At 65.3% G+C, this 57,671-nt stretch carries 48 protein-coding genes (2 of these 48 cut by a window edge); 26 read left to right on the top strand and 22 right to left on the bottom strand.

Annotation, left to right across the window (positions count from 1 at the left end; translation table 11 throughout):
• Positions 1-346: the 3' portion of an MBL fold metallo-hydrolase gene (locus tag Q0743_RS11615; RefSeq protein ID WP_298241657.1), read on the top strand. The gene continues 482 nt to the left of window position 1, outside the view; 346 of the gene's 828 nt are visible here — the last part of the coding sequence; the start codon falls outside the window, past its left edge; it ends in the stop codon at positions 344-346.
• A gap of 9 nt (positions 347-355) precedes the next feature.
• Here Q0743_RS11615 and Q0743_RS11610 read toward each other — a convergent pair whose 3' ends face one another.
• From Q0743_RS11610 to Q0743_RS11600, 3 genes are all read right to left on the bottom strand, one after another.
• On the bottom strand, positions 356-934 hold the full coding sequence (locus Q0743_RS11610) for an amino acid synthesis family protein (RefSeq protein WP_298241656.1): 579 nt from the start codon (positions 932-934) through the stop codon (positions 356-358).
• 8 nt (positions 935-942) lie between these two features.
• Positions 943-1,806: a fumarylacetoacetate hydrolase family protein gene (locus Q0743_RS11605; RefSeq protein ID WP_298241655.1), complete on the bottom strand. Its 864-nt coding sequence runs from the start codon at positions 1,804-1,806 to the stop codon at positions 943-945.
• 94 nt (positions 1,807-1,900) lie between these two features.
• Positions 1,901-2,602, bottom strand: a complete 702-nt coding sequence (locus Q0743_RS11600) for an FCD domain-containing protein (protein WP_298241654.1) — start codon at positions 2,600-2,602, stop codon at positions 1,901-1,903.
• Positions 2,603-2,709: 107 nt separating this feature from the next.
• Here Q0743_RS11600 and Q0743_RS11595 point away from each other — a divergent pair, with 107 nt between their 5' ends.
• From Q0743_RS11595 to Q0743_RS11565, 7 genes are all read left to right on the top strand, one after another.
• Positions 2,710-3,702 carry a zinc-dependent alcohol dehydrogenase family protein gene (locus tag Q0743_RS11595; RefSeq protein ID WP_298241653.1) on the top strand — a complete coding sequence of 331 codons (993 nt, stop codon included), beginning with the start codon at positions 2,710-2,712 and terminating at the stop codon, positions 3,700-3,702.
• A gap of 16 nt (positions 3,703-3,718) precedes the next feature.
• Entirely contained in the window at positions 3,719-4,624 is a 906-nt protein-coding gene (locus Q0743_RS11590) for a VOC family protein (RefSeq protein WP_298241652.1), read from the top strand.
• A 72-nt stretch (positions 4,625-4,696) separates the two neighbouring features.
• On the top strand, positions 4,697-5,674 hold the full coding sequence (locus tag Q0743_RS11585; protein ID WP_298241651.1) for a tripartite tricarboxylate transporter substrate binding protein: 978 nt from the start codon (positions 4,697-4,699) through the stop codon (positions 5,672-5,674).
• Positions 5,675-5,789: 115 nt separating this feature from the next.
• Positions 5,790-6,155, top strand: a complete 366-nt coding sequence (locus tag Q0743_RS11580; protein WP_298241728.1) for a hypothetical protein — start codon at positions 5,790-5,792, stop codon at positions 6,153-6,155.
• Between the two features lie 102 nt (positions 6,156-6,257).
• Entirely contained in the window at positions 6,258-6,650 is a 393-nt protein-coding gene (locus Q0743_RS11575; RefSeq protein ID WP_298241650.1) for a FixH family protein, read from the top strand.
• Positions 6,651-6,729: 79 nt separating this feature from the next.
• A complete protein-coding gene (locus tag Q0743_RS11570; protein WP_298241649.1) occupies positions 6,730-8,151 on the top strand; it encodes an efflux RND transporter periplasmic adaptor subunit in 1,422 nt (473 codons plus the stop codon).
• Entirely contained in the window at positions 8,148-11,321 is a 3,174-nt protein-coding gene (locus tag Q0743_RS11565; RefSeq protein ID WP_298241648.1) for an efflux RND transporter permease subunit, read from the top strand. Before Q0743_RS11570 ends, Q0743_RS11565 begins: the two co-directional genes overlap by 4 nt.
• Before the next feature lie 181 nt (positions 11,322-11,502).
• Here Q0743_RS11565 and arsC read toward each other — a convergent pair whose 3' ends face one another.
• From arsC to Q0743_RS11545, 4 genes are read right to left on the bottom strand one after another with little or no spacing between them, the layout of a single operon-like run.
• A complete protein-coding gene (gene arsC, locus Q0743_RS11560) occupies positions 11,503-11,904 on the bottom strand; it encodes an arsenate reductase (glutaredoxin) (RefSeq protein ID WP_298241647.1) in 402 nt (133 codons plus the stop codon).
• Between the two features lie 17 nt (positions 11,905-11,921).
• Positions 11,922-12,977, bottom strand: a complete 1,056-nt coding sequence (arsB, locus tag Q0743_RS11555; RefSeq protein WP_298241646.1) for an ACR3 family arsenite efflux transporter — start codon at positions 12,975-12,977, stop codon at positions 11,922-11,924.
• 2 nt (positions 12,978-12,979) lie between these two features.
• Positions 12,980-13,507, bottom strand: coding sequence for an arsenate reductase ArsC (locus Q0743_RS11550; RefSeq protein ID WP_298241645.1), 528 nt, complete (start codon positions 13,505-13,507; stop codon positions 12,980-12,982).
• Positions 13,500-13,862: a helix-turn-helix transcriptional regulator gene (locus Q0743_RS11545; protein ID WP_298241644.1), complete on the bottom strand. Its 363-nt coding sequence runs from the start codon at positions 13,860-13,862 to the stop codon at positions 13,500-13,502. The genes Q0743_RS11550 and Q0743_RS11545 overlap by 8 nt, the downstream gene beginning before the upstream one ends.
• 124 nt (positions 13,863-13,986) lie before the next feature.
• Here Q0743_RS11545 and Q0743_RS11540 point away from each other — a divergent pair, with 124 nt between their 5' ends.
• From Q0743_RS11540 to Q0743_RS11515, 6 genes are all read left to right on the top strand, one after another.
• The gene (locus Q0743_RS11540; RefSeq protein ID WP_298241643.1) at positions 13,987-14,304 is read left to right on the top strand and encodes a helix-turn-helix transcriptional regulator; all 318 of its coding nucleotides are present in this window, start codon (positions 13,987-13,989) and stop codon (positions 14,302-14,304) included.
• A gap of 49 nt (positions 14,305-14,353) precedes the next feature.
• Positions 14,354-15,727 (top strand): NAD(P)-binding domain-containing protein, encoded by a 1,374-nt coding sequence (locus Q0743_RS11535; protein ID WP_298241642.1) that lies wholly within the window; start codon positions 14,354-14,356, stop codon positions 15,725-15,727.
• A 100-nt stretch (positions 15,728-15,827) separates the two neighbouring features.
• Positions 15,828-17,006 carry an MFS transporter gene (locus Q0743_RS11530; RefSeq protein WP_298241641.1) on the top strand — a complete coding sequence of 393 codons (1,179 nt, stop codon included), beginning with the start codon at positions 15,828-15,830 and terminating at the stop codon, positions 17,004-17,006.
• Between the two features lie 218 nt (positions 17,007-17,224).
• Complete coding sequence (locus Q0743_RS11525; RefSeq protein WP_298241640.1) at positions 17,225-17,650, top strand: hypothetical protein; 426 nt, start codon at positions 17,225-17,227, stop codon at positions 17,648-17,650.
• A 101-nt stretch (positions 17,651-17,751) separates the two neighbouring features.
• On the top strand, positions 17,752-18,030 hold the full coding sequence (locus tag Q0743_RS11520) for a hypothetical protein (RefSeq protein ID WP_298241639.1): 279 nt from the start codon (positions 17,752-17,754) through the stop codon (positions 18,028-18,030).
• Between the two features lie 205 nt (positions 18,031-18,235).
• Complete coding sequence (locus Q0743_RS11515) at positions 18,236-19,216, top strand: phosphatase PAP2 family protein (protein ID WP_298241638.1); 981 nt, start codon at positions 18,236-18,238, stop codon at positions 19,214-19,216.
• Between the two features lie 336 nt (positions 19,217-19,552).
• Here Q0743_RS11515 and Q0743_RS11510 read toward each other — a convergent pair whose 3' ends face one another.
• From Q0743_RS11510 to Q0743_RS11495, 4 genes are all read right to left on the bottom strand, one after another.
• On the bottom strand, positions 19,553-21,583 hold the full coding sequence (locus Q0743_RS11510) for a hypothetical protein (protein WP_298241637.1): 2,031 nt from the start codon (positions 21,581-21,583) through the stop codon (positions 19,553-19,555).
• 455 nt (positions 21,584-22,038) lie between these two features.
• Positions 22,039-22,623, bottom strand: a complete 585-nt coding sequence (locus tag Q0743_RS11505) for a DUF1254 domain-containing protein (RefSeq protein WP_298241636.1) — start codon at positions 22,621-22,623, stop codon at positions 22,039-22,041.
• Positions 22,620-23,198 carry a DUF1214 domain-containing protein gene (locus tag Q0743_RS11500; RefSeq protein ID WP_298241635.1) on the bottom strand — a complete coding sequence of 193 codons (579 nt, stop codon included), beginning with the start codon at positions 23,196-23,198 and terminating at the stop codon, positions 22,620-22,622. Before Q0743_RS11500 ends, Q0743_RS11505 begins: the two co-directional genes overlap by 4 nt.
• A gap of 9 nt (positions 23,199-23,207) precedes the next feature.
• Positions 23,208-25,493, bottom strand: a complete 2,286-nt coding sequence (locus Q0743_RS11495) for a transglycosylase domain-containing protein (protein WP_298241634.1) — start codon at positions 25,491-25,493, stop codon at positions 23,208-23,210.
• A 296-nt stretch (positions 25,494-25,789) separates the two neighbouring features.
• On the opposite strand from Q0743_RS11495, the gene Q0743_RS11490 reads away from it, so the two are divergent.
• Together Q0743_RS11490 and Q0743_RS11485 are read left to right on the top strand one after the other, a co-directional pair.
• On the top strand, positions 25,790-26,305 hold the full coding sequence (locus tag Q0743_RS11490) for a YcgN family cysteine cluster protein (protein WP_298241633.1): 516 nt from the start codon (positions 25,790-25,792) through the stop codon (positions 26,303-26,305).
• Positions 26,306-26,467: 162 nt separating this feature from the next.
• On the top strand, positions 26,468-28,051 hold the full coding sequence (locus Q0743_RS11485) for an MDR family MFS transporter (RefSeq protein WP_298241632.1): 1,584 nt from the start codon (positions 26,468-26,470) through the stop codon (positions 28,049-28,051).
• Positions 28,052-28,055: 4 nt separating this feature from the next.
• On the opposite strand, the gene Q0743_RS11480 is transcribed toward Q0743_RS11485, so the two are convergent.
• The 7 genes from Q0743_RS11480 to Q0743_RS11450 form a co-directional block, all read right to left on the bottom strand.
• Positions 28,056-30,536: a GAF domain-containing protein gene (locus tag Q0743_RS11480; RefSeq protein WP_298241631.1), complete on the bottom strand. Its 2,481-nt coding sequence runs from the start codon at positions 30,534-30,536 to the stop codon at positions 28,056-28,058.
• An 86-nt stretch (positions 30,537-30,622) separates the two neighbouring features.
• A complete protein-coding gene (locus tag Q0743_RS11475; protein WP_298241727.1) occupies positions 30,623-32,272 on the bottom strand; it encodes a thiamine pyrophosphate-requiring protein in 1,650 nt (549 codons plus the stop codon).
• A gap of 98 nt (positions 32,273-32,370) precedes the next feature.
• On the bottom strand, positions 32,371-35,301 hold the full coding sequence (locus Q0743_RS11470) for a winged helix-turn-helix domain-containing protein (protein WP_298241630.1): 2,931 nt from the start codon (positions 35,299-35,301) through the stop codon (positions 32,371-32,373).
• A gap of 143 nt (positions 35,302-35,444) precedes the next feature.
• Positions 35,445-35,867 (bottom strand): putative quinol monooxygenase, encoded by a 423-nt coding sequence (locus Q0743_RS11465; RefSeq protein ID WP_298241629.1) that lies wholly within the window; start codon positions 35,865-35,867, stop codon positions 35,445-35,447.
• Positions 35,868-35,944: 77 nt separating this feature from the next.
• Entirely contained in the window at positions 35,945-36,808 is an 864-nt protein-coding gene (locus tag Q0743_RS11460; RefSeq protein ID WP_298241628.1) for a VOC family protein, read from the bottom strand.
• A 96-nt stretch (positions 36,809-36,904) separates the two neighbouring features.
• The gene (locus tag Q0743_RS11455) at positions 36,905-37,915 is read right to left on the bottom strand and encodes an aldo/keto reductase (protein WP_298241627.1); all 1,011 of its coding nucleotides are present in this window, start codon (positions 37,913-37,915) and stop codon (positions 36,905-36,907) included.
• Between the two features lie 53 nt (positions 37,916-37,968).
• Positions 37,969-38,733, bottom strand: coding sequence for an alpha/beta hydrolase (locus tag Q0743_RS11450; RefSeq protein WP_298241626.1), 765 nt, complete (start codon positions 38,731-38,733; stop codon positions 37,969-37,971).
• A 329-nt stretch (positions 38,734-39,062) separates the two neighbouring features.
• Here Q0743_RS11450 and Q0743_RS11445 point away from each other — a divergent pair, with 329 nt between their 5' ends.
• From Q0743_RS11445 to Q0743_RS11425, 5 genes are all read left to right on the top strand, one after another.
• Positions 39,063-39,998: a helix-turn-helix domain-containing protein gene (locus Q0743_RS11445; RefSeq protein WP_298241625.1), complete on the top strand. Its 936-nt coding sequence runs from the start codon at positions 39,063-39,065 to the stop codon at positions 39,996-39,998.
• 82 nt (positions 39,999-40,080) lie between these two features.
• Positions 40,081-40,545 (top strand): (2Fe-2S)-binding protein, encoded by a 465-nt coding sequence (locus Q0743_RS11440; protein WP_298241624.1) that lies wholly within the window; start codon positions 40,081-40,083, stop codon positions 40,543-40,545.
• A 1-nt stretch (position 40,546) separates the two neighbouring features.
• A complete protein-coding gene (locus Q0743_RS11435; protein WP_298241623.1) occupies positions 40,547-42,802 on the top strand; it encodes a molybdopterin cofactor-binding domain-containing protein in 2,256 nt (751 codons plus the stop codon).
• Between the two features lie 6 nt (positions 42,803-42,808).
• Positions 42,809-43,444: a hypothetical protein gene (locus tag Q0743_RS11430; protein WP_298241622.1), complete on the top strand. Its 636-nt coding sequence runs from the start codon at positions 42,809-42,811 to the stop codon at positions 43,442-43,444.
• 161 nt (positions 43,445-43,605) lie between these two features.
• Positions 43,606-44,244, top strand: coding sequence for a VOC family protein (locus Q0743_RS11425; protein WP_298241621.1), 639 nt, complete (start codon positions 43,606-43,608; stop codon positions 44,242-44,244).
• 61 nt (positions 44,245-44,305) lie between these two features.
• On the opposite strand, the gene Q0743_RS11420 is transcribed toward Q0743_RS11425, so the two are convergent.
• On the bottom strand, positions 44,306-47,059 hold the full coding sequence (locus Q0743_RS11420; protein ID WP_298241620.1) for a calcium-binding protein: 2,754 nt from the start codon (positions 47,057-47,059) through the stop codon (positions 44,306-44,308).
• 1,281 nt (positions 47,060-48,340) lie between these two features.
• Between Q0743_RS11420 and Q0743_RS11415 the strand changes: the two genes are divergently transcribed.
• Positions 48,341-50,491 carry a methyl-accepting chemotaxis protein gene (locus tag Q0743_RS11415; protein ID WP_298241619.1) on the top strand — a complete coding sequence of 717 codons (2,151 nt, stop codon included), beginning with the start codon at positions 48,341-48,343 and terminating at the stop codon, positions 50,489-50,491.
• Between the two features lie 74 nt (positions 50,492-50,565).
• Here Q0743_RS11415 and Q0743_RS11410 read toward each other — a convergent pair whose 3' ends face one another.
• Entirely contained in the window at positions 50,566-51,210 is a 645-nt protein-coding gene (locus Q0743_RS11410; protein ID WP_298241618.1) for a glutathione binding-like protein, read from the bottom strand.
• A gap of 105 nt (positions 51,211-51,315) precedes the next feature.
• Here Q0743_RS11410 and Q0743_RS11405 point away from each other — a divergent pair, with 105 nt between their 5' ends.
• Positions 51,316-51,978 carry a TetR/AcrR family transcriptional regulator gene (locus Q0743_RS11405; RefSeq protein ID WP_298241617.1) on the top strand — a complete coding sequence of 221 codons (663 nt, stop codon included), beginning with the start codon at positions 51,316-51,318 and terminating at the stop codon, positions 51,976-51,978.
• 166 nt (positions 51,979-52,144) lie between these two features.
• On the opposite strand, the gene Q0743_RS11400 is transcribed toward Q0743_RS11405, so the two are convergent.
• Positions 52,145-54,112: a methyl-accepting chemotaxis protein gene (locus tag Q0743_RS11400; RefSeq protein ID WP_298241616.1), complete on the bottom strand. Its 1,968-nt coding sequence runs from the start codon at positions 54,110-54,112 to the stop codon at positions 52,145-52,147.
• A 314-nt stretch (positions 54,113-54,426) separates the two neighbouring features.
• On the bottom strand, positions 54,427-55,392 hold the full coding sequence (locus Q0743_RS11395) for a glyoxylate/hydroxypyruvate reductase A (RefSeq protein ID WP_298241615.1): 966 nt from the start codon (positions 55,390-55,392) through the stop codon (positions 54,427-54,429).
• A 144-nt stretch (positions 55,393-55,536) separates the two neighbouring features.
• Here Q0743_RS11395 and Q0743_RS11390 point away from each other — a divergent pair, with 144 nt between their 5' ends.
• From Q0743_RS11390 to Q0743_RS11380, 3 genes are all read left to right on the top strand, one after another.
• Positions 55,537-55,905: a YciI family protein gene (locus Q0743_RS11390; protein WP_298241614.1), complete on the top strand. Its 369-nt coding sequence runs from the start codon at positions 55,537-55,539 to the stop codon at positions 55,903-55,905.
• On the top strand, positions 55,902-57,188 hold the full coding sequence (locus Q0743_RS11385; protein WP_298241613.1) for an RNA polymerase sigma factor: 1,287 nt from the start codon (positions 55,902-55,904) through the stop codon (positions 57,186-57,188). Before Q0743_RS11390 ends, Q0743_RS11385 begins: the two co-directional genes overlap by 4 nt.
• A 109-nt stretch (positions 57,189-57,297) precedes the next feature.
• Positions 57,298-57,671, top strand: the 5' portion of a protein-coding gene (locus Q0743_RS11380) for an SRPBCC family protein (protein ID WP_298241612.1). The gene runs 166 nt beyond the window's last position; the window shows 374 of its 540 coding nt (coding positions 1-374); its start codon is at positions 57,298-57,300; its stop codon lies beyond the right edge, outside the window.

Genomic DNA, 57,671 nt, shown 5'->3' with positions numbered 1-57,671 from the left:
GTTCGGCTTCAAGGGCGTGCGCGCGCTCGGCGACAAGGAGGCCGACATCCTGATGATCCCGCTTGCCGGCCACACGCTCGGCCATTGCGGCATCGCCGTGCGATCAGGCGACGGCTGGCTGCTGCACGCCGGCGACAGTTACTTCCACCACGCCCAGCTCGACGCATCGCCGCGCGTGCCGCTGATGCTCGGCTACTTCCAGCGCCGCGGCGACATGGACCGCGGCATGCGGATCGCCAACCAGGAACGGCTGCGCGCGCTGAAGCGCGATCACGGCGATCGCGTGAGGATCGTCAACAGCCACGATCCCCACGACTACGAGCGCTGCCGGTGTGGGGGGCATTGAGGCGCCCCGTCACCGCTGCCCGTCATGCACGGAGATCTCCGACGCCTTCAGGCCGCCGATGCGTGCGTGGGGGCGGCCGCCGGTTGCCATCACGAGGCCGAATGCGATCTCGTCGCGCCGGGGTGCGTCCCACAGCGTCATGTCCGCGGTGCCGAAATGGCTGCGGACATAGGCGGCGTGAATATGACCGAGTGGAACCATGAGCCGCGTGCCGGGGCCGCCGATCGTCTTCGCCGCCGGCACGATGGCCTTCGGCTGGCCCAGCACCTCGCGCATGCCGTGGCCGCCGGCTTCGTGCCAGACTGCGCCGTGTTCGAGCTCGCCGTCCTCGCCGACGATGATGCCCTTGCCATAGGCTTCGATGCGCCCGGCGCCGCCGAGCTGCGCGATCAGACCGCTCGCAAGCTCACGCCCGAGCTCGCGCAACGACGCCTGGAACGGCATCAGGTCGGGCTCGTAGCGACCGGCGAAGGGATTGCGGATCACCGCGATGGCGGTGCCGACCAGCAGCGGCGTCTCCAGCCGCGGGCCGCGCTCGTGCCAGACGGTCTCGACGCCGAGCGCGGTCTTACGAATATCGTAGGACATGAGTGGCCTTACGCCTCGTCGACGACGGGATTGCGGAGCACGCCGATATTCTCGATCTCGACCTCGACCACGTCGCCGGCTTTAAGGAACATCGGCGGCTTGCGGGTGAAGCCGACGCCGGCCGGCGTGCCTGTCGCGATGACGTCGCCGGGCACGAGGTCGAAGATGGTCGAGCAATATTCGATCAGCCGCGGGATCGAGAAGATCAGCATCGAGGTGTCGGAGGACTGCACGGTCGCGCCGTTGACGCGCGTCTCGAGCTTCAGCTTGGTGGGATCCCCAACCTCGTCGGGCGTGACCAGCCACGGCCCGAATGGACCGGTGCCGACGAAGTTCTTGCCCGAGGCGATCTGCTGGGCGTGGCGCTGCCAGTCGCGCACGCTGACGTCGTTGTAGATCGAATAGCCCGCAACGTGAGTCCAGGCGTCGGCCTGGCTGATGTGGCGGCCGCCCTTGCCGATGACGACGGCGAGCTCGCCCTCCCAGTCGAAATTGTCCGAGACTTTCGGCCGGATCACCGGCGCGCTGTGCGCAACCTGCGAGCGCCAGACCCGCAGGAAGATCGGCGGAAACTCAGTGATCTCGCGCTTCATGCCGAACGCCACGGCTTCGTTGTGGTGGTCGAGATAGTTGCGCACGGCGCAGACGATCTTCTCGGGGCGCGGGATCACCGGCAGATATTTGATGTCGCCGAGTGCCAGCGTGGGCTTGTGCCCCGCAACGAGCGCCTCGCGCCTCGCGTAGTCATCGCTGCCGAGGAAGTCCGCGAGCGTGGGATATCGGGGCAGGGCGCGGCCGAGATCCACCACGCCGTTTTCGACAACGGCGCCCCAGCTTTCCCGATTTCCGTCCAAGAACGACAGCAGCTTCATGGTTTCGCCCCCGAAGGTTTCGATTTTCGATGTTATATATTATTTTCGAAAATAGCGCGCGACGCAACCCCGCCGCCGCAAAAATGCGTCGGGCCTATTCGGTGTCGAGCAGGTGGGCGGCGTAGGTCGCGACGTTGTCGGCGGTGGAGCGGATGTGCGTCTCGATCAGCTGCACGGCGAGGTCGGCATTGCGCGAGATGGCGGCCTGCATGATGGCCTGGTGCTCGCCCGCCTTGTCGCGCGGGCGCGGCCGGAAATTCGCCGACAGGTGCCGGTAGCGCTCGGCGCGGTCAAACAGCTCGGCGCGGATGGCGAGCAGCGTCGCCGAGCCGCACGCCGACACCAGCGCCTCGTGGAACTGGCGATGGGCGATCTTCCACTCGGGATCGCGCAAGGGATGTTCGGGGTCGCGCTGCTCGATTCGCTTCAATCTATGCAGTGTGGAGATCACCGCGATTTCCCAGTCGTCATCGCCCCGCGCGATCGAGCGGCGGATCAGTTCCACCTCGACCAGCACGCGCGCATCGGTGATCTCCATCAGATCCTGGCGGCTGACCGGCGCGACGCGGAAGCCGCGCTGCTCCTGCGCGTCGACGAGACCCTCCGCAGCCAGTGCTGTCAGCGCCTCGCGCAGCGTCGTGAAGCTCGCCCCGAACCGTTCGCGCAGCACGTCGAAGCGCAGCGGCTCGCCCGGCGCAAGCGCGCAGGCAATGATCTCCTCGCGCAGCCGATGCGTGATGTCGGCGGCGATGGTCTTGCCGAATTCCTTGCGGGGACGAATGGCGCTGTCGGGCATGGTTCAGCCAATGAATCGATGGCCCAAGATGCCGCGGCAACGACCATCTTGCAATAATTTTCGTAAACGGTATGATTTTCGAAAATATGGTCTGGGGAGCGCGAGACATGAGGGCGGTGCTGGTGCGTCAGCCGGGTGGGCCGGATGCACTTGAGGTGGTCGAGCTTGCGGTGCCCGAGCCGGGCGCGGGCCAGGTGCAGATCCGGGCCGAGGCGTTCGGGGTCGGGCAGCCCGACGTGCTGATCCGGCGCGGCGTCTACAAATGGATGCCGCCGCTGCCGGCCAATCCTGGCAACGACGTCGCCGGCCGCATCTCCGCGCTCGGGCCCGGTATCGAGGGCTTTGCGATCGGCCAGAAGGTGCTGCTGAGCGCGCGGGATCTCTCCCAGCGCGGCGGCTGCTACGCCGACCATGTCGTTGCACCCGCGGATGCCGTGCACGCGCTGCCTGATCATGTCGATCTGCAAGCCGCGGTGTGCCTGTCGAACTATCAAGTCGCCTACGCTCTATTGCATGAATGCCGCCATCCGCGCGCGCCCGAAAGCGTGCTGGTGATCGGGGCTGCCGGCGGTGTCGGCACCGCGCTGGTGCAGTTGGCCAAGCTCGCCGGGATGAAAGTCATCGGCACGGTCTCGACCGAGGAGAAGGCCGCCTTTGCGAAGGCCAACGGCGCCGACCACATCATCTACTACCGGCGCGAGGACGTGGTTGCGCGCACCCGCGAGCTGACGGGTGGCGAGGGTGTCGGTCTCGTGCTCGATCACGTCTGCGGTCCCGAATTCACCGCCTATCTCGGCGCGCTCGGCAAATGGGGCACGCTGCTGTCGTACAATGCCTTTGCCGGATTGCCGGAAGAGAATTTGATGGCGGCGATGCGCGACCATCTCGACATCTGTCCGGCGATCCGCTGCTTCTCCTTCCACATCTACGACCATGATCGCGACGGGCGCCGGGCGCTGATGCGTAGCGTGATCGATGCGCTGAGCCGCAACGCGATCAAGCCGGCGATCTCGGCGGTTTTGAAGCTCGACGAGGTCAGGAAGGCGCATACGCTGCTGGAGCAGGGCTCCGCGCTCGGCAAGATCATCATGATTCCATGAGGGGATGGACTGCACGATGACGACACAAGCACCCATCGCACGCTTCACCCGGCTGCGGCACGCGACCTTCACCTCGCCCGATCCTGAGAGGCTGCTCGACTATTATCGCGGCGTGATCGGTCTCGGCCTCGTTGCCCGCGACGGACAACGCCTGTTCCTCGCCAATGATTCCGAGCAGCTCTCGCTGGTGATCGAGCCCGGTGATGCCGCGCTGAAGAGTATCGCCTTCGAAATTTCGCCTGATGTCCAGCTGGAGGCGCTGGGCGCCGCGCTGAAGCAGGTGGATCTGCGGCCCGAGATCCACAGCGATTTCCTGCCCGGTATCTCCAGGCTATTGTCCTTCACCGATCCCGAAGGCACCCGCTTCGAATTGATCCAGGGCTGGACGCCGACGCCTGCGCAGGAGAGGATCGGTGCGCTCACCGTGGCCAAGCTCGGCCATGTCGCGCTGCGCACGCCCGATCCCAAAGCCGCGTCGGACTTCTTCGCGAACGTAATGGGCCTGCGCGTCTCCGACTGGATCGAGGACCGCTTCGTCTTCATGCGCAGCGGCTTCGAGCATCACACGCTGAATTTTGCCCGCGCCTCCGATCGTGGTCTGCATCATTTCGCGTTCGAGCTGCGCGGCCCCGAGCACATGCATCGGGCCTGCGACCATCTCGCGCGGCACAAGCTGGCTGTGCTCTGGGGGCCGGTGCGTCACGGTCCCGGGCACAACACCGCGATCTATCACCGCAATCCCGATGGGCATCTGGTCGAGCTGTTCTGCGATCTCGACCGCATGACCGACGAGGCGCTCGGCTATTTCGACCCGCGGCCCTGGCATCGCGATCGTCCGCAGCGGCCAAAGGTCTGGGTCGGGCTGCCGCGCGATGTTTGGGGCATGCCGCCTTCGCCTGAATGCACGGAGTTTGCGCGCTAGCGAATTGAACGCGATCTGAATGACGCCGCACGCGTTGCGGCCAACGACATAACAATTGAGGGAGATGCATCCATGCGAGGGATGAAACGGCTTGCTGCGGCCATTTTTCTGCTTGGCGTTTTTCTGGTGACCGGCTCTGCATGGGCGGAGACTTATCCGTCGCGTCCGATCCGCCTGCTGCACGGCTTTGCCGCCGGCGGCGCGGCCGACACGCTGTCGCGCATCATCGCCGACGGGCTATCGAAGAAGCTTGGCCAGCCTGTTATCGTCGAGGCCAAGCCGGGCGCCGGCGGCAACATCGCGGCCGACGCGGTCGCCAAGGCGGCGCCCGACGGCTACACGCTCGGCCTCGTCACCGGTGCGCACGCAATTTCGGCGGCGACCTACAAGAGCCTGGCCTATCAGCCGGCCGAAAGCTTCGAGATGATCTCGACGCTGGTCTATTACGCGCTCGTCATCGCCGTACGTAACGACTACCCCGCGAAATCGCTCGGCGAGCTCATCGCGATGGCCAAGGCAAAGCCGGGCTCGCTCAGCTTTGGATCGGTCGGCTTCGGCAGCACCCATCACCTCGCGGGTGAATTGCTCAACGCCACAGCCGGCATCGAGATCGTGCACGTGCCGTATCGCGGCGATTCCCAATCCACCACCGCGCTGCTCGGCGGCGACGTTCCCATCGTCGTCGGAACGCCCGTCCTGCTCGCCCCGCAGATCCAGAGCGGCGCGATCCGCGGCCTCGCCGTGACCTCGCCGACGCGCACCGCGCTGCTGCCCGACGTCCCGACCGTGCAGGAGGCTGGCATCAAGGGCTACGATGTGCGCACCTGGGCCGGCCTGCTGGCGCCGAAGGGAACGCCGCCCGCCATCATCGCCGCACTCAATGCCGCAACGCTCGACGCGCTCCGCGATCCCGAGCTCAAGCAGCGCCTGGAGACGGCCGTCGGCGGCGAGGTTCGCGGCAGCTCGCCGGAGGAGATGAAGAAGCTGATCGAGACCGAGATCGCGAAATGGACCGGCGTGGTGGAGAGGGCGAAGATCCCGAAGATCTGAGCTGCGGCCCGCAGGCGGGTCTCGCTCACGAATGCTTGACCGGGATCAACGAATGCCCTCAGCACCGGAGTATGCTACTAGGGAAGCATTCTGGTCCGAAGGTAAGTCGATATTGATGCGGTTCGTCCGTACCATCCTGGCATTCGTCATCGCCATGTCCCTGGCGATGCTGCCCGTTGGCGCGTCCGCATCCGGCCTTGCCATGTCGTCGGACGACATGCAGGCGGCCATGCAGATGGGCGGCGACGCCGGGATGTCGATGGACGATTGCTGCCCCGACATGAAGGGCGCGGGCTCGCAGCCTGCCGGCTACAAATGCGGGATGGGTTTTTGCTGCGTCGGCGGGATGATCGTCCTCGCTGACGTCAGGCCGGCCGCGTTCGGACATTTCGCCATCGTCGCCAGCACGCTTCCCATTCCTGAGGATCAGGTCGTCACCATCGGCGGCGCCAGTCCTCCCTTCCGACCTCCTCGAATCTGATCTCGCCAAGCCCTGAAGACGCGTGCGGCATGCCCCGCGCGCGGACTGACGTGCGCGCGTTTCATGCGCCACGGCGAAAGACCAGATCATGAGGACAGGACAATGCTTTCCAAATTCAGCACAGCGGCACTCGCCGCCACCCTTTCGCTTGCCGCTTCCGCCGCGATGGCGGGCGCCGGCGATTACGCCTTCGAGCCCGTCACGGCGCAGATGAAGAAGGGCGACGACGTCACGCTCGCGGTTCGCCTGACCAACAAGCAGACCGGCAAGCCGGTGGCAGATGCCGTCATCTTCAAGACCCGCGTCGACATGGCCCCGGACGGCATGGCCGAGATGGAATCGGCAGTGGCGCCGCTGCCGTCGCAGGAGCCGGGCGTCTACGCCTTCAGGACGGACCTGCCGATGGCTGGCCGCTACCAGGTCACGCTGTCGGCGAAGGTGCAGGGCGAGGCCGAGACCGTCACCGGCAAGGTGATCGTCACGGCGACCAAGTGAGCGTGCGGACGCCGCGCGCGGCGTCCGACCTTTTCTGTCCCATTCACATGGACGCGCGCCCGGCGCGCGGAGACACACCATGAAGACGCTGCGTCTTTTGACACTTCTCGCTCTCGGCGGTGGCCTCGCCTTGGGTGCATACTGGTCCTCGAACGCCGGGCGCTGGTCCGTGCATGCCGAGGTGACCGCGGCTGCGGTGCCGGCGGACCGAACTCCGCTCTATTACCGCGATCCCAGCGGCGCGCCGCTGTGGTCCGCCGCCCCAAGGAAGGACGATCGCGGCCGCGACTATTTGCCGGTCTATGACGACGATCAGGCAGAAGCGGCGTCACCGAAGGCGGCGCAGGCGGCCTCGTCGCGAAAAATCCTCTACTACCGAAACCCCATGGGCCTGCCCGACACCTCGCCGGTGCCGAAGAAGGATCCGATGGGGATGAACTACGTCCCCGTCTACGAAGGCGACGAGATCGACGACGGCACGGTGAAGCTGTCGCCGGGCAAGATCCAGCGCACCGGCGTGAAATCCGAACCCGTTCAGCGCCGCGCGATCCGCGTTACGGTCAAGGCCCCCGGCACGATCCAGCTCGACGAGCGCCGCGTCTCGGTGATCGCGATGCGTGCGGAAAGTTTCGTGCAGAAGGTCGCCGACGTCACCACCGGAACGCGCGTGAGATCAGGCCAGTCGTTGATGGAAATCTACAGTTCGGCCGTCACCTCCGCCGCGGCGGAATATCTCGCCACGATCACCTCGAAGACGGTGGGCGGCGTCGAGGTGTATGGCCGCGGCTCACGGCAACGATTGGTCAATCTCGACGTCCCCGAACCCGTGATCGCCGAGATGGAGCGGACGCGCGTTGCGCCCGTCACCATCCATTGGTCCGCGCCGCGCGACGGCATCGTGCTCGAGCGCAACGCGATTGAGGGCATGCGCGCCAATCCCGGCGACGTGCTGTTCCGGATCGCTGATATCTCGCAGGTCTGGGCGCTGGTCGACGTCGCCGAGCGCGATCTCGGCAATGTCGCGGTCGGCCAGCCCGTGGCGGTGCGCGCGCGGAGCTTTCCCGGCCGCATCTTCAGCGGCAGGATCGCAATCGTCTATCCCCAGGTGAACCGCGACACCAGGACGGTTCGCGTCCGGATCGAGCTTGCCAATCGCGATGCTGCGCTGTTGCCGGACATGTATGTCGATGCTGACATCGACACGGCCGACGCCACGCCCGTGCTGGCGATCGAGGACAGCTCCGTGCTCGATACCGGCACGCGCCAGGCCGTTCTCGTCGACAAGGGAGAAGGGCGTTTCGAGCCGCGTGAGGTGAAGCTCGGCCGCCGCGGCGGTGGCTATATCGAGGTGCGCGGCGGGCTGTCGGATGGCGAGGCCGTAGTCACATCCGCCAACTTCCTGATCGATGCGGAAAGCAATCTCAAGGCCGCGCTCAAAGGCTTTGCCGAGGCAGCACCTCAGGCTGCCGAACCGGGCCATGCAACGGGAGAGCACAAATGATCGCCCGCATCATCGCCTGGTCGGCACGCAACCTGCTGCTGGTGCTTTTCGGCACCGGCTTTGCGGCCGCGGCAGGTCTGTACGCGTTGGTTCACTTGCCGCTCGACGCGATCCCGGATCTCTCCGACACGCAGGTGATCGTCTACACCGAATATCCCGGCCAGGCGCCGCAGGTGATCGAGGACCAGGTCACCTATCCCCTGACCACGGCGATGCTCACCGTACCGAAATCGAAGGTGGTCCGCGGCTTCTCCTTCTTCGGCGTGTCGTTCGTCTACGTGATCTTCGAGGACGGCACCGACATTTACTGGGCGCGCTCGCGCGTGCTGGAATTCCTGAACGGCGCGGCCTCGCGGCTGCCCGCCGGCGTCAGCCCGACCATCGGGCCCGATGCCACCGGCGTCGGCTGGGTCTACCAATATGCCGTGATGTCGAAGGAGCTGAATCTCGCCGACGCCAGGACGATCCAGGACTGGAATCTGAAGTTCGCGCTGGCCAAGGCCGAAGGCGTCGCCGAGGTCGCCAGCATCGGCGGCTTCGTCAAGCAGTACAACGTGGTGCTCGATCCGCAGCGGATGCGCGACCGCGGCATCAGCATGCAGAAGATCCGCGACGCCATCCGCGCCAGCAACGCCGATGTCGGCGGGCGCACCGTCGAGCTTGCCGAGTTCGAATACGTCATCCGCGGCAAGGGCTACATCAAGGGCATCAACGACCTCGGCAACATCGTGCTGAAGACGAGCAACGGCACGCCGGTGCTGCTGCGCGACGTCGCCCATGTCGAGCTCGGACCGGACGAACGCCGCGGCATCACCGAGCTGAACGGCGAGGGCGAGGTCGCCAGCGGCATCGTGCTGCAGCGCTTCGGCGTCAACGCCCTCGACGTCATCGAGAACGTCAAGAAGCGCTTCAGGGAGATCGCGAGCAGCCTGCCGAAATCGGTCGAGATCGTGCCGGTCTACGACCGTTCCAGCCTGATCTATGCGGCCATCGACACGCTCAAGCATACGCTGTTCGAGGAGAGCGTCGTCGTCGCGCTGGTCTGCATCGTGTTCCTGCTGCATGTCCGCAGCGCGCTGGTCGCGATCCTGATGCTGCCGGTCGGCGTGCTCATGGCGTTCGGGGCCATGAAGCTGCTCGGCCTCGGCTCGAACATCATGAGCCTGGGCGGCATCGCGATCGCGATCGGCGCTATGGTCGATGCCGCCATCGTCATGATCGAGAACGCCCACAAGCACCTCGAACGCGCCGAGCCGGGCCAGTCGCGGGTGCAGATCCTGATCGATGCCGCGTCCGAAGTCGGACCTGCCCTGTTCTTCAGCCTGCTGATCATCACCGTGTCGTTCATGCCAATCTTCACGCTGGAATCGCAGGAGGGGCGGCTGTTCAGCCCGCTCGCCTTCACCAAGACGTTCTCGATGGCCGCGGCGGCTCTGCTGTCGGTGACGCTCGTGCCTGCGCTGATGGTGATCTTCGTCCGCGGCAAGATCGTGCCGGAGAGCCGGAACGTCATCAACCGTTTCCTGATCTGGGTCTACCGTCCCGTGATCAGGGGCGTGCTGCGTGCCAAGACGGTGGTGATCCTGGCCTCGCTCGCCGTACTCGCCGTCACGATCTGGCCGGCAAGCCGGCTCGGCACCGAGTTCATGCCGACGCTGAACGAGGGCACGCTGCTTTACATGCCGACCACGCTGCCCGGCATCTCCGTCACCAAGGCGGCCGAGCTGATGCAAACCCAGGACCGCATCATCAAGTCGTTCCCCGAGGTCGCCTCCGTCTACGGCAAGGCGGGGCGGGCGGCGACGGCGACCGATCCGGCGCCGACCGAGATGTTCGAGACGGTGGTCAACCTGAAACCGAAGGAAGCCTGGCGTCCCGGCGTCACCATCGACAGCCTGATCGCGGAGATGGACAAGGCGCTGCAGTTCCCCGGCGTCTCCAACGCCTGGACCATGCCGATCAAGGCGCGTATCGACATGTTGTCGACCGGCATCCGCACGCCGGTCGGCGTCAAGGTCATGGGCACCGATCTTGCCGAGATCGACCGCCTCGCGCGGCAAGTCGAGCGGGTGATCAAGACCGTTCCGGGCACCTCGTCGGCCTACGCCGAGCGCGGCATCGGCGGCTATTATCTCGAGATCGTCCCGGATCGCGAGGCGCTCGCGCGCTACGGCATCCTGATCCAGGACGTGCAGGACACCATCGCCGCTGCGCTCGGCGGCCAGACCGTGACGACGACCGTCGAGGGACGGCAGCGCTTCACGGTGAACATGCGCTATCCGCGCGACCTCCGCGACAATCCCAAGGCCATCGCCGGCGATATCCTGGTGCCGATGCCGGCGGGCGGCGCCGTGCCGCTCGGCGAAGTCGCCAAGGTCGAGCCGGCGCGCGGGCCAACCTCGATCCGCACCGAGAATGGCCAGCTCGCGACCTACATCTATGTCGATATTCGCGATCGCGACATCGGCAGTTACGTCGCGGATGCCCAGCGCGCCGTGACGGAAAGCATCCAATTTGCCGCCGGCACCTATGTGGTCTGGAGCGGCCAGTACGAATATCTGCAGCGCGCCGCCGCGCGCCTCAAGATCGTCGTGCCCGTAACGCTGACGATCATCTTCCTGCTGCTGTACCTCAATTTCAGGGCGCTGACCGAGACGCTGATCGTGATGTTGTCGCTGCCGTTCGCACTGGTCGGCGGCATCTGGATGATGTGGTGGTTCGGCTTCAACCTGTCGGTGGCGGTCGCCGTCGGCTTCATCGCGCTCGCCGGCGTTGCTGCCGAGACCGGCGTCGTGATGCTGATCTATCTCGATCACGCGCTGGCCGAGATGAAGGCGAAGCGCAGCATCGAGGGTCGCGTCGTCACGCGGCGCGACCTCCACGACGCCATCATGGTGGGCGCGGTCGAGCGCGTCCGTCCCAAGATGATGACCGTGGTCGCCATCATGGCGGGCCTGCTGCCGATCATGTGGAGCACCGGTGCGGGGTCGGAGATCATGCAGCGCATCGCGCTGCCGATGATCGGCGGCATGATCTCGTCGACGCTGCTGACGCTGATCGTGATCCCTGCGATCTTCGGCCTGGTGAAGGGGCGGGGGCTGCCTGATGATGCGGTTGCTGCCGATCAGGATGCTGCGAATGGAGCTTACGCACGGCAGGCCGCGGAGTAGCGAGGCGACCTGTGGACCTTGCGCGGCGTGAGGGCGCTGCCTCCGCGCGCTGGGCCGGCTCTCGGGAGGAAACTCTCTCCGCGTCATTGCGAGGAGGCTTCGCGACGAAGCAATCCAGGCTGCCGCCGCGGCCAGAGTCTGAATAGCTACCGCGCGCCGCCGAAGTTTCGGCGAAGCCGGCCTAGCGCGCTTCGACCACTTCGCCGTCTTCCTTGACGAACCGGCCGACCGGGTCCTCCAGCAGATCGATGACCGCTTCGGAGGGCCGACACAATCGCACGCCTTTCGCCGTCACCACGATCGGGCGGTTGATCAGGATGGGATGCGCGAGCATCTGATCGATCAGCTCGTCATCGCTCCATTTGGGGTCGTCGAGGCCGAGGTCGTGAAACGGCGTGCCTTTCTCGCGCAGCAGCGCGCGAGCGGAAATGCCCATCGTCTTGACGAGCTCGACCAGCTTCTCGCGCGACGGCGGCGTCTTCAGATATTCGATGACGACGGGCTCGACGCCGCTCTGCCGGATCATCGCCAGCGTGTTGCGCGAGGTGCCGCAAGCCGGGTTGTGATAGATCGTGACGCTCATGACCGGATCTCCACGCTTCACCGCCGCACCTCGGCGGCCGTCGGAACCTGACGGCTGCCCGCCTCATACCATCCCCGTGTCGCCTTGACGATGCGGACGACGGACAGCATGACGGGGACCTCGACGAGCACGCCGACCACGGTCGCCAGCGCCGCGCCGGACTCGAGGCCGAACAGGCTGATCGCGGCGGCGACCGCCAGCTCGAAGAAATTGCTGGCGCCGATGAGGGCGGCGGGCGCGGCGACGCACCAGGCCACGCCGAACCGTCGGCTCAACCAGTACGCCAAACCTGCATTGAAATAGACCTGGACGAGGATCGGCACGGCGAGGATGGCGATGACGAGCGGTTGCCGAACGATCTGCTCACCCTGGAAGCCGAACAGCAGCACCAATGTCGCGAGCAGCGCCACCAGCGACAGCGGTTGCAGCGTCCGCATCACGCGGTCGAAGCGGTCGCCGCCGCTTCGCAGCAGCGCCCTGCGCCACAGCTGTGCGACGATCACGGGAACCACGATGTAGAGCAGGACCGAGAGCAGCAGCGTGCCCCAGGGGACACTGATCGAGGCCACGCCGAGCAGCAGGCCCACCAGCGGCGCGAACAGGAACACCATGATCACGTCGTTCAGGGCGACCTGGCTCAGCGTGTAGTGCGGCTCGCCCTCGCACAGATTGGACCACACGAACACCATCGCGGTGCAGGGGGCCGCCGCCAGCAGGATCAAGCCGGCGATGTAGGACGAAATCTGGCCAGCCGGCAGCCATGGCGCGAAGAGGTGGCCGATGAAGAAGGAGCCCAGCAGCGCCATCGAGAACGGCTTGACGGCCCAGTTGATGAAAAGGGTGACGCCGACGCCGCGCCAATGCCGGCGCACCTCGCCGAGCGAGCCGAAGTCGATCTTCAACAGCATCGGCACGATCATGAGCCAGATCAGCACGGCGACCGGCATATTGACCTTGGCGATCTCGGCGGCTGCGACCACGCCGAAGAAGCCGGGCATGACGTGCCCCAGTGCCACGCCGACGACGATGCAGAGTGCGACCCACAGAGTGAGGTATCGTTCGAAAATGCTCATGGTCACGCCACGTCGTTTCTGCCGGATGCCGCGCCGTCGGCGCGGCCGATCTCGCGCAGCCTGGTGCCGAGCGACAGCCTGTCGATGCTCCTCAGCGGCAGGTTCACGAAGGTGTCGATCCGATTCTTGAGATAGCGGAAAGCGGTGACGAACGCCGCCTGCTGTTCCAGGTCCGACCCCTCTGCCGCGGCAGGATCCTCGATGCCCCAATGCGCGGTCATCGGCTGGCCCGGCCAGATCGGGCAGGCTTCGCCTGCGGCGTTGTCGCAGACGGTGAAGACGAAATCCATCACCGGCGCGTCAGGCGCGGCGAACTCCAGCCAGCTCTTCGAGCGCATGCCGTCGATCGGGTAATCCATCGCCTGCAGCGTGCGCAGCGCCAGCGGATGCACTGCGCCCTTTGGCGCGCTGCCGGCGGAGAAGGCGCGAAAGCGGGCGGCACCGTCCTTCCGCAGGATCGACTCGGCCAGGATGGAGCGCGCCGAATTTCCGGTGCACAGAAACAGCACGTTGTAGATCTGGTCAGGCACGGCTTCGCTCCTTGCGTTTCGGCGCGCAACAGGATTGCAGCGTCTCGACGACGGGTTCGCAGACCTCCGGCCGTCCGCCGCAGCAATCGCGCAGCAGGAACAGCGCGACGTCGCGGAATTCGTCGAGATTGGCGCGGTAGACGATCGAGCGGCTGTGCCGCTCGGAGGCGACGAGGCGCGCCCGGCTCAGGATCGCCAGATGCGCGGAGAGAGTGTTCTGCGGCACTTCGAGCAGCCGGGCGAGGTCACCGGCGGCAAGGCCGCCGGGCTCGTGCCTGACCAGCGTCCGGAAGGCTTCCAGGCGGGTCGGTTGGGCCAGCGCGGCAAGGGCGAGGACAGCATCTTCTGTTTCCATATATCCAGATTTATGGATTTATAGGGGTGGCGTCAATCTGAATCTTACCAGTCCGGAAGTTCATAATTCGAATATTCTAGAAATACGGTTTGACAAGAGGCGGCGACTGGCGCACCGTGCCAACATGAAGATCGATGACGCAGCTCAACGTCTGGAAGCCCTCGGCAACCGGACGCGACTCCAGATCTACCGCGCCCTGGTCCGGGCCGGGCACGCGGGCATGCCCGTCGGCCGTCTGCAGGAGAAGCTGAAGATCCCGGCGTCCACGCTGTCGCATCACATCAAGACCCTGGTTGCGGTTGGGCTCGTCAGTCAGGTCAGGGAATCGACGACGCTGGTCTGCCACGCGAACTTCGATGCGATGCGGGGGCTGGTCGCCTTCCTGGTGGCGGAGTGCTGTGCCGACGAAGCCGGATGCAAGGCAACGCAAACCGCGGCGTGATTTCCTTGTTCAATTATTCGATGATTCTAGAAAGATGGGAGAATCCGGAATGAACGCCAAGACGGTTGCCAAGACGGTTGCCAAGACGGTCGCCATCATCGGAGCCGGGCCGGTTGGCCTCGCCGCGGCTGCGCACGTGCTCGAGCGCGGCATGTCTCCGATCGTGCTCGAAGCCGGACCTGAAGCCGCGCATGCGGTCCGTCAGTGGCAGCATGTCCAGCTGTTCTCGCCCTGGGAATACAATATCGACCAGGCGGCATCGCGCCTGCTCGCGCCGACAGGGTGGAATTCGCCGGATCCTCACGCCTATCCGACCGGCGGCGAGCTGATCGAGCGCTATCTTGCCCCGCTCGCGACACGCACGCCATTGCGTGAGGCGATCCGCACGTCGAGCCGGGTTACGGCGATCAGCCGTGCCGGCTTCGACAAGGCGAAGACCAAGGGCAGGGAGCAGGCGCCCTTCGAGATCCGCTATGAGAACGGCAAGGGGCCCGAGACGCTCCATGCCGATGCCGTGATCGACGCGTCAGGCACGTGGTTCTCTCCCAACCCCCCCGGCAGCAACGGTCTGCCCGGGATCGGCGAACGCGAGCGCGCGGGCCGCATCGCCTATGGCATGCCGGACGTGCGCGGCACTGAGCGCGCCCGCTATGCCGGCAAGACCGTTGCCGTGCTCGGTGCCGGCCATTCCGCGGTGGGCACGCTGATCGATCTCGCGCAGCTCGCAAGCGAAGTGCCGGGCACGCAAGCCATGTGGCTGTTGCGTGGTGACGATCCAGCAAAGGCGTTCGGCGGCGGCCGCAATGACAAGCTCGCCGCGCGCGGCGCGCTGGGCTCCGCCTTCGCCGCACTCGTGGCCGCGGGCAAGATCAAGGTCGAGACCGGATTTGGCGTCACGCATCTCTCGGACTCCGAGGGCCGCCTCGGCGTTTCGGCAGGCTCGCGCAGCGTGGTGGCGGACGAGCTGGTGGTCTCGACCGGCTTCCGTCCCGATCTCTCTTTCCTGTCCGAGCTGCGGCTGCGGCTCGATCCGGCGATCGAGGCCCCGGTCGCGCTGGCGCCGCTGATCGATCCCAACGAGCACAGCTGCGGCACGGTGCGCCCTCATGGCGCGCGCGAGCTCGCGCATGACGAGCCGGGCTTCTATCTCGCCGGCATGAAGTCCTACGGCCGCGCGCCGACCTTCCTGATGATGACCGGATACGAGCAGGTCCGCTCCATCGCCGCCGACATCGCCGGCGACGAGAAGGCCGCCGCACGGGTCGAGCTCGTGCTGCCGGAGACCGGCGTCTGTACCCGCGGCGGTGTCGAGGCCGCGGATGCAGGATGCTGCGGCGGTCCGGCGAAGGAAGAACCATCCGCCTGCTGCGCCGCCGACGAGGCGGCCAAGACGGCGGGCCGCGCGGGGTGCGGCTGCTCGTGACGCCGATCGCCGCTGCTGCTTTGGTGGATTGGGCAAACAAAGTCTCACCGGACGGGAGGGGAGCATTCGAAGGCTGAGCGGTCGATCGCTGATTGCGGTGATGTGCATCGGTCAGGTCGGCAATCTGCTGCCGCATGTGACGCTGTCCGCGAACCTCGCGCAGCACCTGATGCCGGCCTGGGGACTCACGGCGGCTGAAGGCGGGCTGATGGCGAGCGGCTATGCGTTCGGCTACATGCTCGCGGTGCCCGTGCTGACGACCCTGACCGACCGCATCGATGCGCGCCTCGTCCTGCTCTGGGGCTCGATCTTGAGCGGGCTTGCCACCGTCGCATTCGGTGTCTTCGCACAAGGCTTCTGGTCGGGGACCGCGATCTGGTCCATTGCCGGCCTCGGATTTGCGGGCGCCTATATGCCGGGCCTGAAGGCGCTGACCGACCGACTTCCCGCCGGCGACACCTCGCGGGCGGTGACGCTGTACACGTCGAGCTTCTCGGTCGGTGTCGGTGTCTCGTTCCTGGTGGCGCAACTGGTCGCCGACCACTGGGGTTGGCGCGCCGCCTTTCTCGTGACCGGCTTCGGTCCCATCGCGATGGTCGCCGCATGCCTTCTGATGCAGGGGCTGCGGCCCGCGCCGAAGGCGGGACGGCTGTTGAACTTCGCGCCCGTCTTCGCCAATCGCGAGGCGCTCGGCTACATCCTCGGTTACGGCGCGCATTGCTTCGAGCTCTACGGCATTCGCACCTGGCTGGTCGGCTTCTGGACCTTCGTCGTCGCGCATCAGGGCGGGCCGTCCTGGATGACGCCCGTGCTGATGAGCTTCTGCTTCGCGGTGATCTCGATGCCCGCCAGCATCCTCGGCAACGAGGCCGCGCTGAAATTCGGACGGCATCGCGCGATCACGGTGGTGATGATCGCCTCCGCCTGCGTCGCGCTGGTGATCGGCTTCAACGCGGCGGCCCCGGCATGGGTGCTCGCGCTGCTCTTGATGATCTACGGCCTGACGGTGCCGGCCGATTCCGGCGCGTTGACCGCCGGCATGTCGGCTGCGGCGGTCTCCGAGCATCGCGGCGCGACGCTTGCCTTGCATTCCACGGTCGGCTTCGGCTTGTCGGCGCTCGGCGCCTGGGGAACCGGCGTCGCGCTCGACGTCGCCGGCGGACCGCAGAGTGCGCGGGGCTGGCTGCTGGTGTTCATCGTGCTCGCGGCCGGAATTGCGCTGGGGCCGTTGGCGCTGCTGTGGGCGCGGAGGGAACAGTCCGGCAAGCCCCGAGCGTAAGCCGGCCTGCGTCGGCCCTGGAACATCCGCGCCTGAATTGTCGGGCGCGAGCCTTTCGACTTTTGCTGGTGCCGCTCCATCATCCCGGCGCTCCAGCGCCGCCGAAGAATCTGCAGCCTCGGTTGTCCACACCCACGACCCGCAGTATCGAATGACGCACCAAGCCTACCAGCGATCGACAATTTGCCAACGCTGTTCGCCCTCGGTTTGATGACGGCATGAGCACCAAATCACGCGAGGTCATCTGGAGCGGTCGAATTCTCGGTGCGGAAATTTCGGCCAAGCACGCGCGCGAGGAAGCGAAGAAGGCGGTTCGCGAGGCCGACCGGGCCGAAGCCGAAGCCTGGTCGGTCCGCATGGAGGGTTACGGCGGACCCTCGCAGCCGTCGCCGACGATCGCCCAATGCCTCAACGGCGGCATGGGCTGGCTCGAGGTCGAGTGCAACAGATGCAAGACGCGCGCGAGCCTGCCGCTCGATGCGATCCGCCGGCCGCGCGATACGCCGATCTGGAAGCTGGAGGCCTCGCTCAAATGCCGGTCATGCCGGAAGGGACGGTCCGCGCCGCCCGTCCACATGATCAAGCTGACGCCGACGCGCAGCATTACGCCCTACAAATGGGTGCATCCGACCGAGGAGCGTTAGGACCGCGCGGCGGCGACGAGGATCCGCGGGCCGACGCATCGGTTTGAACCGTCCGCCGCGTGCTGCCGACCAAGAGCGGTGCTCGCGATCGGGCGGAGATCATGTTCGACGTCCTGGTGAACCTCCTCGTTGGTCTGTCCATCGGCTTTCCCGCCGTGCCATGGCTTTTTGGCGCGCGATGGGGCCAAAGAGGTGTCTGGCTCGGTACCGGATTTGCCGTCGTCATCCTGCTCTGTCTCTTTCCCGTCCTGTTCTGGTTCGGGTGCGGTGACTGCGGGCAGGGCGCGATCGCCCTCTTCGTGCTGATACCGATCTGGATCGCTGCGGCATTGTTGACGATCGCTTCGGCGGCGTTCGCTCACTTCAAGTTCGCGCGCTGACATCTGCGAGACGCCGGGTGGCGATGCTGCGCACGAGACGCGGCGGCTCTCGATCCTTCCCGGAGATTTCCTTCAATTGGATTCAAGTCGACCACGCCAATTCAATCGTCCTTAACTTGTGGCCACGTACATCCGGGTTGTTACAACCGATTGCTACACGTCACAAAGACAACCTTCGCGAAAGCGGCGATGCGGGTGGATTGCAATGGCGGAAGCTGATGACCAGCGCGAAGCCTGGCGGCTCTATGGGGTCAACTGGATCCCGCTGACGGCGATGGGCGCAGTGCTCGCGGGAGCGCTTGCGCTATCGCACTTCTCGGTGGCCATCGACACCGATCTGGTGACGAGCCTGATCATGACAGCCGGCCTCGTGATCTCAGGTCGCTATCTGATTTTGCGGGCATGGGGAACGCGATCGGCGTTCGTCCTCCTCGCCATCGCGCAATTGACGGTTCTCGGACTGTTCGGAGCTCCGCTGACCTATATCGCGGCTTCGGCCAATCTTCCCCTGCAGGACGCCAACCTCGCTCATCTCGATAAGCTTCTTTGGCTCGACTGGCCTGCTTACTATGATTTCTTCGTCACCCGGCCGGTGCTGCTGCAATACGCCGTCCTTTTCTACGCGATGATCCTGTCGCCGACGCTCACCGTTCCCATCGTTCTCGGGTTCAGCAAGAACTATGTCCGGTTGCAGCGCTTCGTCCTGGCCTGCACCTTGACCGTGTGCGTGACCGCTCTCGTGTCGGCACTGGTGCCCGCCATCGGGACGTATCAGCAATACGGACTACCCGCCGATTCCGAGGGCTTCAAGGCGATGGGCTACCTGATCCAGCTCGAGCGCCTGCCACTCGCCCGCGACGGCTCGCTTCGCGTTCTCGAGCTCTCCCAGATTTCCGGAATCGTCACGTTTCCGAGTTTCCACGCCGCCGCGGCCATGCTTGCGCTGTGGGGATTTTGGGCGGTCTGGTGGCTGCGCCCCCTGGCACTGATCCTCAACGGCGGCATGCTCATCGCGACACCCCTGATCGGCGGACATTATTTCGTCGACGTCTTCGCAGGCGTGGCTCTGGCCGCGCTCAGCATCTACGCCACGGAACGACGTAGGCGAGGCAAATTGGCGACCCAAGGTGAGAGTACTTCATCGGCCCGGGCCTATCCCGTTCCTGCAAAATCGGAAATTGTTTGAGGTTGCCGGGCCGCGTGGATAGTCAAAGAGGTGCTCGACATCATGGACGACCTCGCGCGGGACTGCCCGACGCATGGTCTGCGTCACACAAGAGATGGGTTTTGCCCGCTAGGTCGCCGACCGCATGGTCTTCATGGACCGCGCGGAGCGGTGGTCGAGGAGGCCGATTCCGAAGCCTTCTTCCGCGCGCCGCAACGGAACGGGCGCGGGATCTCCTCGGCCCAATCATTCATTAGCTGGAAACGACAACCGGTCTCACGAAGGAGACGGCAGGTGACTCTTCCCCACCATGTGAATTGAGTTCCCATTGCGGTTGGGGAAGCTCGCCTCGTGGGCTCACTTCCGATTAAGGAAACCACCGGTCGTACTAAAACCGCTACCAGCAGGGTCGGACATGATCACTTTCATCTGTCCGCCCACGGCCTGGTCGTACACAACGCTTCCGCTACCCAGCCCTTTATAGGTCCCGACAGCCGTTGACCACGAAGATGCCGGCTCTTTGAAGGCATCCTTAGACACGGCGTATTTTGCCGCATAAGAGCTGGCTCGCTCATTGAATTTTTCCAGCTGCCCATCTTTCAGGTAAGCCCATCCCTCCAGCTCCTCGGCCGTCTTCACCAAGCTCTCTGTGGCGGGATCGTTCGCCGGAAGTTCTTTGGTCGCAAAACGAGCGACGTAATTCGAGCTGCCGATCGAATCCAGAAACCGTCCCGTCTCATAAGACGAGCGTGCTATCTCGACGGTCCACGCCAAGCGTTGAGATGGTTCATTCGCGGTGGTCGCTGCGACTGCATAGAGCTTTGCGCGTTCGGGCGCTTCCGGCGTTAGGGAAGCGAGCTTCGCAACATCCGCAGCCTTGTAACCCATCTTGTCGAGGATATTCCTATTGAGCTCGATTGCTAGCTTCTCGTCGTCCTTTGACCACGCGGCCGGATCGAGAGATACGGATAGCAAATTGCCTGTCGCCGCCGCTTCATCCGTCAGCAACGCGGCGTATTTCGGGTTCGCCTTCGCCGGCTCCAACTCGGCGCGTCGCATTGCCTGCTCATAGATGTCATCGATCGTTTGCCGCACGACCTCACTGCTGACGATTGATGTGTGATCCGCCTCTATTTCAGTGATTTGTCGGGTACTGCTGACGAGTAGATTCTGCGCGCTATAGACCGGAACTGTGCCGTCGCCCTGCATGAGAGTGGCCTTGTCTATGCTGTCGCCAGCTCCGCCGGAGCGAAGATGAAACCAGCCGAACGTGCGATCGGATTTCTCTCGCCCGAAGAAATACTTCACGTCGGCAATGGACGATGGGTCGAAATCGACGATTTCGCACAAAAGCTGCTCGGACTGTTTGAGGAGCGGCGCGAGGTCGTGCTCATAATAGCTGCGTCGAACCGCCGGTGCCCCAATCCGGCGGAGCAGATCATACCGGCGCCACGCGTCGATATCGAATAGGCTGACCGGCTTTTCGTTGTCACCGACGACCGGCACCGCAGCTTTTGCAAGAGCCGGCTTGCGTGAGCTGCAGTATTCGCTGCTACGGATCGGTAACAGCTCGTAGATGCTTGGAAAGCCCATCCCGGCTTGATTGACGGAAGCCAGCACGTAGTTGCGCTCCCAGAGTCCCAGGTAGCGCTTGGCTCCTCCGAGCTCGTCAAAGATGATATTGTAACCCTCCGCGAGTGCCTTGATGGCCTTCGGCGAACCGAGATGCGGAGTCGCGACGAAGATGATCTGCGCGACGTCGGGCGCCTTCCCGTCGGCGCAACGTTCCCTGGCGTATCGCGAGGCCCACACCTTGGTCAGAAGGCCGCCCATGCTGTGCGCGATGATGACGATCGGTGACGATTCCGCGTGGCTCCGGATCGCGCAAACACGATCCCGCAGGAGAGTTGCGTTGTATCCGTTTGACAGACGCCAATCATAGTGGAGAACCGTGACGAGTGGATCGTCGGCGCGATCCGAGGCCAGGGCGTCTGCTTTGGCCCTGATGTAATCGAGCACTCCGCCGTATATGTTTCTGAAGAAGATGCTCTCGACAACGTCAGTCCGGTATGTCCGGTCCGACTTTACGCTGAGATCGACGTCGCGTTTCAGGGCGCCGACGGTGCCCCAGATGTTCACGCACTGACTGCCATCGGGCCGGCACTCGTCGATTGTGGAGCCGAGGATGCCGGGCACGAAAATGATGCGGGGCGTATTCTTCCGTTGAGCCGCATGCCGCTCTTCGTAGTATTTGTCCAATTCCGACTGGGCGATTGACTGCTCGGGTGCGCGTTGCGACAGGGATTTCGGGAGGATGGTTTGCCCGCGGCTCGCCGTGGCAGCCGTCATCAGGATGCAAAAGGCCGCGATCAATCTTGCCGGTAACATCCTCGCCCCCCCCTTTGACTGCAGTTGAATTGTTATCGTAAATCATAACAACTCCACGTTTTATTGTCACGCGAAGGGAGCTTGCTTCAGGCTTCCAGAGGCGCGCTGTCGAGGGCATCCTGGCTCGGCAACCCGGCTCGAATCTGCGGGTAGGCAGCTGTCTGGAAAAATTTATCGGTATCGCTCGAGCGTATCCGGCCCAGCTTGTCCAACCTTTGCCCGCACATGAATACACCCGCGACAGACTGCTCCGCGCGGTGTGATGAACTTTCGATGATGTCATTCTGACGGTGTTTTGCCCGACGAGTCAAAGCTGGACGGCGCGGGCAGAGATGTGTTGGTCGCGCCGGGGCCGGCTTCGCGCGCACTCAAAATGCAAGTAACTTCAACGCCCCTGCTACTGTGCATGGGGTTGTTTTTTCAATTTTTGCTTTGAGCCGGTCGAACTATCCGCTTCAGCGCCGGCCGCGCGGCGCTTCGGCCTTGGCGGGCGGCTCGGCCTGCGGGCCGCAGGTGGCGGCGGCAAGCGTCGCCTGCGCCTGCGGCATCAGGCCGGGCTCGGCGGCCAGCGCCTTCATCAGGATCAGGCCGGTCGTGGTCGGGGAGTCGATGATCAGGCGGTCGGCCGCGGTGACCTCTTCGTCCTCTGGCAGCTCGTTGTGCTGCGCTTCCGTCATCAGGTCGAGCTCGATCACCTTGCGGCCTGCGGAGCGGTCGTTGATGGCGTAATAGGCGATCTCGTTGCGGGTGTAGAACGACACCGAGGTGTAGGCCTGGCTCACCGGCACCGTCAGCTTGATCGGTCCGCCCGTGAGATCATAGCGGCAGATCGCCAGCGCAAAGGCCGGATCCATGAACGGCATCGGCGACGTCTGGGGATCGGCGAGCGGAAGCTGGGTGACGCCATTCACCTTCGTCATCGGCGTCAGGCGCGAATAGGCGTCCTGCGTCGCGATCCGCGGCAGCGCCAGCACGCTGACGAGATGGACCACGAGACCCAGCAAGATCCCGGCAACGATGGTGAACACGAGGCGGATCATGAGCAGCCCACCGTCGAGATCGAGGGCATCGGCGCATCGCGCTGGGTGCGCGTGGCGACGCCGACAGGCGTGTCATAGAGGCGCAGCATCAGGGCGTAACGCTCGATGCCGCCGGTCGGCAGCCAGTTGCCGGCGCGCGAGCGCGAGGCGATGCGGATCTCGAACGAGCCGTCGGACTGCCGCACGATCTCCTGGCTGGTGAAGCCGTAGCGCTGCAGTGAATTTGCGACCAGATGGCCCTTGCGGTCGTACAGCGTCAGCGTCCAGAACCGTGCCGGCGGCGTCACGCCGGAAACGACCACGTCGCAGCGGCCGTCGAGCGCCTTCTTCTTGTCGTCAGCGGTCGCGGTGAAGGCGACACCGTCGCCGGTGCCGATCGGCAGCTCGCCGTTACGCACGATGGTGGCGCGCGAATAGGGGTCGACGTCGGCGGTGCCGGTGCGCGGTCGCGCCGTCCAGGCCCCGATGGTCAGGGCGCCGATCTCGGTGCCGCGCGTCGTCGTCATCCAGGTGGCGCCGACGCCAACCACGCCTGCGAGAAGGAGCGCCGTCAATGTGATCAGGATCAGCCGCACGGGTTTCGATCAGTTCTTGCGCGGGGTGGCTGCGTTCGCATTCTCTTCCGCGTAGTTCTGCGGGAAGGCGAGCGCGCTCGTCGACGAGGGCTTGGCCGGCTTGCCGTCGTTGTCAGCCGATTTGTTCGCGGTCCTGGCAGCGTCGTCGAGCAGCTTCTCGACGCGCACCAGGATGTCGGCGCCGCGCTTGGTCAGCACCGGCGGCGGGCCCGGCTTGGTCTCCAATATCTTCGGCGCCGCGTTGGCCTGGGCGTTGGTCATGTGCTGCGGCGGCAGCTTCTGGCCCATGCCGACGCCGGGGATCTCGCGAACCTCGACGCCCTGATGCGCCGCGACCATGATGTCGTGCCAGGTCTGCGCCGGCAGCGAGCCGCCGGTCATGCGGTTGGTCGGCGAATAATCGTCGTTGCCGTACCACACCGCGCAGCTGAAATTGCCGGTGTAGCCGACGAACCAGGCGTCGCGATACGCATTGGTCGTGCCGGTCTTGCCCGCGGTCGGAATGCCGTCGAGCGCGGCGCGGCGCGCGGTGCCTTCGCTGACGACGTGGCTCATCATGCCCGCCATGTCGGCGGCGATGTTCGGCGGGATGGCCTGCTTCGGCTTCGGGCCGTCGCGGTCCCAGCGCCAGACCAGATCGCCCGCACCGGTGCGCACCTCGAGCACGGAGTGCGGCGTCACGGACTTGCCGCGGTTGGGGAAGGTCACATAGGCCACGGCGTGCTCGAGCACGGTGACCTCGTCCGAGCCGATCGGCATCGACGGCGTGTCGGGCAGCGGCGCCTTCAGGCCGAAGCGGCGCGCGACCTCGACAATCTTGGCGCGGCCGACCTTGGCCGGGTTCTGCGCCTTGGGCTCGTTTCTCCGGCCGATCTCGATCGACAGCTTGACCGGAACGACGTTGATCGAGCGGGTGATCGCCTGCGTCAGCGTCACCGATCCGGAATAGGAATGGCCATAGTTCTGCGGACACCAATTGCCGATGCAGACCGGGCCGTCGACCACGACCGAATTTGGCGTGTAGCCGTTCAGCAGCGCGGTGGTGTAGACGTAAGGCTTGAACGAGGAGCCCGGCTGGCGATAGGCGTCGGTGGCGCGGTTGAACTGGCTGGCGCCGTAGTCGCGACCGCCGACCATGGCGCGGATGCCGCCGTCGAGATCGGACACCACGGTCGCCGCCTGCGTTGCGTGATAGTCGCGGCCGAACTGGCGCAGCTGGTTCTCGATCGCGTCTTCCGCCGCCTTCTGCACGTTGGTGTCGATGGCGAGGCGAACGACGAACACGCGCTCGGTGTACGATTTCGGGAAGGTGTCGACCAGCTTGCGCATCTCGTCGAAGGCATAGTCGAGATAATAGTTCGGCGAAGCCTCGTCGCGGCGATCGACCGCGAAGGCCGGATTGCGGCGGGCACCGAACACCTGGCCCTCGGTCATGAAGCCGGCGTCGACGAGGTTGTCGAGCACGACGTTGGCGCGGGCGCGGGCCGCGGGCAGGTTGATGTGGGGCGCGTATTTGGTCGGCGCCTTGAACAGGCCGGCGAGCATCGCAGCTTCCGCCAGCGTCACGTCGCGCGCCGATTTGTTGAAGTAGAAGTGTGCCGCGCCGTCGACGCCGAAGGTGCCGCCGCCCATATAGGCGCGGTCGAGATAGAGCTTGAGGATCTCGTTCTTGGTCAGGCGCCATTCCAGCCAGACCGCGAGAAAGGCCTCGTTGACCTTGCGCTCGATGGTGCGCTCGTTGCTCAGGAACAGGTTCTTGGCGAGCTGCTGGGTGATCGAGGAGCCGCCCTGGCGGACGCCGCCGGCCTGCGCGTTGGTGACGAGTGCGCGGGCGGTGCCGGCGATGTCGATGCCGAAATGCTCGTAGAAGCGACGGTCTTCGGTCGCCAGCGTCGCCTTGATCAGCACGTCAGGAAAATCTTCCAGCGGGATCGAGTCGTTGTGCTTGATGCCGCGGCTGCCGATCGGGTTGCCGTAGCGGTCGAGGAAGGTCACTGCGAGATCGGACTTCTTCAGCCAGTCCTCGTCGGCGGTCTCGCGGAAGGCGGGGATGGCGAGCGTGAGCATCACGACCAGGCCGCCGAGGCCGAGGGTTGCGGCCTCCGACAGCGGCTCGATGAACACCCAGCGCTTCCAGCGCCCGACATAGAACCGGTCCATGAAGGTCGAGTAGCGCTCGTAGAGCTCGCGAATGCCCTTGGCCGAGGAGAACAGTGAGGAGTCGATGCGCGCGTCGAGGTCCAGAAAGAAATTCCGGACGCGGGTCTTCCAGTTGGATGGTGTATTCTCGACCACCTAGAACCCTCGAGGCTCGCTTCGACAGCGTTCAAGCACCCGGCCGGGGCGGCACCGAAACGTCTTGCGGGAATGTTGCGGCAAACCCAAGGCGCCCGGTTCGCATCCTCAGGGGGGACTTGGTGTTCCTTCTAGCCGAGCGGGGTCCATAAACCAATGGTCACGCTCGCGATTTTGAACAACAGGCCTAATTGACCCCGGTTCATTACGGGCCTCGAAAAGCGCCTGCTTGCGGCATCCCGGCGCTACGGCCTAGATGATGTCGCCGTTGCTCTTTCGAACTCTTGTTGAGGCGCATGACCGCAGCTCCCAAACGACCTTCCCCGCAGGAAGAATTCTTCTGGAAAACCAAGACGTTGGAAGAGATGTCGGCGGGCGAATGGGAAAGCCTGTGCGACGGCTGCGGGCGCTGCTGCCTGAACAAGCTCGAGGACGAGGATACCGGGCAGATCTATTTCACCCATATCGGCTGCAAATTGCTCGATGGGACGAGCTGCGCCTGCAAGGACTATCCGAATCGATCCGACAAGGTTCCGGATTGCGTCCGCCTCACGCCGGCCAATGTCCGCACCCTGAACTGGCTGCCGCCGAGCTGCGGCTACAAGCTCGTCGCGGAAGGGCGCGACCTCTATTGGTGGCATCCTCTGGTCTCGGGTGATCCCAACACCGTGCACGAAGCCGGCGTCTCCGTGCGCGGACGGGTCGAGGGCAGCGAGGAGGACATTCCGGACGAGGAGCTCGAAGACCATATCGTGCAATGGCCCGCGCAGCTGCCGAAACGGGCCCGCCTGAAGCGACGCCCGAAGGACTGAGCCGCCGTCAGGTCCTGGCGACGATCACGGGTTCGGGATGACCCGGGGGCGGGATGCACCCATGCGCCGCGGTGCCTGCCCGGGACAAATTTTGCTGTCTACATTGCACTGCATAGAACGAATCCTTTGCGGCGTTGCGCCGCCCCACGACGTCCGAGCGAGATGAACAAGTTCGACCGGCAGAGCCATTCTGCCGACATCCAGGCTTTGCCCGACGACATCGCCGAGGAGCTGTCCCGGCTTCCGAGCGAGGTCATCAGCGTCGATGACGCCCCCTCCATCGCGCCGCCGGTGCCGCTGTCGCAGGACGAGGTCCGCACCATCGTCATCAGCCTGATGCTGACGATGTTCCTGGCAGCGCTCGACCAGACCATCGTGGCGACCGCGCTGCCGACCATCGGTCGCCAGTTCCAGGACGTCTCCAATCTCTCCTGGGTGATTACCGCCTATCTGCTCGCCTCGACCGCGGTCGCGCCGGTGTTCGGCACGCTCAGCGACATCTATGGCCGCAAGGCCATGATCATCACATCGCTCAGCCTGTTCGTTGCCGGCTCGATCCTGTGCGCGATCGCGCCGAACATGCCGATGCTGATCCTGGCGCGCGGCCTCCAGGGGCTCGGCGGCGGCGGCATCATGCCGGTGGTGCAGACCGTGATCTCCGACGTCGTCTCCCCGCGCGAGCGCGGCCAGTACCAAGCCTATTTCTCCAGCGTCTGGATGGTCGGCGGCATTCTGGGCCCGGTCATCGGCGGCGTGTTCGCCGAGCATCTGCACTGGTCGATGATCTTCTGGATCAACCTGCCGCTGACGGCCGCGGCCCTCGCGCTGCTGCTGCCGAACATGAAGAAGATTCCGGTGTTCCACCGCAGGCGCAAGGTGGACTGGCTCGGCGGCGTGCTGCTGATGGCCTCCGCCGTCGTCTTCATGCTGGTGCTGACCTGGGGCGGCACGCGCTATGCCTGGCTGTCGCCGACCGTGCTGGCGATGGTGGGCGGCGCCGTCGCGCTCGCGGTGACCTTCGTGTGGCACGCCCGGCGCGCCGACGAGCCGTTCCTGCCGCTGAAGCTGCTGACCGGATCGGTGGCGCCGTTCGCGCTGACCGCCGGCGGCTGCGGCCTCGGGGCGATCACCGGCCTCACCGTGCAGCTGCCGCTGTATTACGAGCAGGTCTATCATCTCAGCGCCAGCGAGGCGGGGCTTGCGCTGATTCCGCTCGCGGCGGTCTCGACCTGCGGCGCGGCGATCGCCGGCCGCACCATGGCGCGCGCCAAGCATTACAAGCGCGTCGCCATCATCGGGACGTCCTGGGCTGCGCTGTGCGGTCTCGGCCTCACGCTCACCACACTGCCGCTGTGGGGACTGCTCACGCTGATGGCGGCGTTCGCGCTCGGGCTCGGCACCACGTTCCCGGTCTGCGTGGTCTCGCTGCAGAATTCGGTCGCGCGCCCGCAGGTGGGCACCATCACCGGTGCGATGAATTTCTTCCGTTCGCTGATGTCCTCGTTCACGGTCGCCGCCTTTGCCGCGATCCTGCTCATCGCGCTCGGCATCGACGTTCCGCTCGCCGGCGAGCACCACGCCGCAGGCAGCGTTGCGATTCCCGCCGACGACATGCGGCACGCCTTCCGCTACGTGTTCGGCGCCGCCACCGCGCTGATGACCACCGCCGCGCTGTGCCTGATTGCGATGGAGGAGCGGCCGCTGGCCGGCCCCTCGGCGAAGCAGCCCGTCGAGATGGCGGAGTAGGGCGCTAGCCCGTACCATCCGGGAAGCTGCTCCTCCGCGGCAGCAGAATGGTGAATTCGGTGAACTCGCCCGGCGTGGTCGCGACCTCGATCGTGCCGCCATGCTGCTTCACCACGATGTCGTGGCTCATCGATAGTCCAAGCCCGGTGCCTTCGCCGGCCGGCTTGGTGGTGAAGAACGGATTGAACATCTTCTCCTTCACCTCGTCCGGAATGCCTGTGCCGTTGTCGCGGATGCGGATTTCGACGTGGTCGCCGCGGTCGCGGGTCGCGGCGGTCACGACCGGCTCGTAACCGGCCGCCGCGCTGTCCGCCTTGCGCCTGGTGACGGCGTAGAAGCCGTTCCCGATCAGGTTGAGCAGCACGCGCGTGATCTCCTGCGGAAACACATCGGCCGCGCCTGCCGCAGGATCGAGGTCGCGTTCGAGCGTCACGTCGAACTGCGGCGTTTCGGCCCGCGCGCCGTGATAGGCGAGGTTGAGGCTTTCCTCGACCACCGCGTTGACGTCGCTCAGCCGATGCTCGCCGCCGCCCTCGCGCGAATGCAGCAGCATGTTCTTGACGATGGAATCGGCGCGCCGTCCGTGCTGCACGACCTTGTCGAGATTGTCCTTCAAGAGCCCTGTGAGCTCGTCGACCTCGCTGCGGATATCGTCCGCAAGGGTGGCAGGTGCGAGCACCTCGTTCAGCTCGTCGGTCAATTCGGCCGAGAGCGCCGCGAAATTGTTGACGAAGTTGAGCGGGTTCTTGATCTCATGCGCGATGCCGGCGGTGAGCTGGCCCAGCGAAGCGAGCTTCTCGGTCTGGACCAGCCGGTCCTGGGCTGCGCGCAGATCGTCGAGCGATCTGGCAAGCTCGCGCGTGCGGTCCTGCACCTCGTTGAACAGGCGCGTGTTCTCGATCGCGATCACGGCCTGGTCGGCGAAGGTCTTGAGCAGGTTGATCGCCTTGTCCGGGAATTGACCGGCTTGTGGCCGCGTCACCGCGATGGTGCCGATCGCGATGCCGTCGCGGAGCATCGGCACGACCAGGATGCTGCGATAGCCTCGGGTGCGCGCCAGCTCCTTCATGGCCTCGGTCAGATCAGGCTCGTTCTGCATGTCGCTGCGGAAGGCATATTCCCCGCTCTGAGCCACCCGGCTGTGAATGCCCGCCGACGACAAAGGTGCGGGGAACGAGCTGAGCAGATCGGCATTGCCGGCTTCATTGTCCGTGGTGAAGGCGGCCAGGTGCAGCATGCCGTCGACAACGCGGGTGACGGTGGACGAATGTCCGCCGATCAACGTCTTGGCGCTGTCGGAAATGGCCTGGAACACCGGCGTGACGTCGGCGGGCGAGGCGGCGATCACCTTGAGGATGTCGGCCGTCGCGGTCTGGCGCTCCAGCGCCTCGCGCGTCGCATTGAACAGGCTGACATTCTTGATCGCGATCACCGCCTGGTCGGCGAAGGTCTGCAGCAACCGCACGTGATGGTCGGCGAACGCTCCGGTGGCGCGACGCGTCGCGATGATGAGGCCGATCGCCTCGCCCTCGCTCATCAGGGGTGCGAACAGCATGCTGCGATAGCCGCGGGCACGCGCGATGTCGCGCGCGGCCGGTTCCAGCTCGGTGTCGGGCAATTGCGCCGCGGCTCCCTTCGCCACGAGCTGATGGGGTGGGAAGCGCGCGAAGGGGACCGGGAATGAGGCCTGCAGCACGCAATCACCGGCCGGATCGGTCGGCGTGAACGCGGCAAGGTGCACCGCGCCGTCGACATAGCGCATCACCGCCGTGGAGAAGCCGCCGATCAGCCGGTTGGCGTTGGCGGCGATGGCGTCGAACACCGGCTGCACGTCGGAAGGTGAGGCCGCCATCACCTTGAGGATGTCGGCGGTTGCGGTCTGGCGTTCCAGCGTCTCCTTCGTCTCGTTGAACAGGCGCGCATTCTCGATCGCGATCACGGCCTGGTCGGCGAAGGTCTGCAGCAGCTGGACGAGATCGGCCGCGAACGCGCCCGGCTCGGCGCGCGTCACGCTGATCATGCCGACCGGCGTGCCGTGGTTCATCAGCGGCATGAACAGCACGCTGCGGAAGCCGCGCAGCCGCGCCAGCTCGCGGTTCAGCTGCGGGACGTCAGCGGCCTCGCTGTCGGGAAACTGGATAGTCTCGCCGCCGCGCACCAGCGCAAAGGTCGGAAACTCGGAGATCTTGCGCGGGAACGACGCCTTCAGCCCTTCGTCGGCCTCCGGGCTGGTCGGCGTATAGGCGACGAGATGTAGCTCATCGCCGATGAACTGGAGCACCGTGGCGGAGAAGCCGCCGAGCAGTCGCCTGGAACTGGACGCAATCGCCGAGAACACCGGCCGGGCATCGGAGGGCGAGGCCGCGATGGTGCGCAGGATCTCGGCGCTGGCGCTTTGGCGGTCCCGCGCAATCGCGAGCTCACTGCGCAGCCGCGCATTCTCGGCTGCGAGTTCGTCGGCGATATTCTTCGGAGGGTTGGTCATCTGCAATCCGGCTTGATGCCACGACAGGCGCAGCACCAGGCCGGATTATCACATCCCCTGCGGCCGGAGCCAGCGTCCGGCTTGCCTCACGTGCCGGGCCGGGACACTTCAGTCTCCTTGCTGGTGATGAACTCCAGCAGCACCGGAATGCCTTCCTTGGTCTTCTGGATGCCGCGCCTGATTGCGGGGATGATATCTTCCGGCCGCGTCACCCGCTCGCCATGGCCGCCGAAGGCGCGCGCCATGGCGGCGTAGTCGCCGGAGATGTCGGTGGAGCGATATTTCTCGGTCGAGATCGGCATCACCTTCAATTCGATCGCCATCGAGAAATTGTTCAAAAGGATCGACATGATCGGAATGCGCTCGCGTACCGCGGTCTCGAAATCCATGCCGGTGAAGCCGATCGCCGCATCGCCCCAGACATTGATGCAGAGCTTGTCGGGCTTCGCCAGCTTCGCGCCCATGGCAAGCCCAAGGCCGTAGCCGAGCTGCGTCGTCTTGCCCCAGCCGAGATAGGTGAGGGGTTGTGTCGACTTCCAGAACGGCGAGAGCTGGTCGCGCGGACTGCCGGCATCGTGCGTGATGATGGTGTTGTCGATGTCGACGGTGTGCTGCAAGTCCCACAGCACGCGATAGGGGCTCAGGGGTGCATCGTTGCTGGTGAGCTTCGGCATCCATTTCGCCAGCCACTCCTTGTGCGAGGCGGCGATCTCGGCCGCGACGGCGGAGGCATCGCGATCCGCGGTGACGGTCTTGCCGATCTCCTCCAGCAGCGCATCGAGCACCAGGCCGGCATCGCCGACGAGGCCGATCTTTGCCTCGACGTCCTTGTTGAGATGATTGGGATCGAGCGTGGAATGGATGATGGTCTTGCCCTTCGGCATCGCGATGCCGAAGTTCGTTTCCGTGAACGAGCAGCCGATGCCGAGGATGACGTCGGCATCAGTCAGGAATTTCGGCACAGCGCGCGGCACCGCAAGGCCGCCGGAGCCGAGCGAGAGCGGATGGGTTTCCGGGAAGGCGGATTTGCCGCCAAGGCTGGTGGTGACGGGGATCGCCAGCCGCTCCGCGAGCCGCTTCAATTGCGGCCAGGCCTGCGCGTAGTGCACGCCCTGGCCGGCATAGATCACCGCACGCTTGGCGTTGACGAGCAGGGCGGCTGCTTCCTTCACGTGAACAGGGTCGGCGCCGTAGCGCGTGCGCAGCACCGGCGTGTAGTTCAGCGGCTCCGGCACCTCCTCGTTCCACATGTCGGAGGGAATTTCGACGATCACAGGCCCGCCGCGGCCGTTTTTCAGCTTGGTGAAGGCGCGGCGGAAGATGTTGGCGACCTCGGCGGCCAGGATGATCGGCTCGGATGATTTCGAGAAAGGCTTCATCGCCTCGCTGGAATTGAAGTTCGGCTCGATATGCGCAAGCCTCCGCTGATAGCCCATCGGCAGCACCAGCACGGGCACGGATTCGCCAAAGCACTGCGCGACGCCGCCCATCGCGTTCTCCGCGCCCGGCCCATGCTGCATGCAGAACGCGCCGATCGAGCGCCCCGACGTCACGCGTGAGATCGCATCCGCCATGTGGATGCCGACGCGCTCCTGCCGCACCATCACGGGGCGGATCTCGGCCTTGGCCGCATGCTCGATCAGATGGTTGACGGGATAGCCGCAGAGGATCTCGATTCCCTCGCGCCGCATGATTTCCGCAATGGCGGTGCCGAGCTTCATGGCGTCTCTCTCCACTCTCAAGGCTTGGCCGGTTGATCCGGCCGGTTGGGGGAGAGAGGATCAGGAATCCCGGGAAGCGTAAAGCGCGCGCGATGAGCACGGCGGTAGGCCTGCTATGCACCGCGAGCGTGCACCGGCGCCGCCGGGCGGAAATGGCCGCAGCCGCTCGGCGCCGGCCGCATGCGCTGCAACAGACGCGATGCGGCAACCAGATCCGGCGTCTCGAAACCTTCGGTGAACTCGTCGTAAATCGGAGCGAGCAGTCGCACGGCCCTGGGCCTGCGGTCGGTCGCCATCCAGTGTGCGGCGAGGTCGTTGGAGATGCGCAAGGCGAAGGTCATCGCGCCGATGGCGCGGGCTTCGGCGAGCGCCTGCTGCAACCGCTTTTCGGCACGCAGCGGCTCGCCGGCGTGAAGAAGGACCGCTGCGTCGATCCGCTGAAGTTCCGAGCGGCACCAGCGCTCGCCCTGGCGTTCCTGATGGTCGATCGCCCGCGCGATGGCTTCGCGCGCCTCCACGATCCGCCCCTGTCGCAGATAAGCGCGGGCGAGGACCGCGAGGTAGCTGCCGATCCGCATCAGGAAGCGACATTCGATCAGCTCGTCGATCGCGGCGCGAATATCCTCCACGGCGCGGGGATCGCCGCGCAGGTCGCGAAGGCAGGCAGAGAAATAGCGCTCGACCGGAACCCAACGCGAGATGCGCTCACGTTCCAGGTTGCGACGCAGCCGCATCGTATAGCTTTCGAGCGCGTCCAGATTGCCGGTTTCGAGCGCGATGGGAAGTGCGGCAAGCCCGAATGCGTTCGATTGCGACACCCAATGGCCGCTGCGGTCCGCGGCATCGACGGCGTCGCGGGCGAGCCTCGCCGCGTGCTCGGGCTGCCCTTGCATCCACGCCACGAAGGGCAGGTTGAAGCGGACGGTGATGAACCGATAGACCTCATTCGCATCCTTGCGCGAACGGCCCGCGGCCAACGAATAGGTTGCCGCGAGACGATCCAGCACCGGCCGGCTTTTGCGCAACTCACCTGCGAAGGCGTGAGCCCACGCCAGCGCACGATCGGCTTCGGACGTTGCCGTCAGGTCGGGGTCCCGGTCAGCCAGCGAGGTGGCCTCCTCGAGATGGGTTATGGCGCGCGGCACCTGACCGATCTGCAACAGGTAAAAGGCAAAGCCCACCAGCGTGCGCTGCCGATACTCGACGTTGCCGGCGCGCCTTGCAAAGTCGATCGCATCGAGCCAGGCAACCTCGTTCTCATTCGACATCTTGCGGGCGTAGAACAGGCTCCATCCAAGGGCACAGGCAAGCTTTGCCTTCGACAGATCGTCGCACGCGACGATCTTGGCCAAGGCGAGGGCGTCCTCCAACCGCGCTTGCGCTTCCGACAGGATGAAGGTTTCCGACCACAAGGTGATCGCTGCAACCGTGAGCCTGATTCCGAGGACGGGATCGCCTTCCTCGCCGAGCGCCCAGGAAAGAGCCGCGCGCAAATCCGCGATGCGTCCAAGGTAGCGCTCCGTCCAGTCGGCCGGCTCGCGCCAGTTCCACTCCTCCTCGGACTGTTCGAACAGCGCAAGCATACGCTCCGCATGGCGGCGCAGCGCCTGACTGCAGGCGGGGTCGGCCTGGCGGCGCTCGACTGCATAGCGGCGTGTACTGTCGAGCAGCCGGTAGCGAAGGTGCGCTCCGCGGGCCTGCGCGCTCAGGAGCGATTTGGCGACGAGACTGCCGAGGCCGGTGACGACGTCGATCGGCGCGAGCCCTGCCGCTTCCGCCACGAAAGCCGCATCCTCGGCGGCAAAGGCGTCGCTGAACACCGACAGCAGACTGAACAGCCTTGCCTCCTTCTGCGACAGCAGCCGGAAGCTCCAGTCGATCGTCGCCATCAGGGTCTCATGGCGCGGCGGCGTGCCCTCGGCGCTCGAGGCTCGAAAACCCAGCTTCTGATCGAGCATCGCGACCAGTTCGCGAGGATTGAATCTGCCGATCTGGGCAGCCGCCAGTTCAATGGCCAGCGGAAGGCCGCCGAGCGCGTGGCAGATCGCGGCGACGGCCTCGCAATCATCGTCGACGAACCGGTAGTCCGACCATTCGGCGGCGCGGCGGACGAACAGCTGCACCGCCGGAAACCTGACGGCATGATCGACGGTGAGGGCGAGGCCGGGCCTGGGTGAGGACAGCGAGCCAAGCCGCACGACATGCTCGGTGGCGGTGCCGAGCGGTTCCCGGCTCGTCGCCAGCAGCCTGGACGGCGATGTGTCACTCAGGAACCTGCCGGCGAAGATCGTGGCGGCGGGCAGCACATGCTCACAATTGTCGAGAATGAGCAGCATCTGCCGCGGCCTCAGATAGTCGAGGGCCGCCGCAAGAGCGTTGTCCGTATTGCCTCTGATGCCCAGTGCCGTCACCAGCGCCGCGCCGAACAGCGTCGGATCGGAAATGGTGGCGAGATCGACGAAGCAGACGCCGTCGCGGCACCGTGGCGCAAACGCCTGGGCGACCGCAACGGCAACCGTCGTCTTGCCGATTCCTCCTGTGCCGGCCAGGGTCACGTGCCTGTCGTCGGCCAACAGTTCGGCGATTTCGACGATTTCCGCTTCACGACCGACGATGCCGCGCAACAATGGCAGCCGGGACGATGGGCCTGGCTCGGTGAGCGCAGGATCGTCCCCGATCTCGCCCATGCTGATTTGCACGTCCGCGATGAACTTGTAGCCGCGGCGTGCCACGGTCGCGATGTAGACGGGCTCGGTCTGGGTATCGCCCAGCGAACGCCGCAGGCTCCACATGTTGACCTTGAGATTGCTGTCGTGAAGGAAGGTGCCTGGCCAGGCCGCCGCCATCAGCTCATTCTTGCTGACCAGCTCGCCGCGGCGCTGCACCAGCAATTGCAGGAGCTCGAATGCGCGCCCGCCCAATTTGACGGGGCGTCCGTCGAGCAGGAGCAATTGGCGGCGGGGAACCAGTCGAAACGGCCCGAAGCAGTAGGTGAGTTCCTGTCGGCGTGTGCCCCGTTGCCGTGTCTCGGTGGCAGCCTGCATTGATCATTGCCAATCGATCGAAGAGATCGTCTGTAATTATCATGCGCTGCATACCTGTAGAAGTCAGTGGTTCTGAATTCGCACGATTGCCGCCCGCACTTGCCGGCAGAATGGCTGCGACAAAATCGCTCTTGCGATACCGGCTATTTCTTGGGCACGCCAAGAACCGCCATGCGCATCACGTCGACGCCGCCATCGGCAAGTTCCGGAAGCTTGGCGAACCATGCCTGCACATAAGGCATTGCGTTATGCGCGTCGAAATCGGCTTGGCTGGCGAAGACCTCGTAGAAGATGAAATGACCGGGCTTGGCGCGATCCTCCTGGAGAAAATAGACCAGATTCTTGGGATCGCCGCGAACGAGGTCGATCAGGGGAAGCGTGGCCGCACGCAATGCGTCCTCTTTCCCGGCCTTGGCGCGCACCTGGGCCACCACCGAATAGGCGCCTTCGGGAATCTCCTGATAGCGCACGCGTGGGGCTTCCTGGGCGACGACCGGTGCCGCTGTCATGGTCATCGAGGCGGTGAACAGCAGGAGGCCAAGCGAATTGCGGAGCAAAGTTTTCATGACGAAGTCCTTCACATCGAGATCGTGAGCGCTTCGCCGGGCAACCGGCGTCAGCCGGCCGCCCGGCATTTGAGGGATCAGCGCACGATGGCCTGTTGTCGCCTTGCCAGGGCCTCGCTGAAGCGCTGCTTGACGGGGCCGAGCGCCTTGACGAATTCGAGCTGCTCGCCTTCCGGCCCTTTGCAATAGATCAGCTCCCAGCCGTTCGAAGGTTCCGCGGTCACCCGGTTGGTGTTGGCGCTGCGGGGCGCGGCCTTGCGGTCCGCCTCCGTCATCACGCGGACGATGCGGTTCGCTCTCACCTGCGTCATGCCGCGGCGTGCGGATTCGGCTTCGAGGTCGGCAATGAACTTGTTGAAGTCGACGTCGTCGCGAACGTAGAAGCAGATGTGCATCATGCGCGGAAAAGCCGGGCTCATGTGCTCCACCGGCTCGGCAAAGCTCTTTGCACTGCCCATGGGCTGGTCGGACTCACGATATTGCAGCAGTTCGAGCACCATGTTGTCGAACTGGATGAAGCGGACATCGAGCCTCTGCGCTCCGCTTCTGAGGTCGGGAACGCCGATCGTGCGCGGATTGACCCCGCGTGCATTCGCCTCGATTTCCTGGTCGGCCAGCAGCGTGTTCTGCACCTCGTCGCCCTGGAAGTCGCCATGGCGGAACACCTCGGCGCCGCCGAGCACTTCCGTATAGAACTGATAGGCCCGCTCCATGTTCTGCACTGTCAGCCCGAAATGCTGGACGCCCTGGAGCCGTGCGCCGAGCGGCGCCTCGTTGCGCTCGGCCGGCGACATGCTGTTCGCGCCCTGCGTCGCGGCCTGCGTCGCGGCCTGCGCGTCGGTTGCCGTGCCGGCGACGAGGCCCGTGACGACGGCTGCGCCGGCGGTCTGGAGCAGGGTGCGGCGGCCCATGCCGGTGGCGTTGTCTGCTTCGTCTGTCATGTCGCTCTCCTTGTCGGGTTCGGTGGATTTTGCGTGCGTTGTGCTGCCGGCTTGAGCGGTGCCCGACCGGGATCGATCTGCTGCGCTCGCGACACCTCAGGCGGCGGGAAGCGGAGCTGCGGCGCTGACGAGCCCTTCCGAGCGGAGCTCGCGCCAGAAATCGGCGGGGATGGCTTCCCCGAGCGCTGCGCGATCCTCGGCGATGCGGCCCGGGCGGCTCGCACCGGGAATGACGGCCGCGACCACGGGGTTGGCGAGCGCGAACTGCAGGCCTGCCGCCTTCATGCTGATGCCGTAGCGGTCGGCGATGCCCTTGATCCGCGCCACCTTGCTCAGGATCTCCGCAGGTGCCGGCGCATATTCGAAATTCGGGCCGCCGACCAGCGCGCCCGAACTGTAGGGGCCGCCGACGACGATCGCGAGCTCGTGTTCTGCAACCATCGGCACCACCCGCTGAAGCGCCCTTGCATGATCGAGCAGCGTGTAGCGGCCCGCGAGCAGGAAGCCGTCGGGGCGCGGCTCCTCGAGCGCGAGCAGCAGCTCGATCGGTTCGACCCGGTTGACGCCGAGGCCCCAGGCCTTGATCACGCCTTCGTCGCGCAGCCGGTCGAGCGTCCTGAACGCGCCCTTGCGCGCGCTTTCGAACACCGAAAGCCACTCGTCGCCGTAAAAATCCTGCGCGACGTCGTGCACGAAGGCGATGTCGATGTGGTCGATGCCGAGCCGCTTCAGGCTGTCCTCGATCGAACGCAACGTCGCATCGGCGGAGTAATCGTTCACGATCCTGTTCGGACGGCCGTATTTGAAGACGCCGCCCTTCTCGCCGAGGTCGCGTGCGCCGACGTCTTCGATCTCGTCCAGGATCAGGCGGCCGACCTTGGTGCTGACCACGTAGTCGTTCCGCGGCCGGCCGGCGAGCGCCGCGCCCAAGCGGATCTCGGCGAGGCCGGCGCCGTAGAACGGCGCGGTGTCGAAATAGCGGATTCCGTCATCCCAGGCAGCATTCACCGTCGCGAGCGCTTCCTGCTCCGGGATGTCGCGGAACATGTTGCCGAGCGGCGCTGCACCGAAACCAAGCCGTCCCGGCAGAATATCCCTGAGTGCCATGTTGCGAGTCCTGGGGTGACAGCCACGACCATCCGTGCGCGGCGCGGCCGATCTCAGTCGGTTGCGGAGGTGTCAGCGCTTCTGATGAAGGCCGCGACCTCGCGCGGATGCGCCAGCATCACCGCGTGGCTGCTCTTGATCTCCGTGACCTTCGCGCCCGAGCGCTTGGCCATGTTGCGCAGCAAGCTCGGAGGGATGATGTGATCCTCCATCGTCACCATGTAATAGGTCGGCTTCGTCTTCCAGGCCACGCGCTCGACCTTGGTCTGCACCGCCTGCAGTCCAAACGGCAATTGCGCCGCAGCCATGAAGCGGGTCGTGGCCGGATCGACACCGGCGGCGAACTCGGTCGGGAATTTATCGCGTTCGACGAAGAGATAATTGCCCTCCTTGACCAGCGGACCCTTGTGCTCGCCGGGCGGCACGGGTGCTTCCGACAGCGTAGCGACCGACTCGCCGGCCTCGGGCGCATATGCCGCGAGATAGACCAGGCTGCGAACCTTCGGGTTGTCGCCGGCTTCGGTGATGACCATTCCACCATAGGAATGCCCGACGAGAATGACCGGATGCCGCGCCTTGGCGATCACGCGTTCGGTCTCCGCGACATCGTCACGCAGCGAGATCGTCGGCTGCTGCACGACGAGCACCTCATAGCCCGCCTTCGAGAGAACGTCGTAGGTGTCCTTCCAGCCCGATCCGTCGACGAAGGCGCCATGGACCAGGACGATTGAGACGGTCTTCTCGGCCGCGGCGGCGGGGATGGCCGTTGCGATCGACATTGCGGCGAGTGCGGAGAGAGCAGAGATAAGCGTCTTCATATCAGGCTCCAATCCTCGATACGGCCGCATTGCCGCTGATGAGCCCCTCACTAGCGCACGCAAGCACTACGGTATTTCCGATTCCTGCGCGTTGACCGGCGCATCTTGCTGATCTCGGCTTTCGAAGCCGATCGCGCCTGGCTTCAAGTCTTTGTCTTGCCGGGCTTTTACCTCTTTTAACCGCGCCGCCTCTGGACTTCGCTCATGCGGCTTGTGAGAAATTCAGAGATCGGCGTGGCAGCGGCCGGGGCTGCAACTCATCACCGGATGGAATGATCGCTCGCTTGCGATACCGGGCCGGGAGTCGCCGCAAGGAAGCGGAGATCGTGATGGCGCTCGTGACGCATGGAGATCAGAAATACAAGAACAGCGAGAAGCTCGCGGCGGCCAGCGACTGGCCGGGGCTAGCCATCGAGCATCGCAAGTTCGAGGCGGGGCGGCAGGCGACGCCCGTTCCAATCTGCACGGAAATCGTCGTGGTGCTGTCAGGCGGCGGAATGGTGTGCCGGATCGGCAACGGCGAAGTGCAGAAGAGCTTCGCGCGGCCGGGCATGAGCTACCTCGTCCCCGTGGGGACGCAGGAGAGCCATCTCGAATTGTCGGACCGGATGGAATGTCTTCATCTCTATCTTCCCCCGGCGCTGCTGGACCGGAGCGCGCTTGCGGATTTCGATATCGATCCGGCACGAGTCGAGATTGCCTATGCCCACGGTCTGGCCGACCAGGTGCTCTTCCATATCTGCTCGCCGCTGCGCGATCTGCTCCATCGCCCGCGGCAGCCGACCGACGCGTTGTTCGTGGAGGGGATCCAAGTTGCGCTCGCGGCGCACCTTCTGGGGAATTACACGATCGACCGCTGGCGCGCGCCCGACAAGTCGCCGGCGCTCGATCCCAGGCGCCTGCAGCGCGTGCTGGACTATATCGAGGCGTCTCTTGGCAGCGATATCAGGCTGGAGGATCTGGCGGCGCAGGCTTGCCTCAGCCCCTATCATTTCTCCCGGCTGTTTCGCGAGGCGACCGGATTGTCGCCGCACCGTTACGTGACCGATCGCCGCGTCCAGGCCGCGCGGCAAGAACTGGCGTGCAACCGCTTGTCCCTGGTCGAGATTGCGCTGGAGTTCGGCTTCGGCTCGCAAGCCAATTTCACGCGCGTGTTCCGCAAGGCCGCAGGTCTCACGCCGGGGCAGTATCGCGAATTGTGCTGCGGGGAGCTCGGCGTGAAGGCCGATCGCTCCGATGCGGCATTCCGCAGGGATTGCGCATGATCGCGCATGATCTGGAAATACCGAACGAACCGCATCGGGCAGTGCTGATGCGATGGCCTGATACGCGAGAGGGTATATCGACATGATCGAGCTCACGGTAAACGGGACCAAGCGTCAGGTCGACGTGGTTGCAGAGATGCCTCTGCTGTGGGTGTTGCGTGACGAGCTCGGCATCACCAGCCCCAAATACGGCTGCGGCGTCGCGCAATGCGGCGCCTGCACCGTTCACATCGACGGCAAGGCGGTGCGGTCCTGTCAGGCGCATATCGGCGAGGTCGCCGGCAAGTCGGTCGTCACGCTGGAAGGCATCGACAAGAAGGAGCAGCATCCGGTGCTCGAGGCCTGGATCGAGCATCAGGTTCCGCAATGCGGTTACTGCCAGACCGGCCAGATCATGCAGGCGATCTCGCTGCTCACGAAGATATCCAAGCCGACGGACGAGCAGATCAATCAGGTGATGTCGGGAAATCTCTGTCGCTGCGGCACCTATCCGCGCATCCGCGCGGCGATCCATGCGGCTGCAGCCGAGAAGATGGCGGAGAAGTGACATGGGCCAGATGCAGGACCTTTCGCGCCGCGCGTTTGTCTTCGGCTCCGCTGCGATGGCCGGCGGAATCGCCTTCGGCTCCTATAGCGGTGCTGAAGCGGCCGCACCGGCCGCCGGCGACAATCCCTTGACCGCCGGCCTCGGGCCGAATTCCGTGACGTTCAATCCCTGGGTCGAGATCAGCCCGGACAAGATCACGCTGATCGCCCAGCATGCGGACATCGGTCAGGGCGTCGGCTCGGTGCAGCCGATCATGATAGCCGAGGAGATGGACCTCGATCCCGGGCAGTTCGAAGTTCGCTTCGCTGGTCCCAGTCCCGCCTATTTCAACACCGGCTTCAAGGAAGAGCTGGCGCCGTTCCTCGCCTCGGATCAGAGCCCCGCGGCCGAAGCGGGTCGCGCCGCGGCGCTGGAAGGTCTTCGAAAGTCCGGCATGCAGATGACGGGCGGCTCGAGCACGATCCCCGACACCTATGAGAAGCTGCGCACAGCCGGGGCCGTGGCGCGTGAGACGTTGAAGGCCGCCGCCGCCAAACGTTCGGGCGTCGCGGTGGCCGACATCCGCACCCAATCCGGGCACGTGATCCTCCCCGACGGCCACAAGATTCCCTATGTCGAGCTCGCGGCGGAAGCCGCGAAAATTCCCCCGGTGCTCGATGCGCAGACGCGCGATCCCTCCACCTGGCGCTTGATTGGCAAGCCGATGATGCGCCTTGACGTGCGCGAGAAGGTGATGGGCGAGCTGAAGTTCGGCATCGACATGAAGATGGACGGCATGCTGTACGCCTCCGTCAAGCTGAACCCGGCCAAGGGACAGCCGCTGAAATCATACGACGCCACCAGGGCGAAGGCGATGCCGGGCGTCAAGAAGATCGTCGAGATCAAGAACGGCGTTGCGGTGATCGCCACCAACAGCTGGTATGCGATCAAGGCGGTCGAGGCGATCGCCTGCGAATGGGCGCCGTCGGCGTATCCCGCCGAGCAGGCCGATCACTGGAAGGTTCTGGAATCCTCCTTCAAGCCGGAATTTCTCGGCAAGGAATGGCGCAAGATCGGCGACGTCGAGGCGGGCCTGAAGACGGGCACGCGTATCGAGGCCGAGTATCGCGCGCCCTATGTCGCGCATCAGCCGCTCGAGCCGCTCAACGGCATCGGCCTCGTCACCGACAAGGGAATGGAAATCTGGGTCGGCCACCAGAGCCCTCAATTCGTGCAGCATGTCGCGGCGACGGCGATCGGCCTGAAGCCGGAACAGGTCACCTTCCACAATCAGTGGACCGGCGGAAGTTTCGGCCATCGTCTCGAATACGAGAACGTGCGCGTCCTTGCCGAGATCGCAAACCAGATGCGGGGAACGCCGATCAAGCTGGTGTTTTCGCGCGAGGAGGATTTCCTCCAGGACATTCCGCGCCAGATCGCGATCGCCCGGCACAGGGGCAGCATCGACAAGGGCAAGATCGTCGCGGCTGATCTGCAGCTGGCCTCGACGGCGCCGCTCAAGGGGCTGCTCGAACGTTCGGGCGCCGCCTCGAAGGATCCCGACGCGCAATTGGCGGCCGGACTCTGGAATGTCTATTACGACATCCCCAATTTCCGTGCCACGACTTACGAGGCGCAAGGATTGTCGCCGAGCACCACATGGCGCTCGGTCGGGGCTTCGACCGCCGGTTTCTTCACCGAAAGCTTCATCGACGAGATGATCCATGCGGCGAGCCTCGATCCGATGAAGGCGCGGATCGAGATGTGCGCCGTGCCACACTACCGCAAGCTGCTGGAGACGCTTGCGGAGATGTCGGACTGGAAGGGACCGCTCGGCAACGGCCGAGGCCGGGGCGTTGCCTTCGTCGAGTCCTTCGGGACGCCGACGGCCGAGGTCGTCGAGGTGACGGCGACCCAAGCAGGCATCAGGATCGACAAGGTCTGGGTCGCGGTCGATGTCGGCAAGATCGTCGATCCCGTCAACTTCGAGAACCAGGTGCAGGGCGGTGTCGTCTGGGGGCTCGGCCACGCCATCAACTGCGAGCTCACTTACGCAAAGGGCGCGGTGCAGCAGACCAATTACAACCACCACGAGGCCATGCGGATCTATCAATGTCCCGTCATCGAGGTGCGCGGGCTCGAGAACGATCCCAAGGTGAGGGGCGTCGGCGAGCCGCCGGTGCCGCCGGCGGCTCCCGCGCTTGCGAACGCGATATTTGCTGCGACCGGCAAGCGTATCCGCGAGATGCCTTTCAACAAGTTCATCGATTTTGTGTGAGGACGCATGATGACGAGATATCTGATTGCGACCGTGCTCGCCGCTTCGTCGATTGCGGTCCTCACGGGGATCGTCGCAGCCAAGGACGAGGCCGCCAAGGACGTGCTGCCCGCGGGAAGCGTCAGTCGCGCCGAGGGACTGGAGGCTTGGAAGCGGATCGAAGCCGTCGTGACCCATCCGCGTTGCGCCAACTGTCACGTCGACGCCAAGGCCATCCCGATATGGACGCCGGCCGGTGAGACCAAGCCGCGCGTGCACGGCATGAACATCCACGGCGGCGAAAGTCGTATCGGCGCGGAGGCGATCCCGTGCTCGACCTGTCACATGACCTCGACCCAGGCCAATGAGCCGGCACCCGCGCCGCCGCGCGCCGGCATCGACTGGCAGCTCGCACCGGTGGCCTTCATCTGGTTCGGCAAGAGCGGCGCCGAAATCTGCGCGCAGATGAAGGATCCCAAGCGCAATGGCGGTCGCGATGCCGCAGGCCTCGTGGAGCATTTGCGGCACGATGCCTCGCTGAACGGCTTCATTCCGCGGGGCTGGGCGCCCGGAGCCGGGCGTTCGACGCCGCCGGGCACATTCGAGGATCACGTCAGGGACGTGGCCCGATGGGGCGCCGCCGGACAACCCTGTCCGAACTGACGGCCTCATTGTCGTCGCGGCGAAGCGCAGCGCGGATGCGTTGGGCCAGCCATAGGACGGCGTCACCAGGTCACGCTGCCTCCCAGGCGGATGGGCGTTGACGTTGCAAGCCGGAAAGGATGCCCGCATGATGACGCAACATCGACGCGGAATCCTGGACGATGCTGAAGCTCGATCATATCACGGTCGTCGCTCCGAACCTGGCCGAAGGCGTGCTTCACGTTCGGAACTGCCTCGATCTCGATGTCCCGTTCGGGCAGCGCCATGCCTATATGGGCACCCACAATCATCTACTTCAGCTCGGTGACACGGTCTATCTCGAGATCGTGGCGCTCGATCCCGACGCCGCTGCGCCGGGCCGTCCGCGCTGGTTCGGCCTCGATGACCAGAAACAGGTCAGGTCCGATTGGGACGAGGGTCGCCGCCTGCGCGGCTGGGTCGCGCGAACCGACATGATCGACGCGATCATCGCCCGCCACGGCGATCTCTTCGGCGCCAAGGTTCCGCTTCCCACGAGCGATCCTGCGTTCGACTTCGCCATTCCGAACGACGGGTCGCTTCCGCTCGATGGCGCGGCTCCCTCGATCATCGACAGGCGCGGCAAGCCCCGCTCGATGGCCGCGATCGCCGATCTCGGCGCGCGGCTGAAATCCTTCACGCTCGAGCATCCGGAGCCTGCCGCCCTCGAGACGCTGTACCGCGCGTTGACCATAGACCGGCCGCCCGACATCGTGCAGGGACCGAAGCCGCGCTATCGCGCCCGCATCGAAACACCGGGCGGACCAAGAGAGTTGACCTGAGCGCCGCATGCTCCTGGCGGCGCCCTCCATTCTCCTGCGGAGCGGCGCCGCCTTCGCGTGCTCAGACCAGCGTGCCCGCGTGAAGGTTCGCATGGGCGAGCAGCGACTGAATCACGACGTTGTCGCCGGGACCTCCGTCCAGCACGTCGAGGCCGCCGCCGCCGATCAGCACGTCGTCGCCGAATTCGCCGAGCAGCGTGTCGTTGCCCGCGCTGCCGATGAGCACGTCATCGCCGCCACCGCCGTCGAGAACGAGGTGTGGCCCGCCGGGACCGACGCCTGAGGCTTCGATCACGTCGTCGCCGCCGAAACCGTTGATGGTGATGGTGTCGTTGAAGTCGAAATTCTCGATCACGACCTGGCTCGCCAGTCCGTCGATCACCAGCGCGCCGTGGCTGTCGAGCGACAGCGTGATGACGTCGCCGCCAGCAGTGCCATTGATCACGATGTTGTCGGCCGCACCGTCGCCGCCCGGGGTGCCGGGGACGCCACCGAGGTCGATCTTCACCTCTGTCACGTCGGTGCCGGTCATGTCGCCGACGGTGATCTTGTCGGCGCCGCCGCGGGCATTGAACGCGATCGTCTCGACGCCGCCCGTGTCCATCGTGATGTTCGCGACGTCGCGCGTCAGCTCGGCGCGCGCGCCGTTGGCGAAGATGTTGATGGTTTCGGCGATGTTGGCGCCGTTGAACAGCAACGTGTCGCTGCCGGCCTGGCCCTCGATCGTGTCGTTGTCGTCGCCGGGGTTCCAGACGAAGGTGTCGTTGCCGGCACCCATCAATGCGACGTCGTTGCCGTCGCCGCCGCTGATCAGGTCGTCGCCCTGGCTGCCGCGGATGGTGTCGTTGCCGATGCCGCCATTGATCGTCAGCTGCAGCACGCCGGCAGCGAGGCCGCTGGCGTCGATGACATCGTCGCCGGCAAGGCCATTGAGCGTCAGCTGATCGGTTGCGTCCATTCCGGTCAGATGGGTGGCCGCATGCAGGCCGAACACCGTCACGCCGCCGGCATTGCCGCTGACGCCGAACGTGTCGGCGCCCTGCGTCGCGTCCACGGCCACGGTGTCGACGGCGCCGTCGGGCGTCCCGGCCGGACCGGCGAGGTCGATGTTCACGCGCGTGACGTCGGTCGCGGTCAGATCGGCCACCGTGACATGATCGGCGCCGCCGAGCGCATGGATATCGACGTGCTCGACCCCGTGCAGATCCATGGTGATGTTGGCGACGTCGCGCGTCAGCAAAGCGCGATCGCCGTTCGCCACGACGGACATGGTTTCCGCAATGCTGGCGCCGAAGAACCGCAGCGTGTCGACGCCGGTGCCGCCCTCGACCGTGTCGCTGCCGTCGCCGGGATTCCACTGGAAGACATCGTTGCCGGCGCCCAGCAGCGCGGTGTCGTTACCCTGATTGCCGTCGACGAAATCGTTGCCGTCGCCGCCGAGCAGCGTGTCGTTGCCGGCGCTGCCGAAGATGGTGTCGTTGCCGGCACCGCCGTCGATCGTCAGGTGCACGATTCCGGCCGCAAGCATGGCCGCCGAGATCGTGTCGTTGCCACCGAGGCCTTCGACGAGGAGCGCGTCGTTGGCGCCTTCCGCATTGATGATGGCGACAGAGGCCGGCAGGCCCGTGACCGCGACCGACGTGCCGGTGCCCGAGATCTCGATCGCATTGGCGCCGTTGGTGCCCACCAGCGTCACCGTATCAGCCGCGCCGTCGCCGGCCCCGGCCGACCCGAGATCGATATTGACCTGCCTGACGTCGGTGCCCGCCAGATTGTCGACGACGATGTTGTCGCTGCCGCCGCGCGCGTTGATGGTGATGGTCTCGATGCTGTCGAGGTCCATCGTGATGTTGGCGATGTCGCGGGTGAGCTGCGTGCGGCCGCCATTTGCCGCGGACACGACGATGTGCTCGGCGATGTTCGAGCCGTTGAACAGCAGGGTGTCGGTGCCGGCCTGGCCGTCGACCTTGTCGCTGCCGTCGCCGGGATCCCACTGGAAGGTGTCGTTGCCGGCGCCGAGCAGGGCGGTGTCGTTGCCCTGGTTGCCGTCGATGAAATCGTTGCCGTCGCCGCCGAGCAGCAGGTCCGCGCCGTTGCCGCCGAGAATGGTGTCGTTGCCGGCGCCGCCGTCGAGCGTCAGGGTGATGAGCGCGGCGAGATTGCCAGTCGCGGTGATCATGTCGTCGCCGCCACCGGCGTGGACCACGAGGTTCTCGGTGGTGCCGATGTCCAGCGAGAACGGTGCCGGATCGACGCGATCGAAGCGCACGCGCGCGCCGTTCGCGGTGATGGCAAACGTCTCGCTGCCGTTGCCGCCGTTCACCTCGGCGGTATCGATGCCTTCGCCGCCTTCCATGAGGTCGCTGTCGTCGCCGGGATTCCAGATCATGCGATCGTTGCCGGCTTCGCCGAACATCTGGTCATTGCCGTCGCCGCCGACCAGCACATCATTGCCGGAGCCGCCGAACAGGAGGTCGTTGCCGCCCTTGCCGAACAGCGTGTCGTTGCCGGACTGGCCGAACAGCATGTCTCCGCCGGACCCACCGGTCAGCGTATCGTTGCCGGCGCCGCCGAACAGGTTCGCGGCGGGCATCGCGCCGTTGCTTTCGTCGATGGTGATGACGTCATTGCCGTCCAGGCCGAAAGCCTGGATCAATTTGGTATTGGCGACCGTGGCGGGGCCGCCTTTGATCGCGACCGCGCCATGGTTGACGACGATCGTCCCGGCCGCGTTGCGGCCCAGTGTGACCGTGTTGTTGTGGGCATTGCCAAAGATGGTGAGAATTCCGGCGGAAAAATTTGCAGTGACAGCCATATGCGCTTCTCGCTTTGCGTGATCGAAATGGGCCGTGCGGCGGTATCGTTTCGCTTTCGCGATGCCGGGGCGACGGCAAACGACATCGTCTTTAGGCCGGGATGCCGGTTCCGGCTTCGCCGAAGTCTTCGGACCGGCTCCTGTTTTTCTTGAGAACCGCTTGATTCTTGGGGCCGGCAGTTCACGCAGTCGTGTTCGCCGCGGGCTCTGGCCGATCTCACCTACAATTGGTTGTGCTGCCCGACGGGCAAAACACCCCAGTACTGGGTCGATACGCCTTCGCAAAAATATTCGAATTTACAGAAGTTCGGTTTTGCCGTACAAGCCGACACATCCCGCCCGCCACAAGGGGCGTTTCGCGATCGTCACGAGACGCGGGCCGGGATGCGGTGGCCGCGACGGCGTCGGCGCGTGATGGTGCTGCAGGGCGGGGAAACTCGTGAGCAGCTTCAGGCGCGATACGACACGGCGCTGACAGCGTCTTCGAATGGCCTCGACGGTGAGCGCACGCCAGCCGTGGAGGACCCAGCGATGACGTGCGCGGACGGAGAAGTCGTGTGGTCCTGACGCCCGGGGTTCTGGCGTCAAGTTTTGCGGTGATGTGGCGGCCAACCGGTGCGCGCATCTGAAACCGCAAGGCGACGGGGGCAATAGTGCAACGCTCCCCGAGGAGAGCACGAAGGACACCGTGAAAACCATCGCGCAGGGAAGGCCGGGCGACCGGCATCACCTGTCGTCCACCCCGTGCGCGTTTCTTTCGCACACGCGGGACTTCGGGTGCCAGCCGGCGCCCGGCCTTCCCTGCGCCCTTGCTTGAGATAAGGGCGGAACAGACCAGCAAGGCTCGGGCGAAACAAGCCGCGAGGATGCGAAGGCATGTCTGCGATGTCGTAGGATGCGTAGAGCACTTGCGAAGTCGATCACGCTCGAGGAGCAAGAAGCGTCGACGGATTCGCTTCGCGACCCATGGTACGGCATCGTCACAATCGTACCGCGCGTGCTGTGCGCTAGCTGCGAACGAGAAGCGGCTGCAACGTTCGTGCGATCAAGTTGCGGCGCGGCACACGCGAATGCGTGTGACGCCGCGAGGCAGGCCTCGACCATCCAGCGGTTGCTTCGCTTTCGCACTCTCCCGCATTGGATGCGCTTTTGCCGAAAACCGGGACACAAGCGTAATTCTACTGGTCGGATCGATGCTCTGGATTTAGGCAAATTAAATGCTTCGGCGCTTACCTGAAGTTCACAGGTTCGATTTTTGCGAATGCCATTCTGGAGGTTCCCATGCGGACCAATCTTCCGGTCACCGCCGTCGAATATCCGATTACCGACGATACGCTCATCGTCTCCCGCACGGATATGAAAGGGAAGCTGACCTACTTCAACGATCAGTTTGTCGAGGCGTCGGGATTCTCCGAGGCGGAGTTGATGGGCCAGCCTCACAACATCATCCGCCATCCGGACATGCCGTCCGCGGCCTTCGAAAATTTGTGGGCGACGCTGCAGCAGGGCCAGCCGTGGTCCGGAGCCGTGAAGAACCGGCGCAAGAATGGCGACTTCTACTGGGTGCTGGCGACCGCCTCGCCCATTCGCGAGAACGGACAGATCGTCGGATACAGCTCCATCCGCACCAAGCTGCCCGCCGACCAGCGCGCCGAAGCGGAGCTGGTGTATGCGAAGATCCGCGAGAACAAGCCGCACGACTATCGGTTGGATGCCGGAGTGCTTCGCCGGCGCTCGCTGCTCGATCGATTCTCGGTCTTCAACGGCACGCTGAATGCGCGCCTCGTCACGCTGGTCGCAGTGCTCTTGATGTTTCTCCTGGCGCTCGGAGGCGCGGGTCTGCTGGGCACGCGCGAAAGCAACATCAGGATGAAGTCGATCTACGAGGACCGGGCGGTGCCGCTCGCGCAGCTGTTCGAGATCAATGACCGAATGAGGGACAACACGGCGTTGCTCTTCGAAGCTGCGTCCAACGGAGGGGCCGGAAAGCCCGTCGGCGATGTCACGGCCAGGGTCAGCGCCAATCTGGAAAAGGTCGGCAGGACCTGGGCCGAATACATGGCGACCTATCTCACGCCGGAAGAAAAGGGTGTCGCCGACACCTTCACGCCCAAGCGCATGAACTATGTCGAGAAGGGATTGAAGCCGGCGCTATCGCTTCTCGCGCAGCAGAAGTACGTGGAGCTCGCTGCCGCCCTCGCGGGGCCGGCTCGCGAGCTTTACGACGCGGCCAAGGCCGATCTCGACAAGCTGGTGGCGATTCAAATCAGGGAAGCCAAGGCGGAATATGACGCGGCCACCTACGAATACGGCTGGCTCGTCGGCATCGCCTTCGCCCTTTTGGCGGTGAGCGTCGCCGTTTCCGGGCTTCTGAGCCGTCAAACCATTCGAGCCATCGTTCGCCCGCTCCAGCGGCTCAATGATGCCATGCTCAGTGTCAACGGCGGCAAGCTCGACAATCGCATCATCGTCGAACGGGACGATGAGCTCGGTGTCGCTCTCAGAAACCTGCAGACCTTGCAGGCGATCGTACGCTTCGACCGCGATGAGCTCGGCGCGACCCAGAGACGATCCGCCGCGCAGCGCAAGGCGGAGATGATCAAGCTCGCGGGCAATTTCGAGAGCGCGGTGGGCGATATCATCGAAACGGTCTCGTCGGCCTCGACCGAGCTCGAGGCCTCGGCGAACACGCTGACCTCGACCGCCGAGCGCGGAGAAAAGCTTGCAACGATGGTCGCGGCCGCTTCCGAAGAGGCCTCCACCAACGTGCAATCGGTGGCGAGTGCGACCGAGGAGCTGTCGTCTTCCGTCAACGAAATCGGCCGGCAGGTTCAGGAATCGGCGCGGATGGCCAATGAAGCCGTCGAGCAGGCGCGCCTCACCGATCAAAAGGTCGGTGAGCTCGCCACGGCGGCCGCACGCATCGGCGACGTGGTGGAGCTCATCAACACGATCGCCGGCCAGACCAACCTTCTCGCATTGAACGCGACGATCGAGGCGGCGCGGGCGGGCGAAGCCGGTCGCGGCTTTGCCGTCGTGGCCTCTGAAGTGAAGGCGCTCGCCGAGCAGACCGCCAAGGCCACCGGCGAGATTTCGCAGCAGATCGCCGGCATTCAGGGCGCGACCCAGGACTCGGTCAACGCCATCAAGGTGATCGGCAGCACGATCAAGTCCTTGTCGGAGATCTCGTCGACCATCGCGGCGGCCGTCGAGGAGCAGGGCGCGGCGACGCAGGAGATCGCGCGCAACGTCCAGCAGGCTGCTCAAGGCACGCATCAGGTCTCGTCGAACATCACGGACGTCCAGCATGGTGCGACCGCAACTGGATCCGCCTCGGCGCAGGTCCTCAACGCAGCGCAGGCGCTTTCGAGCGACAGCAACCGGCTTCGCGCGGAAGTCGGACGCTTCCTGGATGGTGTCAGGGCCGCCTGAACGAAGACAAATCGTTGTCCCCTCCTCGGGGGACAACGATTTGATCGACAGCGTCGTGAGGTGTTCGGTCCGGCTTACGCCGCGGCCTTTTTGCGGGCGAGTTCGGCCTTGTACAGCTCGAACTCCTCGGCGACCGCCTTCGCGACTGAGGGTCGCTGGCGCAGACGATCGTAATAGGCCTTCACGTTCGGCCATTTCGCAAGCTCGATCGGCGGCGTCGCCATGGTCCAGTTGATGACGGTGACGAGGTAAGCATCCGCCACGCTGAAATGGTCGAGCAGGAACTCGCGGCCCTTCAGGTAATTGTCGAGATAGTCGAGCCGCGACAGGTTCTTCTCCAGCGCATAGGCCTTGGTTTCCTGCGGCGCCTTGCGGTCGAGCACGGGGATGAAGAGACCCTTGTGCAGCTCGGTGCCGATGAAGCAGAGCCATTGATGCAGCCGCGTCCGATCGATGCCCTCCGCGGCGCCGAGCCCCGATTCCGGAAAGCGATCGGCGACGTATTGCAGGATCGCCGCGTTCTCGGTCAGAACCACGCCGTCGTCGGTGCGCAGCGTCGGCACCAGGCCGATCGGATTGACGGCGCGGAAGTCGGAGCCGTCGTTCAGCACGGTCTTGGTCGGCGGGTCGACCTCGAGATAGTTCGCCTCGGCGCCGGCTTCATACAGCGCGACGCGCGTCGCCATGGAGCAGGCGAGCGGCGAGAAATAGAGATCCATCTGTAGCCTCCTTGGGCAAATTCCTCTTTGTGTCGCTCAACCTGGCCAGATTGATTTTTGTACTGTCTTGCATAATATGGGGTCGGTCAAGGATTATTTTGCGAAATGGTACAAAAATCAAAACCGCCAGCTGCTGCAAGTCAGCCCGAGCGCCGCGGCGAACCGAAGCGCCGGGGCCGCCCCCGCGCCTACGAGCCGGAGGTCGCGCTCGGCAAGGCGCTCGACCTGTTCCGCAAGCAGGGCTTTGCCGCGACGTCGCTCGACGATTTGAGCGAGGCGACCGGCATGAACCGCCCGAGCCTCTATGGCGCCTTCGGCGACAAGCGCGAGCTCTACATCAAGAGCTATCAGCGCTACCGCGAGGAGGCGCGGGCCTCCATGGCGGCGATCTTTCGCGAGGAAATGCCGGTGCGCCAGCGGCTGGAGCGCATCTTCGCTTCCGCGCTGAACATCTATCTGTCGGGTGAGACCGGTCCGCGCGGCTGTTTCACGGTGGTGACCGCGGCGTCGGAAGCCGTTGGTGATCCCGACATCCGCGCCATGGTGCTCGACGGTCTCACCGAGCTCGACAAGGCTTTTGCGAGCTGCTTCCGCCGCGCCAAGGAGAAGGGCGAGTTGCCGGAGAGCGCCGATCCGGTCGTGCTTGCCCAGCTCGCCTCGGCCACCGTGCACAGCATCGCCATCCGCTCCCGCGCGCGCGTGTCACGCAAGGAGCTGGAGGCGATCGTCAAGGGCGCGATCGACGTGATGCTGGGAGTCAAAGCGTAAGCTGTCGTCCCGGACAAGCGTAAGCGCAGATCCGGGACCCATACGCCGCAGCAGAAGTTTGGCGAAGACTCTGAGTTGCCATCTCGCGCCGCGGCTGCTCCCTGGGATTATGGGTCCCTGCGTTCGCAGGGACGACAGCTAGCAGGGGGCGCGATCCCGCGTCCAATTACGCCGCGCGGATCTGCGCGAGGAAGCGGTCCACCTCGTCCCGCAGCCGCTGCGACTGTTTCGACAGCTCGACCGCCGAACCCAGCACTTCCTCCGCCGCCGTGCCCGTCGCGGCGATGCCGGCCGTGACACCCGAGATGTTTTGCGAGACCTCGCCGGTGCGGGCGGCGGCCTGCTGGACGTTCTTCGCGATCTCCTGCGTCGCAGTGCCCTGCTGGCCGACGGCAGCGGCGATCGCGGCGGAGATCTCATCGACTTGCTGGATCGTCGCACAGATCGACTGGATGCCGTCCACCGCGCCCGTGGTCTCGCCCTGCACCGCCGTGACCTGAGCGCCGATCTCTTCGGTCGCCTTCGCGGTCTGGGTTGCGAGTGCCTTGACCTCGGAAGCGACCACGGCAAAGCCGCGGCCGGCCTCGCCGGCGCGCGCCGCTTCGATCGTCGCATTCAGCGCGAGCAGATTGGTCTGGCCGGCGATGCCGTTGATGAAGGAGACGACGTCGCCGATCTTCTGTGCGGCTTCCGCAAGGCTCTGCACGCGCGCATTCGACTGCCGGCCGTCGCTGGCGGCCTGGCCGACCACCTCGGTCGCGTGCGCCAGGCGCCGGCTGATCTCGGTCATCGAGGAGGACAGCTCCTCCGCCGCTGCCGCGACGGTCTGCACGTTCTCCGAGGCCAGCGTCGAGGCCGAGGACACTGCGCGCGTTTGTTGTCGGGACTGCTCGACGATGGCCGACATCGAGCGCGCGGTATGCTCCATCTCGACCGCGGCCGCGGACACCGTGGTGACGACGTCGCGGATGCTGGCTTCGAAATTGTCGGCGAGCGCGGCGAAGGCGCGGCGCTTCTCCGCTTCCGACTGCGCCTTGGCTTCCAGCTGCTCGGCCTGGAGCGCGTTGAATCTCACGGCGTTGTCGCGGAACACCGTGACCGCCTTCACCATCGCGCCGACCTCGTCATTCGCCTTGGCTGCGGGAACGGCGACGTCGGTGCGCCCGTCGGCAAGCTCGCGCATGACGGACGTGATGGAGATGATCGGACGCGAGATGCTGCGGGCAATGAGATAGCCGACGATCGCGGCGAGCACGAGGCCGAGCGCGGCGATGCCGATGGCAAGCAGCCAGGCACGGTCGGCCGAGGCTTCGTAATCGGCGTTGTCCATTACCAATTCGACGGCGCCGAGCGGCTTTCCGGAGAAGTCCTTGATCGGTCCGAGCAGCGATGCGACCGGCGTAGTGTCGAGCCTGGCTTGCTTCACGGTGAAGCTGCCCGCAGTGGCCCGGCCATAATCGGCCGCGTCGAAGAAGCTCTTGCCCTTCAGCGTGTCGCCGAACAGCTTGAAACCCGAGCCGTCGGCAAGATGGAAGGCGATGTCGACGTGGCGGTTGGTCTTGAAATCGTCGAGGAAGGACTGGCCGAAGGTCAGGCCGAATTCGACCGTGCCGAGTTGCTTGCTCCCTTGCGCGATGGGCACCACGCCACGGATCCCGAGCCCGGCCACGCCGCCTTCGAGCCCGACCACGACCTTGTGCTCCTGATTGGCGACCAGGACCGTCTTTCGGAAGCCGGAGAGGTCATCGCCGAATTTCGCGGGTTGATGCACGCGCAGGAACGAGGTTGCCGGCGCCACATGGAACTGGAACTGCTCGACACCGTATTCCGATTTGGTGGCGGCAAACACCGGCCCGAACAGGGCCATGAGCGCGTTGCGGTCCTGCTTGGCCATCGCATCCTGCGTCGCGGGCATTGCGGCCACCACCGTGCTCATGGCGGCGGCGCGGTGCGACTCCTCCGCGATCCGCGACAGCAGGGCATCGTAATGGCTGCGCAGCTCGCGTTGATCGGCGCGGTCGATGATCCCGGCGATGATCCACATCGCCCCGAGCACGGCAAACAACGCAGTCGCCGCCGCCGTCACCGCAAGGGCAACCGTGATCCGCATCCTGAGGCCGAGGCTCGTGCGCATGTCCGACTCGTTCGTTGACCGTTGGTTAAGAACGCATATCAAGTTCTCGCTAAGAGAGGGTGAACGGGATACCGCCGGAGCGCGGTGGTTGTGGGGGGAGGGGGAGAGGGCAGAGCGCCGGTCTGCCTGCCCCACAAACGGTGTCGTCCCCGCGCACGCGGGGACCCATAACCACAGGGAGAGGTTTGGCGAAGACGCGTCGTTCGGTACTGCGACCGCCTACCATCGAAAGATCACGCGGTATGGGTCCCCGCCTTCGCGGGGACGACCGTGAGTATGAGGTGCGCGCGTGCCTCTTCTAGTCAGCTAGCGCCTCAATATCCCCTTGTCCGGTCCACCACGTTCTCCAGCGCGCCCCCGGCCTCGAACCGGGCGATCTGCTCGGCGACATAGACCGAGATCGCGTCCGCGTCGGTGTCGGCCGCGTTGTGCGGCGTCAGCACCACCTTCGGGTGGGTCCAGAACCGGCTGTCCGCCGGCTGCGGCTCCTGCACGAAGACGTCGAGCGAGGCGGCGCCCAGCGTGCCGTCGTCGAGGCAGGCGAGGATGTCGGCTTCGTTCTGCAAGCCGCCGCGGCCGGCATTGATCAGCACCGGCGCGCCGAGCGGGCCGTTGCGGTTGAGTCTTGCGAAGACGTCGCGGTTGAGGATGCCGTGCGTCTCCGGCGTCAGCGGCAGCAGGCAGACCAGGATGTCGGTCTTGCGCAGGAAGGCATCGATCTGGTCGGCGCCATGGAAGCATTCGACGCCCTCGATGGTGCGGGGGCTGCGGCTCCAGCCGGCGACCCGGAAGCCGAGCCGCCGCAGCACGTCGGCGGCGTCCGCGCCGAGCGTGCCCAATCCCATGACCCCGACCGTCACGGCGCTCGCCGGCCATTGATATTTCGGCTCCCAGCGCTTGGCGCGCTGCGAGTCCCGCAAATAGAGCTCCTGGCGGTGATGCATCAGCACGTGCAGCACCACATATTCGGTCATGCGGCCGGTCAGATCGGGCACGGCGACGCGGACCAGCGGCACGTCAGGCAGGCTCTTGTCCGCCATCAGCGCATCGACGCCGGCACCGAGATTGAAGATCGCCCGCAGATTGGGGAAGGAGGCGAGATCTCCCGGCACCGGCTTCCACACCGTGGCATAGTGCACCTCGGCCGGATCGAGGGCGGAATCCGGCAGCAGCACCACGCGGCGGCCACCGCACACCGCGTCGAACCGGGCCTTCCAGCGCTCCGGCAGCCAGTTCTGCTGCGTGCTGTTGATCAGGACGGCCAGTGTGCCCATGGTCATTCGAAGTGCCTCGTCGGGTTCCGTTTTCGAAAGCCCTCCTTGGCACGATCTGCCGGATTATTCTTGCAAATTCTTTCCGCAGCCCTGTCGGGGCGGGGCATACTGCATCGTCTTCAAAACAAGCGTTCAGGGAAGGTGCTGCCCATGCTTTATGCGATCCTTTGCTATCATGACGAGGACTTCGTCGGCTCCTGGAGCAAGGACCAGGACGAGGCCGTGATGAAGAAGCTCGCCGTGGTGCAGGAGAAGCTCGCGACGCAGGGCCGGCTCGGACCGGTGGCGCGGCTGTTGCCGACCACCGCGGCTGCGACCCTGCGCAAGGAGGATCCGCCGCTGGTGCTCGACGGCCCCTATGCCGAGACCAAGGAGCAATTGCTCGGCTTCTACATCGTCGATTGCAAGAACCTCGACGACGCGCTCGACGTCGCGCGCGACCTCGGCGCGGCCAATCCCGGCGGCGCCTACGAGGTGCGTCCCGTCGGCGTGTTTCGGCCCGGAGGAAACCTGACGTGAGCGACACCGACACCGCCTGGATCGAGACTGCGCTGACCTCGGCGCGACCCCAGGCAGTGGGCGCGCTGCTGCGCTATTTCCGCGATCTCGACACCGCCGAGGAAGCCTTCCAGAACGCCTGCCTGCGCGCGCTGAAGACCTGGCCGCAGAACGGACCGCCGCGTGACCCCGCCGCCTGGCTGATCATGGTCGGCCGCAACGCTGCGATCGACGAGGTGCGCCGGACCCGCAAGCAGCAGCCGCTGCCCGAGGACGACCAGGCGATCTCCGACCTCGACGACGCCGAGGGCGCGCTCGCCGAGCGGCTCGACGGCTCGCATTATCGCGACGACATCCTGCGGCTGATGTTCGTCTGCTGCCATCCGCAGCTGCCGGCGACACAGCAGATCGCGCTGGCCCTGCGCATCGTCTCGGGCCTCACCGTGAAACAGATCGCGCGTGCTTTCCTGGTCTCGGAGGCAGCGATGGAGCAGCGCATCACGCGCGCCAAGGCCAGGATCGCGGAAGCAGGCGTGCCGTTCGAGGCGCCCGGCGCCGTTGAGCGCTCGGAGCGGCTCGCGGGCGTCGCGGCGATGATCTACTTGATCTTCAACGAGGGCTATTCGGCGAGCGGCGACACCGCGGCGATCCGCACACCGCTGTGCGAGGAGGCGATCCGTCTGGCCCGCCTTCTGCTCCGGCTGTTTCCGAGCGAGCCCGAGATCATGGGGCTCACCGCGCTCATCCTGTTGCAGCATGCACGCAGCGCCGCGCGCTTTGCGGCGGACGGCTCGCTGATCCTGCTGGACGACCAGGACCGCTCGCTGTGGAACGGCACCATGATCGCGGAGGGGCTGGCGCTGATCGACAAGGCGATGCGTCATCGCCGCAGCGGTCCCTATCAGATCCAGGCCGCGATCGCCGCGCTGCATGCGCGCGCCACGACGCCTGAAGAAACCGACTGGGCCCAGATCGACCTGCTCTACGGCGCGCTCGAGCTGGTGCAGCCTTCACCCGTGGTGACGCTCAACCGCGCCGTCGCGGTCGCCAAGGTGCGCGGGCCGCAAGCTGCGCTCGATCTGATCGAGCCGCTGGCGCCGAAGCTTGCCAACTACTTCCACTTCTACGGCGTGCGCGGCGCCTTCCTGATGCAGCTTGGCCGCGGCGAGGAGGCCCGGATCGCCTTCGATCGCGCCATTGCACTCGCCAACACGTCCGCGGAAGCCGCCCACATCCGCATGCATCTCGATCGCCTGATCCGGGACAGCCAGCCGAAGGCAAAGCAAAGCGCGAAGGCGACGTAACGCGCGAGATCCTCTCCGCCGTCACGCCCGGCATGACGAAAAGATTCGTCCGCCCTTGTCGGGTCCCGCCGTTCCCGTTCGTCCTGTGCCCGTATCCACGGAGCCATCCATGCTGAAAGCCCTTGCCATCATCGCCATCGTGCTCGCCGCCGGCGCAGCCGGGGTTCTCGTCTTCGCCTTGACGAAACCCGACACATTCCGCGTCGAACGCTCGCTCGCCGTGAAGGCGCCGGCCGATGCGATCTATCCGCAGGTGGCCGATTTCCACCGCTGGACCGGCTGGTCGCCCTATGAAGCCCGTGACCCCGCCATGAAGCGGACCTTCGGCGGAACCGCTGAAGGAAAAGGCGCGACCTATGCCTGGGACGGCAACAACAATGTCGGCGCCGGCCACATGGAGATCCTCGAGGCGAGCGGGCCGTCGAAACTTCGTATCAAGCTCGATTTCGAGCGGCCGTTCGAAGGCCACAACACCGCCGAGTT

It is taken from the genome of uncultured Bradyrhizobium sp., assembly GCF_936943645.1.
Taxonomy (GTDB): Bacteria; Pseudomonadota; Alphaproteobacteria; order Rhizobiales; family Xanthobacteraceae; genus Bradyrhizobium.
This window is presented reverse-complemented; position numbering and strand designations above follow the sequence as displayed.

Coding starts and splice junctions, on each gene's coding strand:
- Q0743_RS11505 (WP_298241636.1), bottom strand. CDS start 22,623: ATGATCCGCCTCGTGTTCACCATCGTTGCCGGGATCTTGCTGGGTCTC.
- Q0743_RS11540 (WP_298241643.1), top strand. CDS start 13,987: ATGAAGATCGATGACGCAGCTCAACGTCTGGAAGCCCTCGGCAACCGG.
- Q0743_RS11585 (WP_298241651.1), top strand. CDS start 4,697: ATGCGAGGGATGAAACGGCTTGCTGCGGCCATTTTTCTGCTTGGCGTT.
- arsB (WP_298241646.1), bottom strand. CDS start 12,977: ATGAGCATTTTCGAACGATACCTCACTCTGTGGGTCGCACTCTGCATC.
- Q0743_RS11445 (WP_298241625.1), top strand. CDS start 39,063: ATGGCGCTCGTGACGCATGGAGATCAGAAATACAAGAACAGCGAGAAG.
- Q0743_RS11460 (WP_298241628.1), bottom strand. CDS start 36,808: ATGACAGACGAAGCAGACAACGCCACCGGCATGGGCCGCCGCACCCTG.
- Q0743_RS11535 (WP_298241642.1), top strand. CDS start 14,354: ATGAACGCCAAGACGGTTGCCAAGACGGTTGCCAAGACGGTCGCCATC.
- Q0743_RS11440 (WP_298241624.1), top strand. CDS start 40,081: ATGATCGAGCTCACGGTAAACGGGACCAAGCGTCAGGTCGACGTGGTT.
- Q0743_RS11530 (WP_298241641.1), top strand. CDS start 15,828: ATGTGCATCGGTCAGGTCGGCAATCTGCTGCCGCATGTGACGCTGTCC.
- Q0743_RS11435 (WP_298241623.1), top strand. CDS start 40,547: ATGGGCCAGATGCAGGACCTTTCGCGCCGCGCGTTTGTCTTCGGCTCC.
- Q0743_RS11590 (WP_298241652.1), top strand. CDS start 3,719: ATGACGACACAAGCACCCATCGCACGCTTCACCCGGCTGCGGCACGCG.
- Q0743_RS11610 (WP_298241656.1), bottom strand. CDS start 934: ATGTCCTACGATATTCGTAAGACCGCGCTCGGCGTCGAGACCGTCTGG.
- Q0743_RS11510 (WP_298241637.1), bottom strand. CDS start 21,583: ATGTTACCGGCAAGATTGATCGCGGCCTTTTGCATCCTGATGACGGCT.
- arsC (WP_298241647.1), bottom strand. CDS start 11,904: ATGAGCGTCACGATCTATCACAACCCGGCTTGCGGCACCTCGCGCAAC.
- Q0743_RS11425 (WP_298241621.1), top strand. CDS start 43,606: ATGCTGAAGCTCGATCATATCACGGTCGTCGCTCCGAACCTGGCCGAA.
- Q0743_RS11465 (WP_298241629.1), bottom strand. CDS start 35,867: ATGAAAACTTTGCTCCGCAATTCGCTTGGCCTCCTGCTGTTCACCGCC.
- Q0743_RS11455 (WP_298241627.1), bottom strand. CDS start 37,915: ATGGCACTCAGGGATATTCTGCCGGGACGGCTTGGTTTCGGTGCAGCG.
- Q0743_RS11605 (WP_298241655.1), bottom strand. CDS start 1,806: ATGAAGCTGCTGTCGTTCTTGGACGGAAATCGGGAAAGCTGGGGCGCC.
- Q0743_RS11600 (WP_298241654.1), bottom strand. CDS start 2,602: ATGCCCGACAGCGCCATTCGTCCCCGCAAGGAATTCGGCAAGACCATC.
- Q0743_RS11520 (WP_298241639.1), top strand. CDS start 17,752: ATGTTCGACGTCCTGGTGAACCTCCTCGTTGGTCTGTCCATCGGCTTT.
- Q0743_RS11405 (WP_298241617.1), top strand. CDS start 51,316: ATGGTACAAAAATCAAAACCGCCAGCTGCTGCAAGTCAGCCCGAGCGC.
- Q0743_RS11570 (WP_298241649.1), top strand. CDS start 6,730: ATGAAGACGCTGCGTCTTTTGACACTTCTCGCTCTCGGCGGTGGCCTC.
- Q0743_RS11420 (WP_298241620.1), bottom strand. CDS start 47,059: ATGGCTGTCACTGCAAATTTTTCCGCCGGAATTCTCACCATCTTTGGC.
- Q0743_RS11575 (WP_298241650.1), top strand. CDS start 6,258: ATGCTTTCCAAATTCAGCACAGCGGCACTCGCCGCCACCCTTTCGCTT.
- Q0743_RS11480 (WP_298241631.1), bottom strand. CDS start 30,536: ATGACCAACCCTCCGAAGAATATCGCCGACGAACTCGCAGCCGAGAAT.
- Q0743_RS11515 (WP_298241638.1), top strand. CDS start 18,236: ATGGCGGAAGCTGATGACCAGCGCGAAGCCTGGCGGCTCTATGGGGTC.
- Q0743_RS11470 (WP_298241630.1), bottom strand. CDS start 35,301: ATGCAGGCTGCCACCGAGACACGGCAACGGGGCACACGCCGACAGGAA.
- Q0743_RS11390 (WP_298241614.1), top strand. CDS start 55,537: ATGCTTTATGCGATCCTTTGCTATCATGACGAGGACTTCGTCGGCTCC.
- Q0743_RS11490 (WP_298241633.1), top strand. CDS start 25,790: ATGACCGCAGCTCCCAAACGACCTTCCCCGCAGGAAGAATTCTTCTGG.
- Q0743_RS11430 (WP_298241622.1), top strand. CDS start 42,809: ATGATGACGAGATATCTGATTGCGACCGTGCTCGCCGCTTCGTCGATT.
- Q0743_RS11525 (WP_298241640.1), top strand. CDS start 17,225: ATGAGCACCAAATCACGCGAGGTCATCTGGAGCGGTCGAATTCTCGGT.
- Q0743_RS11485 (WP_298241632.1), top strand. CDS start 26,468: ATGAACAAGTTCGACCGGCAGAGCCATTCTGCCGACATCCAGGCTTTG.
- Q0743_RS11565 (WP_298241648.1), top strand. CDS start 8,148: ATGATCGCCCGCATCATCGCCTGGTCGGCACGCAACCTGCTGCTGGTG.
- Q0743_RS11410 (WP_298241618.1), bottom strand. CDS start 51,210: ATGGATCTCTATTTCTCGCCGCTCGCCTGCTCCATGGCGACGCGCGTC.
- Q0743_RS11450 (WP_298241626.1), bottom strand. CDS start 38,733: ATGAAGACGCTTATCTCTGCTCTCTCCGCACTCGCCGCAATGTCGATC.
- Q0743_RS11395 (WP_298241615.1), bottom strand. CDS start 55,392: ATGACCATGGGCACACTGGCCGTCCTGATCAACAGCACGCAGCAGAAC.
- Q0743_RS11545 (WP_298241644.1), bottom strand. CDS start 13,862: ATGGAAACAGAAGATGCTGTCCTCGCCCTTGCCGCGCTGGCCCAACCG.
- Q0743_RS11580 (WP_298241728.1), top strand. CDS start 5,790: ATGCGGTTCGTCCGTACCATCCTGGCATTCGTCATCGCCATGTCCCTG.
- Q0743_RS11415 (WP_298241619.1), top strand. CDS start 48,341: ATGCGGACCAATCTTCCGGTCACCGCCGTCGAATATCCGATTACCGAC.
- Q0743_RS11400 (WP_298241616.1), bottom strand. CDS start 54,112: ATGCGCACGAGCCTCGGCCTCAGGATGCGGATCACGGTTGCCCTTGCG.
- Q0743_RS11595 (WP_298241653.1), top strand. CDS start 2,710: ATGAGGGCGGTGCTGGTGCGTCAGCCGGGTGGGCCGGATGCACTTGAG.